The 55,760-nt window shown below is 62.2% G+C and carries 55 protein-coding genes (2 of these 55 only partly in view); 25 read left to right on the top strand and 30 right to left on the bottom strand.

Features of this window, described 5'->3' with window-relative positions; all coding sequences use genetic code 11:
- Together mutS and BM059_RS04715 are read right to left on the bottom strand one after the other, a co-directional pair.
- Positions 1–1,117 carry the beginning of a DNA mismatch repair protein MutS gene (gene mutS, locus BM059_RS04710; RefSeq protein WP_074937060.1) on the bottom strand. Its footprint begins 1,451 nt before the window's first position, so 1,117 of the gene's 2,568 nt are visible here — the first part of the coding sequence; its start codon is at positions 1,115–1,117; the stop codon falls past the left edge of the window.
- 91 nt (positions 1,118–1,208) lie between these two features.
- Positions 1,209–2,435: a methyl-accepting chemotaxis protein gene (locus tag BM059_RS04715; protein ID WP_279626468.1), complete on the bottom strand. Its 1,227-nt coding sequence runs from the start codon at positions 2,433–2,435 to the stop codon at positions 1,209–1,211.
- A gap of 189 nt (positions 2,436–2,624) precedes the next feature.
- On the opposite strand from BM059_RS04715, the gene BM059_RS04720 reads away from it, so the two are divergent.
- The 3 genes from BM059_RS04720 (at position 2,625) to recX (ending at position 4,729) form a co-directional block, all read left to right on the top strand.
- Positions 2,625–3,125, top strand: coding sequence for a CinA family protein (locus BM059_RS04720; RefSeq protein ID WP_074937061.1), 501 nt, complete (start codon positions 2,625–2,627; stop codon positions 3,123–3,125).
- An 87-nt stretch (positions 3,126–3,212) separates the two neighbouring features.
- The gene (gene recA, locus BM059_RS04725; protein WP_036998492.1) at positions 3,213–4,256 is read left to right on the top strand and encodes a recombinase RecA; all 1,044 of its coding nucleotides are present in this window, start codon (positions 3,213–3,215) and stop codon (positions 4,254–4,256) included.
- Positions 4,257–4,267: 11 nt separating this feature from the next.
- Positions 4,268–4,729 carry a recombination regulator RecX gene (recX, locus tag BM059_RS04730; RefSeq protein WP_036998491.1) on the top strand — a complete coding sequence of 154 codons (462 nt, stop codon included), beginning with the start codon at positions 4,268–4,270 and terminating at the stop codon, positions 4,727–4,729.
- A 13-nt stretch (positions 4,730–4,742) separates the two neighbouring features.
- On the opposite strand, the gene BM059_RS04735 is transcribed toward recX, so the two are convergent.
- Positions 4,743–5,624, bottom strand: coding sequence for a DUF6685 family protein (locus BM059_RS04735; RefSeq protein ID WP_074937063.1), 882 nt, complete (start codon positions 5,622–5,624; stop codon positions 4,743–4,745).
- Positions 5,625–5,768: 144 nt separating this feature from the next.
- Between BM059_RS04735 and BM059_RS04740 the strand changes: the two genes are divergently transcribed.
- Complete coding sequence (locus BM059_RS04740; RefSeq protein WP_036998489.1) at positions 5,769–5,990, top strand: DUF2835 domain-containing protein; 222 nt, start codon at positions 5,769–5,771, stop codon at positions 5,988–5,990.
- 87 nt (positions 5,991–6,077) lie between these two features.
- The gene (locus BM059_RS04745; RefSeq protein WP_036998488.1) at positions 6,078–7,100 is read left to right on the top strand and encodes a quinone-dependent dihydroorotate dehydrogenase; all 1,023 of its coding nucleotides are present in this window, start codon (positions 6,078–6,080) and stop codon (positions 7,098–7,100) included.
- Positions 7,101–7,180: 80 nt separating this feature from the next.
- Here BM059_RS04745 and rmf read toward each other — a convergent pair whose 3' ends face one another.
- The gene (rmf, locus tag BM059_RS04750; protein WP_003244273.1) at positions 7,181–7,396 is read right to left on the bottom strand and encodes a ribosome modulation factor; all 216 of its coding nucleotides are present in this window, start codon (positions 7,394–7,396) and stop codon (positions 7,181–7,183) included.
- A gap of 417 nt (positions 7,397–7,813) precedes the next feature.
- Between rmf and rlmKL the strand changes: the two genes are divergently transcribed.
- Entirely contained in the window at positions 7,814–9,994 is a 2,181-nt protein-coding gene (gene rlmKL, locus BM059_RS04755) for a bifunctional 23S rRNA (guanine(2069)-N(7))-methyltransferase RlmK/23S rRNA (guanine(2445)-N(2))-methyltransferase RlmL (RefSeq protein WP_074937064.1), read from the top strand.
- A 72-nt stretch (positions 9,995–10,066) separates the two neighbouring features.
- On the opposite strand, the gene dacB is transcribed toward rlmKL, so the two are convergent.
- Positions 10,067–11,503: a D-alanyl-D-alanine carboxypeptidase/D-alanyl-D-alanine endopeptidase gene (gene dacB / locus BM059_RS04760; RefSeq protein WP_074937066.1), complete on the bottom strand. Its 1,437-nt coding sequence runs from the start codon at positions 11,501–11,503 to the stop codon at positions 10,067–10,069.
- 247 nt (positions 11,504–11,750) lie between these two features.
- Here dacB and BM059_RS04765 point away from each other — a divergent pair, with 247 nt between their 5' ends.
- Entirely contained in the window at positions 11,751–12,092 is a 342-nt protein-coding gene (locus BM059_RS04765; RefSeq protein WP_036998483.1) for a 50S ribosome-binding protein YggL, read from the top strand.
- Positions 12,093–12,232: 140 nt separating this feature from the next.
- Here BM059_RS04765 and BM059_RS04770 read toward each other — a convergent pair whose 3' ends face one another.
- The 7 genes from BM059_RS04770 to BM059_RS04800 form a co-directional block, all read right to left on the bottom strand.
- Positions 12,233–15,184: an HD domain-containing phosphohydrolase gene (locus tag BM059_RS04770; RefSeq protein ID WP_074937068.1), complete on the bottom strand. Its 2,952-nt coding sequence runs from the start codon at positions 15,182–15,184 to the stop codon at positions 12,233–12,235.
- Positions 15,185–15,254: 70 nt separating this feature from the next.
- Positions 15,255–16,319 carry an FUSC family protein gene (locus tag BM059_RS04775; protein ID WP_036998481.1) on the bottom strand — a complete coding sequence of 355 codons (1,065 nt, stop codon included), beginning with the start codon at positions 16,317–16,319 and terminating at the stop codon, positions 15,255–15,257.
- A 12-nt stretch (positions 16,320–16,331) separates the two neighbouring features.
- On the bottom strand, positions 16,332–17,663 hold the full coding sequence (locus BM059_RS04780; RefSeq protein ID WP_074937070.1) for a deoxyguanosinetriphosphate triphosphohydrolase: 1,332 nt from the start codon (positions 17,661–17,663) through the stop codon (positions 16,332–16,334).
- Positions 17,664–17,734: 71 nt separating this feature from the next.
- Positions 17,735–18,898, bottom strand: a complete 1,164-nt coding sequence (locus BM059_RS04785; protein WP_036998478.1) for an EAL domain-containing protein — start codon at positions 18,896–18,898, stop codon at positions 17,735–17,737.
- Positions 18,899–18,999: 101 nt separating this feature from the next.
- A complete protein-coding gene (locus BM059_RS04790; protein WP_036998477.1) occupies positions 19,000–19,299 on the bottom strand; it encodes a hypothetical protein in 300 nt (99 codons plus the stop codon).
- Positions 19,296–19,655, bottom strand: coding sequence for a phage holin family protein (locus BM059_RS04795; RefSeq protein WP_074937071.1), 360 nt, complete (start codon positions 19,653–19,655; stop codon positions 19,296–19,298). The genes BM059_RS04790 and BM059_RS04795 overlap by 4 nt, the downstream gene beginning before the upstream one ends.
- Positions 19,656–19,663: 8 nt before the next feature.
- On the bottom strand, positions 19,664–19,981 hold the full coding sequence (locus BM059_RS04800) for an ElaB/YgaM/YqjD family protein (RefSeq protein WP_036998469.1): 318 nt from the start codon (positions 19,979–19,981) through the stop codon (positions 19,664–19,666).
- A 372-nt stretch (positions 19,982–20,353) separates the two neighbouring features.
- On the opposite strand from BM059_RS04800, the gene BM059_RS04805 reads away from it, so the two are divergent.
- On the top strand, positions 20,354–21,562 hold the full coding sequence (locus BM059_RS04805; RefSeq protein WP_074937073.1) for an ammonium transporter: 1,209 nt from the start codon (positions 20,354–20,356) through the stop codon (positions 21,560–21,562).
- 84 nt (positions 21,563–21,646) lie between these two features.
- Here the strand turns inward: BM059_RS04805 and BM059_RS04810 are convergent, their stop codons facing one another.
- Genes BM059_RS04810 through purM form a run of 3 tightly spaced genes read right to left on the bottom strand, consistent with a single transcriptional unit; the run spans position 21,647 to position 24,074 of the window.
- On the bottom strand, positions 21,647–22,363 hold the full coding sequence (locus BM059_RS04810; protein ID WP_037000077.1) for a DUF3108 domain-containing protein: 717 nt from the start codon (positions 22,361–22,363) through the stop codon (positions 21,647–21,649).
- An 8-nt stretch (positions 22,364–22,371) separates the two neighbouring features.
- A complete protein-coding gene (purN, locus tag BM059_RS04815) occupies positions 22,372–23,016 on the bottom strand; it encodes a phosphoribosylglycinamide formyltransferase (RefSeq protein WP_074937075.1) in 645 nt (214 codons plus the stop codon).
- Positions 23,016–24,074 carry a phosphoribosylformylglycinamidine cyclo-ligase gene (purM, locus tag BM059_RS04820; RefSeq protein WP_037000075.1) on the bottom strand — a complete coding sequence of 353 codons (1,059 nt, stop codon included), beginning with the start codon at positions 24,072–24,074 and terminating at the stop codon, positions 23,016–23,018. The genes purN and purM overlap by 1 nt, the downstream gene beginning before the upstream one ends.
- A 247-nt stretch (positions 24,075–24,321) precedes the next feature.
- On the opposite strand from purM, the gene BM059_RS04825 reads away from it, so the two are divergent.
- The 3 genes from BM059_RS04825 (at position 24,322) to hda (ending at position 27,229) form a co-directional block, all read left to right on the top strand.
- The gene (locus BM059_RS04825) at positions 24,322–25,362 is read left to right on the top strand and encodes a DUF2066 domain-containing protein (protein WP_074937077.1); all 1,041 of its coding nucleotides are present in this window, start codon (positions 24,322–24,324) and stop codon (positions 25,360–25,362) included.
- 74 nt (positions 25,363–25,436) lie between these two features.
- Entirely contained in the window at positions 25,437–26,528 is a 1,092-nt protein-coding gene (locus tag BM059_RS04830; protein WP_074937079.1) for an AI-2E family transporter, read from the top strand.
- The gene (gene hda / locus BM059_RS04835; RefSeq protein ID WP_074937081.1) at positions 26,525–27,229 is read left to right on the top strand and encodes a DnaA regulatory inactivator Hda; all 705 of its coding nucleotides are present in this window, start codon (positions 26,525–26,527) and stop codon (positions 27,227–27,229) included. The genes BM059_RS04830 and hda overlap by 4 nt, the downstream gene beginning before the upstream one ends.
- A 142-nt stretch (positions 27,230–27,371) precedes the next feature.
- Here the strand turns inward: hda and BM059_RS04840 are convergent, their stop codons facing one another.
- From BM059_RS04840 to arsC, 4 genes are read right to left on the bottom strand one after another with little or no spacing between them, the layout of a single operon-like run.
- Positions 27,372–28,049 carry an alpha/beta fold hydrolase gene (locus tag BM059_RS04840; protein ID WP_074937083.1) on the bottom strand — a complete coding sequence of 226 codons (678 nt, stop codon included), beginning with the start codon at positions 28,047–28,049 and terminating at the stop codon, positions 27,372–27,374.
- Positions 28,049–28,459 (bottom strand): DUF2069 domain-containing protein, encoded by a 411-nt coding sequence (locus BM059_RS04845; RefSeq protein WP_037000067.1) that lies wholly within the window; start codon positions 28,457–28,459, stop codon positions 28,049–28,051. The genes BM059_RS04840 and BM059_RS04845 overlap by 1 nt, the downstream gene beginning before the upstream one ends.
- A gap of 2 nt (positions 28,460–28,461) precedes the next feature.
- Positions 28,462–29,058 (bottom strand): NAD(P)H:quinone oxidoreductase, encoded by a 597-nt coding sequence (wrbA, locus tag BM059_RS04850; protein ID WP_037000066.1) that lies wholly within the window; start codon positions 29,056–29,058, stop codon positions 28,462–28,464.
- Positions 29,055–29,408, bottom strand: coding sequence for an arsenate reductase (glutaredoxin) (gene arsC, locus BM059_RS04855; protein ID WP_037000065.1), 354 nt, complete (start codon positions 29,406–29,408; stop codon positions 29,055–29,057). Before arsC ends, wrbA begins: the two co-directional genes overlap by 4 nt.
- Positions 29,409–29,546: 138 nt before the next feature.
- Between arsC and BM059_RS04860 the strand changes: the two genes are divergently transcribed.
- Both BM059_RS04860 and BM059_RS04865 read left to right on the top strand, forming a co-directional pair.
- Positions 29,547–30,764, top strand: a complete 1,218-nt coding sequence (locus BM059_RS04860; RefSeq protein WP_074937085.1) for a YihY family inner membrane protein — start codon at positions 29,547–29,549, stop codon at positions 30,762–30,764.
- Positions 30,765–30,979: 215 nt separating this feature from the next.
- Positions 30,980–31,177, top strand: a complete 198-nt coding sequence (locus tag BM059_RS04865; RefSeq protein WP_074937087.1) for a hypothetical protein — start codon at positions 30,980–30,982, stop codon at positions 31,175–31,177.
- A gap of 51 nt (positions 31,178–31,228) precedes the next feature.
- Here the strand turns inward: BM059_RS04865 and BM059_RS04870 are convergent, their stop codons facing one another.
- Entirely contained in the window at positions 31,229–31,621 is a 393-nt protein-coding gene (locus BM059_RS04870; protein WP_037000062.1) for a hypothetical protein, read from the bottom strand.
- Positions 31,622–31,735: 114 nt separating this feature from the next.
- Positions 31,736–33,142, bottom strand: coding sequence for a pilus assembly protein PilZ (locus BM059_RS04875; RefSeq protein ID WP_074937089.1), 1,407 nt, complete (start codon positions 33,140–33,142; stop codon positions 31,736–31,738).
- Positions 33,143–33,172: 30 nt separating this feature from the next.
- Between BM059_RS04875 and BM059_RS04880 the strand changes: the two genes are divergently transcribed.
- The 5 genes from BM059_RS04880 to BM059_RS04900 all read left to right on the top strand — a co-directional run bounded on the left by BM059_RS04880 (position 33,173) and on the right by BM059_RS04900 (position 37,765).
- On the top strand, positions 33,173–33,649 hold the full coding sequence (locus BM059_RS04880) for a TlpA disulfide reductase family protein (RefSeq protein ID WP_037000058.1): 477 nt from the start codon (positions 33,173–33,175) through the stop codon (positions 33,647–33,649).
- Positions 33,650–33,749: 100 nt separating this feature from the next.
- Complete coding sequence (locus BM059_RS04885; protein ID WP_037000056.1) at positions 33,750–34,922, top strand: MFS transporter; 1,173 nt, start codon at positions 33,750–33,752, stop codon at positions 34,920–34,922.
- Positions 34,923–35,034: 112 nt separating this feature from the next.
- Positions 35,035–35,640 (top strand): outer membrane beta-barrel protein, encoded by a 606-nt coding sequence (locus BM059_RS04890; protein WP_074937091.1) that lies wholly within the window; start codon positions 35,035–35,037, stop codon positions 35,638–35,640.
- 68 nt (positions 35,641–35,708) lie between these two features.
- Positions 35,709–36,386, top strand: coding sequence for a response regulator transcription factor (locus BM059_RS04895; protein WP_037000054.1), 678 nt, complete (start codon positions 35,709–35,711; stop codon positions 36,384–36,386).
- Complete coding sequence (locus BM059_RS04900) at positions 36,383–37,765, top strand: ATP-binding protein (RefSeq protein WP_074937093.1); 1,383 nt, start codon at positions 36,383–36,385, stop codon at positions 37,763–37,765. Before BM059_RS04895 ends, BM059_RS04900 begins: the two co-directional genes overlap by 4 nt.
- Before the next feature lie 18 nt (positions 37,766–37,783).
- Here the strand turns inward: BM059_RS04900 and BM059_RS04905 are convergent, their stop codons facing one another.
- Entirely contained in the window at positions 37,784–38,782 is a 999-nt protein-coding gene (locus BM059_RS04905; protein ID WP_074937094.1) for an AraC family transcriptional regulator, read from the bottom strand.
- Between the two features lie 163 nt (positions 38,783–38,945).
- Between BM059_RS04905 and BM059_RS04910 the strand changes: the two genes are divergently transcribed.
- The 4 genes from BM059_RS04910 (at position 38,946) to BM059_RS04925 (ending at position 43,503) form a co-directional block, all read left to right on the top strand.
- Positions 38,946–40,085: an acyl-CoA dehydrogenase family protein gene (locus BM059_RS04910; protein WP_074937096.1), complete on the top strand. Its 1,140-nt coding sequence runs from the start codon at positions 38,946–38,948 to the stop codon at positions 40,083–40,085.
- Between the two features lie 99 nt (positions 40,086–40,184).
- A complete protein-coding gene (locus tag BM059_RS04915; protein ID WP_074937098.1) occupies positions 40,185–41,825 on the top strand; it encodes an AMP-binding protein in 1,641 nt (546 codons plus the stop codon).
- 36 nt (positions 41,826–41,861) lie between these two features.
- Positions 41,862–43,043 (top strand): CaiB/BaiF CoA transferase family protein, encoded by a 1,182-nt coding sequence (locus BM059_RS04920; protein WP_074937099.1) that lies wholly within the window; start codon positions 41,862–41,864, stop codon positions 43,041–43,043.
- A 178-nt stretch (positions 43,044–43,221) separates the two neighbouring features.
- Positions 43,222–43,503, top strand: a complete 282-nt coding sequence (locus BM059_RS04925; RefSeq protein ID WP_244154381.1) for a lysozyme inhibitor LprI family protein — start codon at positions 43,222–43,224, stop codon at positions 43,501–43,503.
- Positions 43,504–43,521: 18 nt separating this feature from the next.
- On the opposite strand, the gene BM059_RS04930 is transcribed toward BM059_RS04925, so the two are convergent.
- From BM059_RS04930 to BM059_RS04940, 3 genes are all read right to left on the bottom strand, one after another.
- On the bottom strand, positions 43,522–44,016 hold the full coding sequence (locus BM059_RS04930) for a SprT family zinc-dependent metalloprotease (protein ID WP_074937102.1): 495 nt from the start codon (positions 44,014–44,016) through the stop codon (positions 43,522–43,524).
- Positions 44,017–44,257: 241 nt separating this feature from the next.
- Positions 44,258–44,857, bottom strand: coding sequence for a Yip1 family protein (locus BM059_RS04935; RefSeq protein WP_037000040.1), 600 nt, complete (start codon positions 44,855–44,857; stop codon positions 44,258–44,260).
- A 167-nt stretch (positions 44,858–45,024) separates the two neighbouring features.
- Complete coding sequence (locus BM059_RS04940; RefSeq protein ID WP_074937104.1) at positions 45,025–45,618, bottom strand: DNA-J related domain-containing protein; 594 nt, start codon at positions 45,616–45,618, stop codon at positions 45,025–45,027.
- Positions 45,619–45,718: 100 nt separating this feature from the next.
- On the opposite strand from BM059_RS04940, the gene ttcA reads away from it, so the two are divergent.
- The gene (gene ttcA, locus BM059_RS04945) at positions 45,719–46,543 is read left to right on the top strand and encodes a tRNA 2-thiocytidine(32) synthetase TtcA (protein ID WP_037000035.1); all 825 of its coding nucleotides are present in this window, start codon (positions 45,719–45,721) and stop codon (positions 46,541–46,543) included.
- Positions 46,544–46,813: 270 nt separating this feature from the next.
- Here the strand turns inward: ttcA and BM059_RS04950 are convergent, their stop codons facing one another.
- Both BM059_RS04950 and BM059_RS04955 read right to left on the bottom strand, forming a co-directional pair.
- Positions 46,814–47,728, bottom strand: a complete 915-nt coding sequence (locus BM059_RS04950; RefSeq protein ID WP_074937105.1) for a hypothetical protein — start codon at positions 47,726–47,728, stop codon at positions 46,814–46,816.
- Entirely contained in the window at positions 47,728–49,296 is a 1,569-nt protein-coding gene (locus tag BM059_RS04955; protein WP_083413229.1) for an EI24 domain-containing protein, read from the bottom strand. The genes BM059_RS04950 and BM059_RS04955 overlap by 1 nt, the downstream gene beginning before the upstream one ends.
- A 787-nt stretch (positions 49,297–50,083) precedes the next feature.
- Between BM059_RS04955 and BM059_RS04960 the strand changes: the two genes are divergently transcribed.
- The gene (locus BM059_RS04960; protein WP_074937107.1) at positions 50,084–51,142 is read left to right on the top strand and encodes a 3-deoxy-7-phosphoheptulonate synthase; all 1,059 of its coding nucleotides are present in this window, start codon (positions 50,084–50,086) and stop codon (positions 51,140–51,142) included.
- Between the two features lie 117 nt (positions 51,143–51,259).
- Positions 51,260–51,931 (top strand): DNA-3-methyladenine glycosylase I, encoded by a 672-nt coding sequence (locus tag BM059_RS04965; protein WP_074937109.1) that lies wholly within the window; start codon positions 51,260–51,262, stop codon positions 51,929–51,931.
- On the opposite strand, the gene BM059_RS04970 is transcribed toward BM059_RS04965, so the two are convergent.
- From BM059_RS04970 to BM059_RS04980, 3 genes are all read right to left on the bottom strand, one after another.
- Entirely contained in the window at positions 51,921–52,172 is a 252-nt protein-coding gene (locus tag BM059_RS04970) for a YheU family protein (RefSeq protein ID WP_037000031.1), read from the bottom strand. The genes BM059_RS04965 and BM059_RS04970 overlap by 11 nt on opposite strands.
- Before the next feature lie 62 nt (positions 52,173–52,234).
- Positions 52,235–54,985 (bottom strand): hybrid sensor histidine kinase/response regulator, encoded by a 2,751-nt coding sequence (locus BM059_RS04975; protein ID WP_074937111.1) that lies wholly within the window; start codon positions 54,983–54,985, stop codon positions 52,235–52,237.
- A 159-nt stretch (positions 54,986–55,144) separates the two neighbouring features.
- Positions 55,145–55,760: the 3' portion of an osmoprotectant NAGGN system M42 family peptidase gene (locus tag BM059_RS04980; protein WP_037000027.1), read on the bottom strand. 584 nt of this gene lie beyond the right edge of the window; the window shows 616 of its 1,200 coding nt (coding positions 585–1,200); its start codon lies beyond the right edge, outside the window; the stop codon is at positions 55,145–55,147.

Below are 55,760 nucleotides of genomic sequence, written 5' to 3' on the forward strand. Positions count from 1 at the left end.
CAGCCAGAGCGTCACGCAGGCGGGCGAGATCACGCGGTCGGGCGTTGCGCAGGCCGATACGAGCGAGAATACGCTCCAGGTCGCCAATTTCCTTGAGCTGTGGCTGCAGCGTTTCGAAGCGATAGCCGTCCAGCAGACAGGCGATGGCGTCCAGTCGCGCCTCCAGTACTGCACGATCACGCAGCGGGCGGTTCAGCCAGCGACCCAACAGACGGCTGGCCATGGCGGTCTGGCAGCGGTCCATGACCGACTGCAGCGTATTGTCGCGGCCACCGGCTAGGTTGATGTCCAGTTCCAGGTTGCGGCGGCTGGCGCCGTCGAGGATCACCGTGTCGTCCAGGCGCTCGTGGCGCAGACTGCGCAGGTGGGGCAGGGCAGTACGCTGGGTTTCCTTGGCGTAGCCGAGCAGGCAGCCGGCAGCGCCAATGGCCAGGGTCAGGTTCTCGCAACCGAAGCCTTTCAGGTCCTGGGTGCCGAATTGCTGGCACAGGCTCTTGAAGGCACTGTCGCGCTCGAAATCCCAGGGCGCGCGGCGGCGCGAGCCCTTGCGCTTCTCGGCTGGCAGGCCCTGCGGCCAGTCATCCGGGATCAGCAGTTCGGCGGGGCTCAGGCGCTCCAGTTCGGCCAGCAGGTTTTCCCAGCCCTTGATCTCCTGCACGCTGAAGCGACCACTGGTGATGTCCAGCACCGCCAGGCCGAACAGGCGTTCGTCGCCAAGCACGGCGGCCAGCAGGTTGTCGCGGTGTTCGTCGAGCAGGGCTTCGTCGCTAATGGTGCCGGGAGTGATGATGCGCACCACTTGGCGCTCCACCGGGCCTTTGCTGGTCGCCGGGTCTCCGATCTGCTCGCAGATCACCACCGACTCGCCAAGCTTGACCAGCTTGGCTAGGTAGCCTTCGAGCGAGTGGAAGGGAATGCCGCACATGGGGATCGATTGGCCGGCCGACTGGCCGCGTGCGGTCAGAGTGATGTCGAGCAGCTTGGCTGCCTTCTTCGCGTCTTCGTAGAAAATCTCGTAGAAGTCACCCATGCGATAGAACATCAACTGATCCGGATGCTGATTCTTCAGCTTCCAGTATTGCTGCATCATCGGGGTGTGTGCGGAGAGATCGGTCATGCCGGGCCTTACGTGCGGTTGGTGTGACGAAGCCGGGAATTTTCCCATACTTCGTCCCTCACGTGGGCTGCGAATCTGACGCAATTCCCTGTCAGTCGGTGAAGGTCACCGAAAACTGGGCCACTGCTTCTACTACACGTTGCGATTCGCTACGAATCTCGCGAATCACTTCTCCAGCCTGGTTGGCCAGGTCGACACTCTGGCGTGCTCGCTCTCGGGTGGTCGCCATGCTGGAGACGGCACTGCGGGCAAGATTCTGATTCTGTTGCACCACCCCATTAATTTCCTGAGTGGCCTGGCTGGTACGCGAGGCAAGTTGCCGAACCTCGTCGGCGACTACCGCAAACCCACGTCCTTGTTCGCCCGCCCGTGCGGCCTCGATGGCGGCGTTGAGCGCCAGCAGGTTGGTCTGGTCGGCAATGCTGCGAATGACCTGAACGATGCTGGTGATCTGTTCGGACTGTTTGTTCAGACCCTCTATCTGTTCAGCCACGTTCGCCAACTCACTGGCAATGTCGGTGACCACGGCCACGGTTTGCGACACGGTGCGGGTGCCATGATCGGCGGATACGTCGGTTTCCTTGGCGATGTCATGGGCAAGTTGGGCTGCAGCGGCTTCCGAGTCGCGGCGCTCGACCTGGGCGGTGATGTCGCTGGCGAATTTCACCACGCCGTAGACGCGTCCACTGGCGTCATACAGCGGGTTATAGGTGGCGCGCAGCCAGACCTGGCGGCCTTGTTTGGTCACGCGGCGAAAACGGTCGGACATGAACTCGCCCTTGTTCAGGCGAGCCCAGAATTGCCGGTAGCCCTCGCTGTGGCTGTCTTCGTTAAGGCAGAAGAGCCGGTGATGCTGGCCAATCACTTCTTCGCGGCGATAGCCCATCAGGTCGAGAAAGTTCTGGTTGGCATTCACGACCTCGCCTTCGAGGTTGAACTCGATCACCGCCATGGAGCGGTCGATGGCTTTGATGTAGCTCTCGTGCATGTGTTCAGCCGCGACTTGGCGGGTGATGTCGGTGGCGATCTTCATCACCTTGGTCACCTTGCCCTGACCATTGAGGATCGGCATATAGGTCGCCTCCAGCCAGACCTCCTTGCCATCTCGCGTCAGTCTTGGGAAGCGATCACTGAAATGCTCCCCCTGGCGCAGGCGTTGCCAGAATTGCTGGTAGGCGAGACTCTCACTTAGGCTGCGGGCGCAGAACAGGCGGTGGTGTTTGCCGACGATATCTTCCAGGCGGTAATTCACCACGCTGAGAAAGGCTGGGTTGGCGTCGAGGATGATGCCATCCGGGGTGAACTCGATCATCGCCATCGATTGGCGTATGGCCTGAAGCTCAGCTGCTCCCTGATCCGGCGCGTCCCTGTGCTCCTTTTTCCGTGATAGCCACATTGCAGTGTCTCCTCTCGTTCCATCGCCCGAGATAACAGTAGACGAAATTTGCCGTTTCCACTGACAGGTCAAGCTGTGTAGGGTTTGTCGTTCTATCGGTGAGGAACGGACATGGACAGAATCAGCCAACTGGCCGAACAACTGGGCGTCGCCTTGAAAGAGCAGGGGGCTCAGGTCACGACGGCGGAGTCCTGCACCGGCGGCGGTATCGCCGAGGCGATCACCCGCATACCGGGTAGTTCGGCCTGGTTCGAAGCGGGCTACGTGACGTACTCCAATGTCCAGAAAGCCAAGCAACTGGGTGTCTGCGCTGATCTTTTCGCCAGTGTCGGCGCGGTTAGCCGCGAGGTGGTCGAAGCCATGGTGCGTGGCGCGCAGGCGCATAGTGGCGCGCGTTACGCGGTTGCCGTCAGTGGTGTGGCGGGTCCCGATGGTGGTTCCGAGGAAAAGCCGGTAGGTACCGTCTGGCTGGCCTGGGGCGATGGTGAGCGTCTCTTCAGTGTGCGTGAGCAGTTCACCGGTAATCGCGATGAGGTGCGCCGACAAACGGTCGAGGCCGCTCTGGCCGGGCTTCTGCGCCTGTCGGCAGAGGAAAATCCAGTAATGGGGTAGGCGGGCGACTTGCCCTGTGGAATAATACTGGCTACTTATACAGTTGTTGGCGGCCGTTGAGGCCCTTCTGAACACGTGAGGATGGTAATGGACGAGAACAAGAAGCGCGCCTTGGCGGCTGCCCTGGGTCAGATCGAGAAGCAGTTTGGCAAGGGTGCTGTCATGCGCATGGGTGACCATGACCGTCAGGCGATTCCGGCCATTTCCACCGGTTCGCTGGGTCTGGATATCGCACTAGGTATTGGCGGTTTGCCGAAAGGCCGTATCGTCGAAATCTACGGCCCTGAGTCGTCTGGTAAGACCACCCTGACCCTGTCGGTCATCGCTGAAGCCCAGAAACTCGGCGCGACCTGCGCCTTCGTCGATGCCGAGCACGCGCTCGATCCTGACTATGCTGGCAAGCTCGGCGTCAACGTCGATGACCTGCTGGTATCGCAGCCGGACACCGGTGAGCAGGCGCTGGAAATCACCGACATGCTGGTGCGCTCCAATGCCGTTGACGTGATCATCGTCGACTCCGTGGCGGCTCTGGTGCCCAAGGCGGAAATCGAAGGTGAGATGGGTGACATGCACGTCGGCCTGCAAGCTCGTTTGATGAGCCAGGCGCTGCGCAAGATTACCGGTAACATCAAGAACGCCAACTGCCTGGTGATCTTCATCAACCAGATCCGCATGAAGATCGGTGTGATGTTCGGTAGCCCGGAAACCACCACCGGTGGTAACGCACTGAAGTTCTACTCCTCGGTTCGTCTTGATATCCGCCGTACCGGCGCGGTGAAGGAAGGCGAGGAAGTAGTCGGTAGCGAAACCCGTGTGAAGATTGTCAAGAACAAGGTCGCTCCACCTTTCCGTCAGGCCGAGTTCCAGATCCTTTACGGCAAGGGCATCTACCGTAATGGCGAGATCATCGACCTCGGCGTGCAGCAGGGCCTGGTCGAGAAGTCGGGCGCCTGGTACAGCTACAAAGGCAACAAGATCGGTCAGGGCAAGGCCAATGCGGCCAAGTACCTGGAAGACAACCAGGAAGTGGCGCGCGAGATCGAAGGTCTGATTCGCGAGAAACTGCTGGTCAGCAGCGCGCCGGCCAAGGCTCCGGCTGCCGATCTGGCTGATGCTGAAGCCGACTTCTAAGTCGTCAGAGCATGACCGTCGTACTGGATAACCCGCTCGCCGTCAGGCGAGCGGCCATGGATCTGCTGGCGCGACGTGAGCATGGGCGTGTCGAGCTTACGCGCAAGCTGCGCAAGCGTGGCGCACCCGAGGACATGATCGACGCGGCTTTGCAGCGGCTGTCTGAGGAGGGCTTGTTATCCGAGGCCCGCTATCTGGAAAGCTTCGTCGCTTATCGTGCGCGTGCTGGTTACGGCCCGCAGCGTATTCGCGAGGAGCTTGGCCAGCGTGGACTGGCGCGTGGCGATATTGATCAGGCTCTGCGTGAAAGTGGTATCGACTGGTTTGAGCAATTGCGAGAAACCTGGCAGCGCAAGTTTGCCGGTCGGCTGCCTGCTGACGTTCGTGAGCGTGCTCAACAAGGTCGCTTTCTGGCCTACCGTGGTTATTCGCTGGAAATGATCGGACGCTTGTTGCGCGGTTGCGACGAATAGCGCATCGGTCTGTTCAGGTGGGCTGGATAGCCAACTGACGCAAGTGACCAGGCACGTCCGGCGCGCCGGCCAGGCGCAAGCCTTCGCCCAATGCAGTCGCTTCCTGATGTTCTTTGGGTAGTAGGAGGAACTCGGGAGTGCCGGCTTTTTTCAGCAGTGACAGGCGTGCATAGGGGATGCCGTTGTCCAGCAGCAACCCCATGAAGCTGGGATCGCTCCAGGCGGCTTCCGGCATGGCCAGCACGTGATAACGACTCTGCAGGTTGTCCAGGCCCGCTTCATTCAATCGATAGCGCAGCAGATTGGCTGGCAGTAGCACTTCCAGCCCGCGTCTGCGTGCATAGGCAACTGCGCCGGCAAAGGCTTCGCCTTGCATTTCTCCTAACCAGAACGTCCGCGCGCCACGCCAGTTGGCCTGACGCAGTTCGATCGGCTCGCCAGCCAGAAAGCGCGGCAATGCCAGGCTGATGGTTTTGACGAAATCCTTGTAGCTGATGATGCGTACCTGCTTGCAGTGCTCGCTCGCTGCGTAGTCTTCGAAACTCGCGTAGCCAGGTGTGCAAGGCGGACAGGCGAAGCCATCGATCAGGCGCAGGTCGAAGGTCTGTAGTTGTTGGGATTGAGCTTCCACGACCTGAGACAGCGCTGAGTGCGCGCGGGCCTTGTCTTCCTGTACGGGGCCGGAAAGCGCGCCGAGCGGTAGGTTGAGCAAGAGCTGCAATTGAGGGCCGTCGTGCCAGCAGATGCTCTCGACCGCTGCAGGCAGCGGTTTGAATGGTAGGCGCAGGGCGCTGGCTTTGCTGAATATCTGCCGTGAGTTGCGGCCGAGCAGACCCATGCGTTGTGCCAGGGCTGCCAGGCGGCTGCTGATAGTTGAGGACTCGGACAGGCTCATGGCCGGCAGATCGCTCCTGAAGCGTCTACCGCAGTGCGGCAGACGTGGACGGCTATTACCCCTATAGCGTAGCGCGGCGCGTGAGCGTCTGTCGCGGTGCAGGTCTGTGGCAAAATAGCCGCATTCATTTGCGAGGGTGCCTCCATGCCCAGCTTGGTGCTGGATATTGCGTTATCGGCCGAACGGTTGCAGGCCATCTATCGAGGCCATGCCAACCGGATTATGGCGCAAAGCCGTGATGGGCGCCGCGTCAGTTTGCCGGCCCATCATTTGCGGCCGTATCTGACCCATGCCGGTATCTATGGTTCCTTCGTGCTGGAGTTCAGCAGCACCGGTGAGTTGTTGAGCTTACGCCCTTTGGACTGATCTGGCGTGCTTGCCTCGCGCCAGCGGTGCCTGCACGGCTATAATCGCCGGCCTGCCAACTTTCTACCTGTCGAGCTAAGCCTGCCCATGTACTCACTGGCCCGCGAGCTGCTGTTCAAACTGTCCCCGGAAACTTCTCATGAGCTGTCCATCGATCTGATCGGTGCTGGTGGCCGTTTGGGGCTCAATGGCCTGCTGACCAAGGCGCCGACCAGCCTGCCGGTAAACGTGATGGGTTTGCAGTTCGCCAATCCAGTCGGTCTGGCGGCTGGGCTGGACAAGAACGGTGATGCCATCGATGGCTTCGCCCAACTTGGCTTCGGCTTTGTCGAGATCGGCACTGTGACCCCGCGTCCGCAGCCGGGCAACCCCAAGCCGCGCCTGTTCCGTCTGCCGGAGGCCGAGGCGGTGATCAACCGCATGGGCTTCAACAACCATGGCGTCGATCATCTGCTCGAGCGGGTCAAGGCGGCGAAGTTCAAGGGTGTGCTGGGTATCAATATCGGTAAGAACTTCGATACACCGGTTGAACGGGCAGTGGACGATTACCTGGCCTGCCTGGACAAGGTGTATGCCCATGCCAGCTATGTCACAGTCAACGTCAGCTCCCCCAACACGCCAGGGCTGCGTAGTCTGCAGTTCGGCGACTCGCTGAAGGAGTTGCTCGAGGCGCTGCGTCGTCGTCAGGAAGATCTGACTCAGGAGCACGGCAAGCGCGTGCCGCTGGCGATCAAGATTGCCCCGGACATGAGCGATGAAGAGACCGCTCTGGTGGCGTCAGCGCTGCTGGGCGCCGACATGGATGCGGTGATCGCCACCAACACCACGCTCAGCCGAGAAGGTGTCGAGGGGCTGGCCCATGGTGACGAGGCCGGCGGTCTGTCGGGCGCGCCGGTGCGTGACAAGAGCACGCATATCGTCAGGGTATTGGCAGGTGAGCTGTCGGGCCGTTTGCCGATCATTGCGGTCGGCGGTATTACCGAAGGCAAGCATGCAGCGGAGAAGATCGCGGCGGGCGCGAGCCTGGTACAGATCTATTCGGGGTTCATCTACAAAGGGCCGGCGCTGATTCGCGAGGCCGTGGATGCGATTGCCGCGTTACCGAAATAAATAGGGCTCCCGAAGGAGCCCTTGGGCTTGCGCCCGCCGCCCGGAGGGGGTCGGCATGGTGAAGTCGGGTGTGATCCTGATCAGCCGACAGCGTGAAGTTCGTTGAGTCGATGAATACCGGCTGTGCCGGTCAGCCCATCCCAGTTGTCGCCACGGCCCTCACGCCAGCCATTGAGCCAGGCCTGACGAACCGAAGGTAGGGTAAAGGGGCAGAGTTCGCGGGATTTACCATTGATGCCGTACTGATAGCCGCGCAAAAAAGCTCTTTCTAACGGATCACGCTTAAGTCTTCTCATAGGGTGTTGCCCTCACTGTTGACTGTTATGTCCCGTTGGCCTTGCAGCAAGGCCAGGCAGAAATTGTCTGCCTACGAAAGTCCGCTGCCGGCGTGGCGAACTTTCTGTGCCTTCGCCGTTGCAGCGAAAGCCCTAGGTAGTGTTCTAACGAATGCACCGGGGCCTGTGAATGATCGATTTGTCATAAGGGCGTAACCTAAATGCGGGTGAGGCCATAAGGATGCTGGAGATACGTCCAGCCACTTTCAGCCAGACGCCGTCATATCTGGCTATGCGCGCCGATGAGCTCATTTTGCTAGTGCAAATGAGAGTGCTTGCTTATTCCGACGAAGGGTCGCGCTGTGACCTTTTGTCACTTATTTTTGAGTCGAGGTGCGCCGCAGCACCTCCCTGATTGCCATAGGCAGTGGAACATCCATGTCTGATCGTTACGAAATCGTGCTGACTTGCCCCAAAGGGCTTGAGGGCCTCTTACTGGAAGAGGCCAAAACGTTGGGCCTGGAGGATGTGCGCGAGCAGACCGCTGCGGTCCGTGGCAATGCCGAAATCGAGGTGGCCTATCGACTGTGTCTGTGGTCGCGTCTGGCCAACCGCGTGCTGCTGGTGCTGTCGCGCTTTGCCATGAACAACGCCGACGAGCTTTATGACGGCGTCCAGGCGGTGGACTGGCGCGACCATCTGGAGCCCTCGGGCAGCCTGGCGGTGGAATTCAGCGGCAATGGCTCGGGCATCGACAACACTCACTTCGGCGCACTCAAGGTCAAGGATGCGATTGTCGACCGGCTGCGTACGGCCGGTGGCGAACGTCCCAGCATCGACAAGCTCAATCCGGATCTGCGCGTGCACCTGCGTCTGGATCGTGGTGAAGCGGTGCTTTCTCTGGATCTTTCCGGCCACAGCCTGCACCAGCGTGGTTATCGCCTGCAGCAGGGCGCCGCACCGCTGAAGGAGAACCTGGCTGCTGCGGTGCTGATCCGTGCTGGTTGGCCGCGTATCGCGGCCGAAGGTGGCGCGTTGGCCGACCCGATGTGTGGCGTGGGCACCTTCCTGGTGGAGGCGGCGCTGATGGCCGCAGACATCGCACCCAATCTAAAGCGTGAGCACTGGGGCTTCTCCAGCTGGCTCGGTCATGTGCCGGCAATCTGGAAGAAGCTGCATGCCGAGGCCGAGCAGCGCGCCGCCGCAGGTTTGGCCAAGCCGCCACTGTGGATTCGCGGTTATGAAGCCGACCCACGCTTGATCCAGCCTGGGCGTAACAACGTCGAGCGCGCCGGTCTGTCCGGTTGGGTGAAGATCTATCAGGGCGAGCTGGGTAGTTTCGAGCCGCGTCCGGACCAGAATCAGAAGGGGCTAGTGATCAGCAACCCGCCTTACGGTGAGCGCCTGGGCGATGAAGCCAGCTTGCTGTATCTCTATCAAAACCTGGGCGAGCGCCTGCGTCAGGCCTGTCTGGGCTGGGAGGCGGCGGTGTTCACCGGCGCGCCCGAGCTGGGCAAGCGCATGGGCCTGCGTAGCCACAAGCAGTATGCCTTCTGGAACGGTGCACTGCCCTGCAAGCTGCTGCTGATCAAGGTGCAGACCGAGCAGTTCGTTACTGGGGAGCGACGTGCGCGCGAGGACGATGACGAGCCAGCCAATGATGCGCCGCAGCAGGCGCGCCTGTCCGAAGGCGGGCAGATGTTCGCCAACCGCTTGCAGAAGAACCTCAAGCAACTCGGCAAGTGGGCGCGCCGCGATGGTATCGAATGCTACCGCTTGTACGATGCCGATATGCCCGAGTATGCCGTGGCCGTCGATCTGTACCGCGATTGGGTGCACGTTCAGGAGTATGCTGCGCCGCGCTCTATCGATCCGGACAAGGCACAGGCGCGTTTGCTCGATGCCCTGGCTGCTATCCCGCAGGCACTGGGCGTGGCGCAGAGCCGCGTGGTGATCAAGCGACGTGAACGCCAGGCCGGTACCAAGCAGTATCAGCGCCAGGCTGCTCAGGGACAGTTCATGGAGGTGAGCGAAGGCGGGGTCAAGCTGCTGGTCAACCTCACCGACTACCTGGATACCGGGCTGTTTCTTGATCATCGGCCGTTGCGCCTGCGCCTGCAACGCGAGGCAGCCGGCAAGCGCTTCCTCAACCTGTTCTGCTACACCGCCACGGCCACTGCGCATGCGGCCAAGGGCGGGGCGCGCAGCACCACCAGCGTCGATCTGTCGAAAACCTACCTGGACTGGGCGCGACGCAATCTGTCGCTCAACGGTTTTTCTGACAAGCATCGCCTGGAGCAGGGTGATGTGATGGCCTGGCTGGGTGAGGATCGCGGCGAGTACGACCTGATCTTTATCGATCCACCAACCTTCTCCAACTCCAAGCGCATGGAAGGCGTGTTCGATGTGCAGCGTGACCACGTCGAATTGCTCGACCTGGCCATGGCGCGCCTGGCCCGCGGCGGTGTGCTGTATTTCTCCAACAACTTCCGCAAGTTCCAGTTGGATGAAAGCCTGGTGGCGCGCTATCAGGTCGAAGAGATCAGCGCGCAGACGCTGGACCCGGACTTTGCGCGCAATCCCAAGATCCACCGAGCCTGGCGTTTCAGCGCACGCTGATTGCGTAGCCCGGACACAATCCGGGGCCTGCTTCATAAAAGCCCCCCGGATTGCACCCGGGCTACGTGGTCGTCAGCGCTTGGGTTGGCTGTAGGTGTCGAGCAGCACCTGATCGAGAATCGAGGTGGCACCCCAGGGTTTCGGGTCGTTGAGAATGGCGACCACAGCCCAGTCCTGGCCATTGCTGTCACGGCTGTAGCCGGCGATGGCGCGTACGTTGTTCAGGGTGCCGGTCTTGATGTGCGCCTCGCCTACCAGCGGCGTACGTTGTAGGCGACGACGCATGGTGCCATCCATCGCTACCAGCGGCATCGAACTGCGGAACTCGGCGGCGTACGGACTACGCCAGGCCGCCTGGAGGATCAGCGCCATCTCCCGTGCGCTGATGCGTTCTGCGCGTGACAGACCAGAGCCATTTTCCAGCACCAGGTGTGGCGCGGTGATACCCTTGCGGGCCAGCCAACTGCGGATCACGCGCTGCGCGGCCAGGGAATCGTCCTTGTCGGCTTCGGTACGGAACTGCGCACCGATGCTGAGGAACAGCTGCCGGGCCATGGTGTTGTTGCTGTACTTGTTGATGTCGCGGACGATTTCCACCACATCCGGGGAGAAAGCGCGCACCAGCATGCGGGCGTCTTCCGGTACCGGCCCCAGACGGTCCTTGCCGAGGATCTTACCGCCCAGCTCCTGCCAGATGCCACGCACTGCGCCGGCGGCATAACTGGGGTGGTCGAGCAGGGATAGGTAGGTTTGTGCACTGCAGCCCTCGGCCAGTTGGCCGCTGACGATCAGTGTGGTGCCGTCGTACTGGTCCACCGCGTTGTAGCGGATGTCCGGCCAGGCCGGGCACTTGGCGGCCTTGAGGACGCGCACCTGATTATCGATGCGGATCGTCGCGATGGGTGGGTCCATGGCGATACTCACCTTGCCGCCTTCGGAGCGGGTGATGAAGCGTTGCGCCTTGAGGTTGACCAGCAGCGAGTCGGGTTTGACCAGGAAGGGCTTGTTGGCATCGCCGCCGTCGTCATTGAACGCCGGCAACTGTGGGGCGACGAAGAAGCTGCGATCGAGTACCAGGTCTCCTTGAACCTGATGCACGCCATTGATGCGCAAGTCGCGCAGCAGCAGCCAGAGCTTCTCCATGTTGAGTTTCGGGTCGCCGCCACCCTTGAGGTAGAGGTTGCCATGCAGCACGCCGTCCTTCAGCGGGCCGTCGGCATAGAACTCGGTCTTCCACTGATGGTTGGGGCCCAGCAGCTCAAGTGCTGCGTAGGTGGTCACCAGCTTCATGGTTGAGGCTGGGTTGACCGAGACGTCGGAGTTGAACTGCAGGCCACCGGTTTGCCCGCTCAGAGGCACGGTCATCACTGACAGCGAGTTGTTGGAAATCTTGTTGGCTTTCAGTGCTTGCTCGACCTTTGCAGGGAGTGCGGCGCTGGCAGCGTGGCAGGACAGGGCGAGGGGGAGAAGCACGGCGCTCAGCGCCAGTTGGCGAAACCGCTGAATCATGGACAAGGACCTTCCGCAGGCAGGCGGGAGTAACGAGGAAGACAGACAAAGGACTGTCTGGCTCGGGGAAAAGTTGCCGGCATTATGCCGCAAGATTCTGCTCGCAGTCGGCACCGCCTGATTAAAAACAACGCTCGCAAACAGCTGATGTTCAGCATGCTCGCAGAGCTGGTGGGTGATACAAGACGGGCGCTGTGTCGGCGAAACTGCTAGAGTGCCGCGCGTTATTACCTTTGAGGATTGTTTCATGGCGACCAACCGTTCCCGCCGTCTGCGCAAGAAGCTCTGTGTCGATGAATTCCAGGAGCTGGGCTTCGAGCTGACCCTGAACTTCAAGGCCGACTTGAGCGACCAGACCCTCGACGATTTCGTCGATCAGTTCCTCGATCAGGCCATTGCCGGCAACGGCCTGGATTACGTCGGTGGTGAAGACTTCGGTCTGGTCTGCCTGGCCAAGCGTGGCTCGGTGGACGAGGCGCAGCGCGCTGCCGTCGAGGCCTGGCTGAAAGGCCGTGACGAACTGGAGAAGTTCGAGCTCAGCCCGCTGCAGGATGTCTGGTACCCGGAAAACCCGATCAACCAGGCTTGATCGCGACGCGGCGCCGGGTTCTCCGGCGCCGTTTGTCTGGATGGCCTTTAGGCTCATCCAGGCGCCCGCCAATTGTTGTAGGAGCGAGCTCTGCTCGCGAAGCGAGGCGTCGCGTAACGCCTCGTGAGCGCAGTTCACTTCTACAGTAATCCCGCTTTTTCCAGCAGCGCTTGTTCGTCCACCTGATCGATCTGTTCGGCCTGCATGAAGCGTTCGGCATAGCGCCGGTAGATGCCAGTGCGGATGAACAGGGCGAACAGCTGCGGGTCGATGTGCGCGCCTTTGCACATGCCAACCATGATGTTCAACGCCTCAGACAGCGTCTTGCCTTTCTTGTAGGGGCGATCCACTGCGGTCAGGGCTTCGAAGATATCGGCGATGGCCATCATGCGTGCCGGCAGGCTCATCTGCTCGCGCGTCAGGCGTTTGGGATAGCCGCTGCCATCCATCTTCTCGTGGTGCCCACCGGCGATCTCGGTGACGTTCTGCAGGTGTTTGGGGAAGGGCAGCCGGTCGAGCATCAGGATGGTCTGCACGATATGGTGGTTGATGATGTAGCGCTCCTCGGCCGTCAACGTGCCACGGGCGATGCTCAGGTTGTGCAGCTCGCCGCGGTCGAACTTGTACGGCGGCACGTCCAGCTTGAACCCCCAACGATTGTCCGCTGCGATCACTTCCTGGCCGACGCGCTCGATCAGATGCTCGGGGCGGTCGGCAAGCAGTGGTTCTTCCACTGGCAGGTGACTTGGCGGCGAACGCTCCAGGCGTTTGGCTTCCTCCCAGGAAACCCCCAGGCGGTTGTCCAGAGTCCGTAGCCAGCGTCGTTCGGCGATCTGTTGCAGGCGCGCCTGATCGGCATCGGCCATGGCCTCGCCCCCTAAGTTGATGCGTGCGATGAAGGCGAACTCGTCGTCCAGATCGCTAAGCAACTCATCACGCTGGGTGGCCAACGCCGCCTCCTCGCCACCTTCGGCGAGAGCCCGCCAATAGGCGATCCAGGCGTCGCGCTTGAGCACCTCGAAGCGCATGCGCACTTCGTGAATGCGGTCGTACAGGGTTTCCAGCTTGGTCGCCTTGTCCACCACATATTCGGGTGTGGTGACCTTGCCACAATCGTGCAGCCAGGCAGCGATATGCAGTGCCTCCCATTCTTCGTCAGTGGGCTTGTAGTCACGAAACTCCGGGGCATCGCTCTCGGCAGCGGCACGCGCCAGCATCAGGGTGATTTCCGGCACGCGCTGGCAATGGCCGCCGGTGTATGGGCTCTTGGCATCGATGGCGCCGGCGATCAGCTGGATGAAGGCGTCCAGCAGTTGTTTCTGCCGGGCCAGCAGGCGTTGGCTCTCGATGCACAGTGCGGCACTGCCCGAAACGGCGTCGACGAAGGCGACACGGTCCGGGCTGAGCATGCTCTCGCTGTTCTCGCCGGTATCGCGTTGCAGCAGCACCAGCACGCCGACGGTGTCGCCCTGACGGTTGTGCAAACCAGCCGCGATCAGGTGCAGGCGCGGGCTGTCCATGGCCGACAGCAGCCCCTGGAATGTCCCGGCCTGGTCGAAGCCGATGGAGGTAGCGATGCTATCGCCACCGCTAGCCGGGCGTTGTAACCAAGTGGGAAGGATCGGATCGTCATGGGCCAAGCCGTGGATGCCCAGTTCGGCGAGGCTACGGCTCTGGCCGTCGATGATCAGTCCATGCGGTTCCAGTCGGCCGCTGTCGTTGTCCAGCAGATAGAGCAGGCCACCTTGGGCCTCGCTGATGGAGACGGTGGCGTCCATCACCCGTTTGATCAGTGCTTCGAAATGGGTTTCTGCGGACAGGCTGGCGGCGATGTCGAGAAAGCTCGACAGGGTGTCCTTCATGCTGCTCATCGACACTGCCAGTTGATCGACTTCGAGAATCGGTGAGCGTCCGCTGGCCGGATAGGCGAAATCGAAGCGGCGGATGGCCTGCGCCTCCTGCACCAGGCTACGCAGTGGTTTGACCACCAGGCGTGAGGTCAGCCAGCCTAGCGGTAGACACAGCAGCAAGGTGGTGAGGGTGATCAGCGCACCCTGCCAGCGGATGCGGTAGGCCTCGGCCAACAATTCTTGCTCGGGAACCAGCAGCGCCAGATGCAAACCCTGCGGTCCGCCTTCCTGAATGTGCCGATGGGCCATGGCCCAGCGCTGTTTGGCCAGCTCGACGATGCCTTCGTCCTGTTCGCTCAACTGGCCGGCCAACAGTTCACCCAGGGCCGGGTTGAGTTCGCTGACCTTGACTAGCGATACCTTGCCATCGACCTCCTTGAGTAGGCGGCTGCTATCGGGGTAGGCCACGGCGTTGCCGTCACTGTCGGCGAGTACCACCTGGCTGTTTTGGGTGACGCGGTGGCTGGCCAGGGTAGCGGAAAGATCATCGAGGGTCAGGTCTGCGCCGATCACGGTGGTCAGCCCGCTGCGCCTGGCCAGGGTGGTGCCGATTTCCTGGGTGGAGAAGAACAGATAGGGGGCGGTGGTGATCTGCCCGCCGTCGCCACGCGCACGCTTGAACCACTCGCGTTGCCTTGGATCATAGGGCTCGCTGAGGTTCTGCCTGCGGCTGAGCTGATTCAGCGATCCATCGTAGAACAGGTAGTCGCTCTCGGTGCCGGCACTGCTGCGGTCGATGGCCCAGACCTGATAGGCGGCTTTGTCCGGCACATCGAAGCGCTGCTTGAGCATGTCGCTGCGCAGCGGTCTGACCATGAAGAAGTCGCCATCCTCGTAGCCGAGGTAGACCGAGGCCAGTTTGGGGTTGTCGCGCAGGGCCTGGACGAACAGCGGCAGCATTTCCAGGCGTTCGTCGAGCGTATCGGCCTGGGTGGCAGGGTGCAGTGCCAGCAGGCTGAGCAGGTGACGTATCGGACGATAGGTGCTGTCCAGGTCCTTCTGCACGTCGTACTGGATGCGCTCGAACAGGGTCGAACTGCTGGAGAAGATCAGCCGGCTGGTCTGCTGATAGTTGAACAGCCCCAGCACCACACCAGTGAATAGCAAGAGAAGGGTGAACAGGACACTGATATGAACATGCAGGGGGAAACGGCGTTCGCGCGCAACCGCTGTATTGGGCATCGCACTTCACTCCTTGCTGGCGCTGCAGGCTCCAACAGCATAGTGAAGAGTGAGCGAATCTGCCGAAACGTTATAAAGGCTGTTGCGAGTTGTCCTCGGGCTTGCCCGGTTTGTTCAGTTGCAAGCGCAGGCCATGCACCAGCAGTGCGATGGTCAGGGTCAGGGCGACGCCAATCAGCGCGTTGAGCAGGCGAACTTCGGCCAGGTGCCAATCCTGCGCCAGGCTCTCGGCCAGGAGCACGAAGCACACACTGGTCTGCAGCACGAACAGGCCATAGTGATTGGCTTGTAGCGCCCGGCTGAGAAAGACCAGAACCAGCAGGGTCATCACCATCATCGGTGGGCTCTGCAGGCTGTGGCCGAAGATGATCAGCAGACCGGCGGCGGCCAGGCTGGCCAGACTGGCCTGCAGGGCACGCACCAGGCTGCCTTGGAACTCCAGTTGCAGCGTGCTGATGACGGTCAGCGTCAGCCAGTAACCACGCGACAGGCCGGCAAGATTGACGATCAGCCCTGAGGCGGCGAAGGCCAGCATGCAGGCCAGGGCGTGCAGGCGCCATTGTTGGCGTGGCAGGCGCTGAGCGTGGCGCTTGAGCACCTTGAGGATGGCCAGGAAGCGCGGCATGTACGGCCACATGCGCAGGCCGTGCAGACCGCGCAAGCCGAAGGCCAGCAGCATTACCCAGAGCCCGCCGAGGATGAACAGCATGGCCACTGCATAAGGGTTGTGCAGGTTGCCGATACCGAATTGCCCTTGGCCGAGACACAGGCAGATGCACAGGCCGATGCCCAGTTTGCCGGCTTCGCTGCCGAAGCGTTGCAGCCAGGCCAGGAGCAGCCCGAACGCCGCGAAAATGCCCAGGCTGATCAGGGGGTGACTGCCAGCCCAGAAACCCAGGCCGGCGCTGCAGGCGCCGAGACCAGTGAGCAGCAGCATGCGCAGCATGCCGAAGCGGTGCAGCGGGTTGGCCTGGGCAGCCTGGAATGCGCCTGCCGAGGCCCAGAGAAAACCGCTGTGGGCGGTGCTCAGCCCGAGCAGCAGCGGCAATGCACAGCCCAGCCCAGCGACCACGGCCGGACCCCAGGCCGGCGGGCCGGCATGCCAGGTAAAACTGTTGCGAATCAGGTTCTTCATGCGTTCTGTTCGTCAGATCGGGCTCGAACGGCCCGTCATCTCCCTCGCCATTTCCGTAGCGTAGCTGTCTGTCATGCCGGCGATGAAGTCGATTACCCGCATGAACGAGCGATACAGCGGCCAGCCCGGTTCGGGAGCGTAGTAGCTGAGCAGGTCGAGAATGCGCCGATGCTTGAACGACAGCGGGCGCCCGCTGTGCTGCTCCAGTGCCGCGCCGCAGAAGGCATTGAGGAGAATCTCCAGCGTGGTGTAAGCGCCGATCTCGTGCAGGGTCTTGCGCTTGTCGTGGAAGATCTTCTCGCGCGCCAGGGACTTCGCGCTCTGCACGCAGTGCTTGGCGGCACCGTGCATGTGTTCGACCAGATCGCCCTGCAGGCTGCCACCCAGCAGGGCGTGCTGTTGCTCGACGAAGGCGCTGGCCGCCGCGTTGGTCAGGTGTTCGATGGCCTTGCCGCGCAGAATCGCCAGCTTGCGTCGGCGCGAGTCCTTAGGGCCGAGCTGGCGATAGGTTTCCGGCAGGTCATCGCCCACCAGGTCGAGCAGCAATGCCTCGACTTCGGTGTAGTCGAGCAGCTCCATCTCCACGCCGTCTTCCAGGTCGATCAGGCCGTAGCAGATGTCGTCCGCCGCCTCCATCAGATAGACCAGCGGGTGGCGTGCCCAGCGCTGCGCCTCCAGTTGTGGCAGTTCGAGTTTGGCGGCGATCTGTTCGAGCAGCGGCAGCTCGCTCTGGTAGCAACCGAACTTGTGCTTCTTGTAGCCCTGGGCGTCGGCGTGGCGGGCGGTCCAGGGGTACTTAAGATAGGTGCCCAGGGTGGCGTAGGTCAGCCGCGTACCGCCGTCGAACTGGTGATATTCGAGCTGAGTGAGTACGCGAAAGCCCTGCGCGTTGCCTTCGAAATTGAGAAAGTCGCCGCGCTCGGCATCGCTCATCGCGTCCAGCCAGCCGCGTCCGGCGGCCTGCTGGAACCAGTGGCGAATGGCGTCTTCGCCGGAGTGGCCGAACGGTGGGTTGCCAATGTCGTGAGCCAGGCAGGCGGACTGCACCACCATGCCCAGGTCGCTCGGGGTGCACCAGTGGGGCAGCTCATCACGCAGCATCTCGCCGACACGCATGGCCAGCGAACGGCCGACGCAGCTGACTTCCAGCGAGTGGGTCAGGCGAGTATGGATATGGTCGTTGCTCGAAACGGGATGCACCTGGGTCTTGCGCCCCAGGCGGCGGAACGCACCGGAGAAGATGATGCGGTCATGATCCTTGTGAAAGGGACTGCGCCCCAGTTCTGCCGAGCTGGGAGCGGGTTTGCCAAGACGTTCGCGGGTGAGCAGGGTGTGCCAATCCAAGGCCTATCCTCGCCAGGTTGATCCGAGCGCCTAGCTTGGGTGTTCGGGCCGCTGGCTGCAACCCCGGTTGGCTAAAGGCCGGCGGCGTCGATATCCACCAGCAGCAGGCGACGGCCGTTGTCGATGAACTGGCCTGCCGTCAGGCAGTACTGGTTGGTGGTGGCGTCGCGGTAGGTGGTGGAGAGGGTCAGGCGGCGCTCTTCCCAGCCTTCGGCCAGCAGTTGATAGAAGTAGGGGCGCCACGACCAGTTGTGGCCGAGGTAGCGATCATCGGCCTGCCACGTGCCCTGGCGCCATTCCAGGTTCGGCGTGAGCTGGGTGCCGTGACGGTCGCACTGATAGATGCGCAACAGCCAAGGGTAGTGGTCCGGCGCTTTCAGGCTCGTTGCCGGAGCGCCGCTTTCGGCCCACAACCTGAGTTCGGACATCAACTCAGCCAGTTGCTGGCGCAGGTTGACCAGGCGTGCGCGCTCGGCGAGTTTCTGCTGTACGTAGTTGTCACGCAGCCGCGCGAAGCGGCCGACGAAGGCGTCACTGGCGAACAGCTCTTCTTCCGCCTTGGCGAACAGGAACCCCTGTACGTAACGGGCGCCGCATTCCAGGGCGAAGTTCAGTTCGGCTTCGGTTTCCACGCCTTCGGCGATGATCCAGCAGCCAGTCTTTTCGGCCATCTGTGCCAGGGCTTTGACTACCTCGCCGCTGGGGCCGCCACGGGCAGCTTCCTGAAACAGGCGCATGTCCAGCTTGAGAATGTCTGGCTGCAGTGCCAACACGCGGTCGAGCTGCGAGTAGCCGGCACCGAAGTCGTCGATGGCGATACGCGCACCGGCGTCGCGGTAGCGCGATACCACGTCAGGCAGGCGCTGACTGGCTCCGCCGAGTTCGGTGATCTCGAAGACGATGCGCGCCGGATCGATGCCACTGCGTTGCAGCTGAATCAGGCTGGGCAGGGGTTGCGCCGGGCGCAAGCGGCTGATCCAGCGCGGCGAAATGTTCAGGCTCAGAAACCAATCCGCCGGGGCCTGGTGAAAGCGGCGCAGGGCATCTTCGCGCACCTGTCGATCAAGGCGGCGCAGGGCGGCAGGTGGGGTTTTCGGATCAGCGAACAGTGGCCCGGCCGAGCGTGCCTCACCATGGGCATCGCGCAGCCGCGCCAGTGCCTCGACGCCGGCGATACGGCCGGTAGCGGTGTCGATGAAGGGTTGGAAGACGGCAAAAGGCAGTCCGTCGATCACCTGGGGTGTCCTTAGCGCTCAGCGGTTGAGCCGCCGAATGGCGGCTGGGTTGTTCAACCTAGCAAGATCGCGGCCAGTCCAGGTCTATACCAATGTCTGCTTCAATCGCTGACGTTCGGCCGGCGCCGGAGTAGTGGCGCGATGATCAATGCCAGGCGTAGCCAGCGCCGCCAACCGCGTTTGCCACCGAGCAGGCCGGCCAGTGCCAGTGCGCCACCAGTGAGCAAAAATGGTGCGTTTCCCTGACGCAGGCGTTGTCCGTACTCCCGTACCTGTTTCAGTGGCTGGCTGATCTGCAGCATTTCATGACGCAGTTCCTGGCGATGCATTTCCAGGCGCATGCGCAGCACAGCTTTGCGTAGCTGGCGGCGCGAGGCGCCCGGGGGCAGGGTAGAGGTCATGGCAGCAGTTGCTCGCGGTCGCGTTGCAGTTCTTCCAGGCTGGCGCTGAACGGCGCTTCGGCGTTGCGCAAGCTGGTCAGCAGCCAGGCACCGCAGCCGAGCAGGCCGATACCGTAGAACAGGCACAGGCCGGTGGCGACCGCCAGGCGGTGGCTGTCCCAGTAGACGATCAGCAGTAGTGCGGATAGGCCAATCAGCAGGAGCAGGGCGAAGGCCAGGCACAGGCCGCCTAGCAGCAGCGCGCGTAGTGCCTGGTTACGTTGGTCTTCGAGTTCATGGGCCAGCAGCGCCACATGGCCCTGGAGCAGGCCCAGAAGGGCTGCTCCCAAGCGTCGTGGCGAAGGTCCATTGGACATGGGCGCTGTCAACGGCGGCTGATCAGCAGGCCCAGTACCAGGCCGATAGCGGCCGACAGGCCAAGCGCCTGCCACGGGTGTTTGTGTACGTAATCCTCGGTGGCATCAACGGCGATCTTGCCTTGCTCACGCAGCCCGGACTCGGCTTTATGGAGGGTGTCGCGGGCGCGATCAAGACTGCTGCGAATGTCGTCGCGCAGGGATTCGGCCTGTTCGCCGGCGAGGCTTGCGGAATGTTGCAGGAGCTTCTCGGTGTCGCTGACCAGAGCCTGGAATTCATCCAGCAGGGCGTCCTTGGTGCTTGGAGTAGCGGCTTTGCGTGGCATGGTGAGCAGTCCTCTGCATTGGGTATGTACTACTTACGAGTGCTCGGTAGCGTGAGGGTTCCGCAAGAATAGTCGGGAAATGACCGGTCTGGCGTTTGGTATAGCGATTGCATTTTGCTGGTGCGCGAAGGTCGAGAAGCGCCCCTTGATGGGGCTTTATCGAAGCGGCTCAGGATGGTCAATTTCGCGCATAACCATTTGATTAACAAGAAATAAGCATCGATATGCCGTATTTGGGTGGCGCTATTTCAGGGCCACCTGGCGGCACTTTTCGAGGGCGTGCCCTACAGGCTGGCTGCATTGTGGTGCGCATTTTCGGGTTTGTGCCTTTGTTTGGTGCCTTTTCTTCTGCCTTCGGAGTTTTCTTTCTCGATGGAAAACATCAATAGTGCCGTGGCCACGCTGATCCACGGTTCCAATACCCTGTTCATCCTGCTGGGCGCAATCATGGTTCTGGCCATGCACGCCGGATTTGCCTTCCTGGAAGTCGGGACGGTGCGGCAGAAAAACCAGGTCAATGCGCTCTCGAAGATTCTCTCGGACTTCGCCATCTCTGCCCTGGCGTATTTCTTCATTGGCTACTGGATCGCCTACGGCATCAACTTCTTCGAGCCGGCTGCGGTGCTGACGGAGAACCATGGCTATGGCCTGGTGAAGTTCTTCTTTCTGCTGACCTTCGCCGCTGCGATTCCGGCGATCATCTCCGGTGGTATTGCCGAGCGTGCCAAGTTCGGCCCGCAGCTGTGCGCCACGGCGCTGATCGTGGCCTTCGTCTATCCCTTCTTCGAGGGCCTGATCTGGAATGGCAACTATGGTTTCCAGGCCTGGCTCGAGGCGCGTTTCGGTGCAGGCTTCCATGATTTCGCCGGTTCCGTGGTGGTGCACGCCATGGGTGGCTGGCTGGCGTTCGGCGCGGTGCTGCTGCTGGGGCGTCGTAATGGCCGTTATCGCGACGGCAAGCTGGTGGCCATGGCACCTTCGAACATTCCATTCCTGGCGCTGGGCTCATGGATCCTGATCATCGGCTGGTTCGGTTTCAACGTGATGAGCGCGCAGACGCTCGAAGGGGTCAGTGGCCTGGTGGCGGTCAACTCGCTGATGGCCATGGTCGGGGGTACCGTCGCTGCGTTGCTGGTAGGGCGCAACGACCCGGGCTTCCTGCACAACGGCCCGCTGGCTGGTCTGGTCGCCATCTGCGCCGGCTCGGACCTGATGCATCCGATTGGTGCTCTGGTCACTGGCGCGATTGCCGGTGCATTGTTCGTCTGGGCATTCACCGCCACACAGGTGAAATGGAAGATTGATGACGTACTCGGCGTGTGGCCGCTGCACGGCCTGTGCGGTATCTGGGGTGGTATCGCCTGCGGCATCTTCGGCCTCGAGGTGTTCGGTGGCCTCGGTGGCGTGAGCCTGGCCAGCCAGGTGATCGGCACGGCGCTGGGCGTGGTGGTCGCGCTGGTTGGTGGCTTCGCGGTGTACGGCCTGCTCAAGGCGTCGCTGGGCATTCGCCTGAGCCAGGAAGAGGAATACAACGGCGCCGACCTGTCGATTCACAAGATTGGTGCGATCAGCCAGGACTGAGGAGTCCTGGTTGGCGCTGTTTGTCAGCGCTGCGGCGGGCAATAAAAAACCGGGCGATGGCCCGGTTTTTTATTCGGTTGCAGATCAGTCGCGGCGGCCTTCGACCGCTTTTCCGGCGACGGTGCCTTCCTTGAGCATGATTTGGTATTCCTTGCCGTCGGTTTCCACCTGATGCAGGCGCACCAGCAGGTGGCCCCAGTCCTTGGCGAACCACAGCACGGTCTTGCGGGTGCTTTGCGTGGGGTCACGCACACGCTCGACCTTGATCGCATCGATCAGGCCAGCCTTGGTGCGCACCACTTCTTCGCCAAGCACGCGGAAGTCGTAGGTTTCGATCTCGTCACCGTCGACCACCTGGTAGCTCACGCTCTTCTTGCCGGCCGCGACGTCCTGTTGCAGGGCAATCTGGTAGGTCGATTTATCTAGCAGGCCGCGATTGAGCGGGAAGCGCACCGCGTCACCACGGTCGGTGCCGATCACTTGCTTCTGTTCCCAGTCGAAGTCCTGCTCGACTTTCTTGCCTTTACCCAGGCCGCTGCGGTTGAGACGGTAGGTGAGTGGCATCAGGGTTTCGTTATCGACGCGGAAGGTGCTCTCTTCGGTGAGGCCAGCGACCAGCATCGAGGCTTCGAAGTTGAGGGTCCAGCGGCCGTCTTCTTCGTGCTTGAGGCTGCGCTCGGCGCTACCGCTTACCGGCAGTTGCTTCCAGTCCGCGGTATAGCTGGCAGAGAAAGGCTGCAGGTCCTCGGCAAGGGCTGGCAGGCTGAACAGTGTCAGGGCGAACAGCAGGGCACGACGCATAGAGTCTCCTAGGTTCGAATCAGGTGGCCGCTGGCGGGCAGCGGCTGGCCATCCAGCATTGCGCCTTGGGCGCCAAGACGCAAGCGGCCTTCGGCAAACCAGCGTACCGCCAGAGGATAGATCTGGTGTTCCTGCTGGTGCACGCGGCGCGCAAGGCTTTCGGCCGTGTCGTCTGCCTTAATCGGCAACACAGCTTGTACGACCAGAGGGCCACCATCGAGTTCCTCGGTCACGAAGTGCACGCTGCAGCCGTGCTCGGTGTCGCCGGCTTCCAGGGCACGCTGATGGGTGTGCAGCCCTTTGTGCTTGGGCAGCAGTGACGGATGGATATTCAGCAGGCGGCCTGCGTAATGCTGAACGAAGCCCGGCGTGAGAATGCGCATGAAGCCAGCCAGCACCACCAGGTCAGGCTGGTGGGCGTCGATGGTCTGGATCAGAGCGGCATCGAAGGCTTCGCGGCCGTCGAACTGCTTGTGGTCGAGCAGGCCGGTGGTGATCCCGGCCTGCTCTGCCCGTTCCAGGCCGTAGGCACCGGCGCGGTTGCAAATAACCGCGGCGATGCGAGCCGGATTGCCGTCGTGGGCGACGCTGTCGATCAGCGCTTGCAGGTTGCTGCCTGATCCGGAGATCAGGACGACGACATTACAGGGCATCAGTGGGCTTTCAGGTTGTTCAGCTGAACCTGGGCTGCGCCTTCTGCCGCGGCGGTGATTTGGCCGATGACCCAAGGTTGCTCGCCGCTGGCGCGCAGGCTGGCCAGGGCGGTTTCGACCTGATCCTGAGCGACACAGATGACCATGCCGACGCCGCAGTTCAGGACGCGGTGCATTTCGTGCTCGTCGACGTTGCCCTGTTCCTGCAGCCAGTCGAACACGGCCGGGCGATTCCAGCTAGCCACGTCGATCACAGCCTGGGCGCCTTGCGGCAGCACGCGCGGGATGTTGTCCAGCAGACCGCCGCCGGTGATGTGGGCCATGGCCTTGACCGCACCGGTGTCCTTGATCAGCTTGAGCAGCGGTTTGACGTAGATGCGGGTCGGCGCCATCAGCAGGTCAGCCAGGGCCTTGTCGCCGAGTTGCACCTGCTCGATGTCGGCGCCGGAGACTTCGATGATCTTGCGGATCAGCGAGTAGCCGTTGGAGTGCGGGCCGGAGGAGGGCAGGGCGATCAGCGCGTCGCCGGTGACGACCTTGGAGCCGTCGATGATTTCGCTCTTTTCCACCACGCCGACGCAGAAGCCGGCCAGGTCGTAGTCTTCGCCTTCGTACATGCCCGGCATCTCGGCGGTTTCACCACCGACCAGGGAGCAGCCTGCCAGTTCGCAGCCAGCGCCGATGCCGGTGACCACAGTGGCGGCGACGTCGACGTTGAGCTTGCCGGTGGCGTAGTAGTCGAGGAAGAACAGCGGCTCGGCGCCGCAGACCACCAGGTCGTTGACGCACATGGCGACCAGATCCTGGCCGATGCTGTCGTGCTTGTTCAGGTTCAGCGCCAGGCGCAGCTTGGTGCCGACGCCGTCGGTGCCGGACACCAGTACCGGTTGCTTGTAGCCGGCCGGGATCTCGCACAGGGCGCCGAAGCCGCCCAGGCCACCCATGACTTCCGGACGGGCAGTGCGCTTGGCCACGCCTTTGATGCGTTCGACCAGGGCTTCACCGGCATCGATGTCGACGCCTGCGTCCTTGTAGCTGATGGAGGGTTGCTTGCTCATAGATCCGGGCCTTTGGATGGGGAGTTCGTGTAGGCGCCGACGTGGCGCAGGCTCATCCAAGGAGCCCGGCGCGCGTACCGGCTGGCGAAGGCGCGCGATTTTATCAGGCTTGCCCGGTAGCGGCCACTCGCGTGCATGCGCTTCGTCGCAGGCGCTGGCTCTGGTTGCCGGGGCGGGGGCGGCTGTTTAAGGTATAGGCCTTTATGCCCGCCCGCCGTGCAGCCATCCCTTGCGAGAGTCCGCCCCAATGCGTTTGCCCATCCGCCTGTTGTTCCTCTGTCTGTCGCTCTTGAGCCTGCCGGCATTGGCCGCGCCGGTTACCGGTCTGTACCAGGTGCGCGAGCCCGTGGCCGATCAACAGCCGGAAAGTCGCGACGCTGCCATGCAGAAAGCGTTGCAGACCCTGGTGCTGCGCCTGACCGGCGATGCCAAGGCGTTGCAGGGCGCCGGGTTGGAAGGGCTGCGCAAGGACCCACAGCAGATTGTCAGCCAGTACGGCTATGAAGGCGATGCGTTGCTGGTCGAATTCGATCCGGGCAGTACCGATCGCCAACTGCGTCAGGCTGGCCTGGCCCTGTGGGGCGCCAATCGTCCGGCCATCCTGACCTGGTGGCTCAATGAGTCGCCGGAAGGCAGCCAACTGGTTGGCGAAAGCCAGAGCGCATCGGCACTGCTGCGCGATGCCGCTCAACATCGTGGCCTGCCACTGCGTTTGCCACTGGCGGACCTGAGCGAGCAAGCAGTGGGCACTACCGACGTGCTGTTGGCCAATGATCCTCAGGCCTTGCGCGAGGCTTCCGAGCGCTACGCTGCCGATGCATTGCTGGCCGTGCAGGCGACCGAAAGCAGCGGCAGCTGGCAGGCGACCTGGCGCCTGTGGCTGGGTGACGAGCGCGAGCAGGGCAAGGCCGAAGCCGCCGATCAAGCCGCGCTGGCCGACGCGGTGATGCTGGCCGTGGCCGAGCGCCTGGCGCCGCGTTTTCTGGTCAAGCCAGGTGCCGCGCAAAGCCTGACGCTGGTGATCGAAGGCGCCGATCTGGGCCGTTTCGCGGCGCTGGAGCGCCTGCTCGAACCCTTCGCTGCACGCTTGCAGGAGATCGACGGCCAACGCCTGGTCTATCAGGTCAGTGCCAGCCCGGAGCAACTGCGCGCGCAGCTGGCATTGGGGCAGTTGCAGGAAGTCAGCGAACCGCTCGATGCCGCTGAGCCGGTAGAGAACCCTGAAACGGGCGTAACCGAGGCGCCGCAGGTGAAACCGCGCACCGATCAGCTGCGCTTTCGCTGGTAAGCTTGCTGGTAGGTAAATCACCGCCCAGTTACACGCGGCGCCGTCAGGCGCCGTTTCGCATCGAGGACGCGAGCATGACCGATTCCACCCGTTGGCTATGGATGGCTGGGCTGTTTCTGCTCGGCTGGCTACTGTACTTGTTGCACCCGATTCTATCCCCGTTCCTCATCGGCATCCTGCTGGCCTACATGGGCGACCCGCTGGTCGACCGGCTGGAGCGCCACCGTCTGTCACGTACCGGTGGTGTGATCGTGGTGTTCGCGTTGTTCGCTCTGGTATTGCTCATCCTCCTGCTGGTGCTGGTGCCCATGCTGGGACGACAGCTGGTGCGCCTGTATCAGCTGGCGCCGGAAATGCTCGACTGGCTGCAGGGCACGGCCTTGCCCTGGTCGCAGTCGCACCTGGGGTTGCAGGATGACCTGCTGCAGGTCGATCAGCTCAAGCAGGTGTTTACCGAAAACATCGGCAAGACCACCGATGTACTCAAGGCGGTGCTGGCCCAGGCGACATCCTCGGGGTTGGCACTGCTGGCCTGGCTGGGCAACCTGCTGCTGATTCCGGTGGTCAGTTTTTACCTGATGCGTGACTGGGACGTGCTGGTCGAGCGGGTGCGTCGCCTGCTGCCGCGTCAGCGCGAGGGGCTGGTGGTCAAGCTGACTGGCGAATGCCACGAGGTGCTCGGCGCCTTCCTGCGCGGCCAACTGCTGGTGATGCTGGCGTTGAGCGTCATCTACGCCTCCGGGCTGATGCTGGTCGGGCTGGAGCTGGGGCTGTTGATCGGCGTGCTGGCGGGCCTGGCGAGTATCGTGCCGTATATGGGTTTTATCGTCGGTATCGGTGCGGCGCTGACTGCTGCGCTGTTCCAGTTCGGCCTCGAACCCTATCCGCTGATCGGTATCGGCGTGGTGTTCATGATCGGCCAACTGCTCGAAGGCATGGTCCTGACACCCATGCTGGTGGGCGATCGTATCGGCCTGCACCCGGTCGCGGTGATCTTCGCGATCCTCGCGGGTGGCCAGTTATTTGGCTTTACCGGCGTGCTGCTGGCATTGCCGGTTGCTGCCGTGATCATGGTTTTGCTGCGTCATGCCCATGATTTATATAAACTTTCCGGCCTTTACGGAGAGTCCAATAGCGGTTCCGACGAGCCGCAGAGTCCTGCATGAAACCAATCCAGCTGCCTCTGGGGGTGCGTCTGCGTGATGACGCCACCTTCGCCAACTACTACCCCGGCGCCAATGCCGCGGCCTTGGGCTATGTCGAGCGCCTGTGCGAGGCCGACGCCGGCTGGACGGAAAGCCTGATCTACCTGTGGGGCGCCGAAGGCGTCGGGCGTAGCCATTTGCTGCAAGCCGCCTGCCTGCGTTTCGAACAGCGTGGCGAGGCGGTGGTGTATCTGCCGCTCGGCGAGGTGGTGCAGCACGGCCCGGAGTTGCTCGACAATCTTGAGCTGTGTGAACTGGTCTGCCTCGATGACCTCGATGCAGTGGCTGGGCGCAGCGATTGGGAAGAAGGCTTGTTCCATCTGTTCAACCGCTTGCGTGACAGCGGCAGGCGTCTTTTGCTGGCGGGCACCATGTCGCCGCGCGAGCTGCCGATTCAATTGCCTGACCTGAAGTCGCGGTTGACCCTGGCGCTGGTTTTCCAACTGCATGAGCTGTTCGACGAAGACAAGCTGCGCGCCCTGCAACTGCGTGCCTCACGCCGTGGCCTGCAGATGAGCGACGAGGTCGGCCGTTTCATCCTCACCCGTGGCGAGCGCAGCATGAGTGCGCTGTTCGAATTGCTGGAACGTCTGGATCAGGCCTCGCTGCAGGCCCAGCGCAAGCTGACCATTCCCTTTCTCAAGGAAACCCTGGGCTGGTAGGAGGCGAGATGCAAGCCTCAAACTACAAGCGAGAGCCTAACCCCGAAATCCGTGAATCCTGCACAGCATCCCCCGGTTTTCGTCCGGACTACCGGCTCCCTGGGGAGCTCGCTCCTACATCAGGGCACTATCCGGGGGCTTTCTAGCTCGCGCCTATTTCCTGCATGAACTCAGCGATTGCTTGGGTACAGACCTTTGGCCGCGTCTGCAGGATGAAGTGCGGGCCATCCAGGCGAATCTGGCGGATGTCACTGCAAAACTGCGGCAGTCGTTCAGCAGCGGCGCTGGCGACCAGGCGATCCTGTTGTGGCCAGAGGTGTAGGCAGGGCAGACCCAGGGCTTGCGCTGGTGCTTGTAGTGCGGCCAGGGTTCCCAGGCGGGCGCGCAGCAGCGACGGATTCAGCCGGCGAATTTCCCTTCGTACCCGTTGCAGGATGTCTTCTTCTGCCGTGTTGTCCAGGCACAGGGCGCGCAGCAGCCTGGGCTGCGTGGCAAGTGCCAGCGGCATGGGCAGGTGCCTGAGTAGTGGCAGGGCGGCATTTGGGCGGGTCAGAAACGAGGCGGCGAAAATCACGCCGCGCAAGCCTTTGGGTTTTCGTATTGCCAGGCGGTAGGCCAGCGGGCCGGAGAACGATTCACCCAATAGTATGAAAGGCGTGTTGCCCAGGCCGCGGATCAGGATGTCGGCCAGGCTGTCGTAATCCTGCGGCCCCTGATCCGGCAGGCTCAGTGCCTGACAATCGATGTCCTGAAGCTCGTCGAGCAATGGTGCGAAGAGGTGGCTGCTGCCGTTCAGACCAGGCAGCAGTACCAGACGCATCAGACTTCCCCGGCCAACTTGCGGTCGTACTGGAAACGCCAGCGAGTGTAGAGCAGGGCGCAGCAGAACAGGCCGAAGCTGATCACCGCCTCCAGCGCGCCGAACAATGCACGCGCCGGGTCGATGGCGGCGAGTACGCCCTGAATGAAGTAGAGGTTGACCACGAAGCAGGCCCAGGCATGAGCGCGGGCGTTACCCATCAACATGCCGGGGGCGAGCAGCGCAAGCGGCAGCAGTTGAATGGCTAGCACCACGCCGACCCGTGCGCCATGCAGATCGGCGAAGACCAGATTCCATACCAGCAGCAGGGTCAGCAGGGCGATGAAGCTGAACAGGCTCAGCGCTCGACTGAGTTTGACCCGCGGCTCCAACCATTCAAGGCTGGGCAAGGGTTTCTTTGCTCGGGCCACGTTCAGCGCTCCAGTTTGCTGGCGGTTTGCGCCAGGCGTTGACCCAGTGCACGGCACAGGGCGATTTCATGTTCGTCCAGGGTGCGTTTGCCGTCGCCGCCAGCATGGTGGCTGGGGCCGTAGGGCGTACCACCGCCGCGGGTTTCGAGCAGGGCCGCTTCGCTGTAGGGCAGGCCACAGAGCAGCATGCCGTGGTGCAGCAGCGGCAGCATCATCGACAACAGGGTGGTTTCCTGGCCGCCGTGCAGGCTGGCGGTGGAGGTGAATACGCCAGCAGGCTTGCCAACCAGCTCGCCAGTCAGCCACAGGTTGCTGGTGCCATCGATGAAGTACTTCAGCGGCGCCGCCATGTTGCCGAAACGGGTAGGGCTGCCTAGCGCCAGGCCCGAGCAGTGCTTCAGGTCATCCAGGGTGGCGTACATGGCGCCATCTTCTGGCACGCTCGGCGCCACGGCTTCGCATTCGCTGGACACCGCCGGCACCGTGCGTAGGCGTGCCTCCAGGCCGGCCATCTCGACGCCACGGGCGATCTGTTTGGCCATCTGCGCAGTGGCGCCATGGCGGCTGTAATAGAGCACCAGGATGTAGGGCGCACTCATGCCAGCAGCTCCAGCACTTTTTCCGGTGGGCGGCCGATGACGGCCTTGTCGCCAGCGATCAGGATCGGGCGTTCGATCAACTTGGGATGCTTGACCATCGCCTCGATCAGTTGCGCCTCACTCAAGTTGGCCTCGGCCAGGCCCAGTGCCTTGTATTCGTCTTCACCTGTGCGCAGCAGGTCGCGGGCAGCGATGCCCAGCTTACCCAACAGGCTCGTGAGTTCGGCGGCGTTGGGTGGCGTTTCCAGGTAGCGCACCACGGTCGGTTGCAGGCCGCGTGCTTCCAGCAGCTCCAGGGCGCCGCGGGACTTCGAGCAGCGCGGGTTGTGGTAGAGGGTCAGGTCGGTCATGGTGACTCGCATCCGGCTTGAGGTGGCGGCTATTCTAACCGTCTGGTACGTGGATGCACGCATACCGCTAACAGGCTGTTGATGCGACCTTTTCACGCGGTGCACGGTCTGAATGTTTTTAGGGGCTAAGGAGAGGTCATGCGGGGTCGTTTGAAGGACTGGGTGGGGTTCTGGTTCAGCCTGTATCAGCGTTTCGTGGAGAACCGTGGCGCAGGCAACGCGGCGGCGCTGACTTACACCACGCTGTTCGCTGTGGTGCCGATGATGACCGTGACCTTCGCCATGCTCTCGGCGATTCCTGCGTTTCAGGGGGTCGGTGAGAACATCCAGGCATTCATCTTCAACAACTTCGTGCCGTCCACCGGTGAGACGGTGCAGGAATACCTGCGGGTGTTCACCACTCAGGCGCGACAGCTGACCTGGTTCGGCGTTGGGCTGCTGGCTGTGACCGCCTTCCTCATGCTGGTGACCATCGAGAAGACCTTCAACGTGATCTGGCGGGTGCGCCAGCCGCGGCGTGGGATGTCCAGCTTCCTGCTGTACTGGGCGATTCTCAGCCTCGGGCCACTGCTGTTGGGGGCAGGTTTTGCGGTGAGTACCTACATCGCCTCGCTGTCGCTGATTTCCGGGCCGGATGCGGTGGTCGGAGCCAAGACCCTGCTTGCCTTCACGCCGTTGCTGTCGAGCATCGCGGCCTTCACTTTGCTCTATGCGGCGGTCCCCAACACTCGGGTACCGTTGCGTCACGCTCTGCTCGGCGGACTGTTCAGCGCCGTGCTGTTCGAGGTGGCCAAGGCATTGTTCGGCCTCTATGTGCGCCTGTTTCCCGGTTATCACCTGATCTATGGCGCGTTCGCCACGGTGCCGCTGTTTCTGGTGTGGATCTATCTGTCCTGGTTGATCGTGTTGCTGGGCGCCGAACTGGTTTATGGCCTGTCGCAACCCCGGCACTGGCGTCGCGAGCCCATTCCCAAGGGGCTGATTGTACTGGTGGTGCTACGTCTGTTGCTTAAGCGTCAGCAGAAGGGTGAAGCGCTGCATTACGGCGATATGCAGCGCGCTGGCTGGCGTTTGCCCGAGGACGAATGGGCGCAGGTGATGGACTTTCTCGAACGCGAGCATCTGGCGTGCAAGGCCAGTGGTGGCGGTTGGGTGCTGTGCCGTGATCTGCACAGTTTTTCCCTGCATCAGCTACTCGAGTGCAGCCCTTGGCCGTTGCCGAGCTTGCCGCAGTTGCCTGCTCAACTCGACGAGCCCTGGTACCCGGCGTTGCGCGAGGGGTTGGAACGTTTACAGGCAGAGCGTGAGGTGCAGTTCGGTGCCAGCCTGGCGGAATGGTTGCCGGGCAAGAGTTGACTGATGGCGGTTTGGGGCGCGTGGCGACGGCTCGTCAGGCATTTGGGGTGACAAAAAACGTCAGTTTGCGGCGTCATCCCACTGCTTGGCGGTGCTGCCGGAGGGCTGCGCGTTACTGATTACGTTTCGAGCGCACTGGCACGCTTCTGGCTACTGCAGAATCAGTTGCTATCGAACTGCCATCAGGGCAGGAATCGCTGAGGACTCAGGCAGTAATGACGGGCAAGAACAAGGTAGTCCACCTTCACCGACGCGATCCGCAGGAAGCGCTGACGCGGCTCAACCGAATTACCGGGCTGCAGTTCGCACGCTGGCCGGAGTCGCTGCTCGATCATGTCGCTGCTGACAACCTGCAGCCAGACGCTGACGCAAAGGCGCAGCCCACGCCCAACTCCGATATTTCCTGCGGCTGAAAGCAACAACCCCGCGTCGAAGCGCGGGGTTGTCATTTCAGCGTTTCAGGTTCAGGCCATGGCTTGAAGGCTTTCGCTGTTGGCCAGTTCGACGGCCTGTACGAAGAACTCCTCGACTACCAAGCTCTGTGCCGGCACCGCCGAGCGCAGGCGCACCTGCATGTCTTCGATTTTTTGCCGTACCGGCATGCGCGCGATGCCGGAGAGCAAGATCTTGCCATGGGCATTGACCTTGCCGTGGTCGACACTGACTTCGCGGCGCTTGTCTCCGTCGCGATAACTGACCAGTAGCGACACTGGCAGGTTAGCCAGCCCGGGCAATTGCAGCCAGGTGGCGATGTTGTATTCGGCCACGCGCCCCTCGTAGGGCGTGACCAGCAGGCGAGCGACGTCGACGATGCGCGAGGGCACGGAGCCAATCAGCTTGTCTTGCACGTGGGACATGGTGGAGTTCCAGGCTGGGTGAGACTTCAGTGCCAGGAATTATAAGCAGCCACCTGCTGGTGAAACTGTGCACTCGGCAGACAGGCCGCGTGACTGGGGTCGCAGTTTTGCGTATCAGGCCAGACGCAGCGGATGGCGGGTGACCGATGAGGTCTGCAGGTTGCTTTCAGGCAGCGGCAGGATCGCCTGGTTGTGTACGCTGGCAAGCTGCAGCCAAAGGTGCTCGCCGGAGGTGAACTGGCCATTGGGTAACCATAGACCGTGATGCCAGCCATTGCCCGGTGCCGGGGTGCTTTGCAGCACGCCAGGGTGGGTCTGGGCATTGGGCGCACGACGCAGCCACACCGGCCGCGGCAGACCTTTGAGATAGCGCAAACCCAGGTGCAGACCTTCGACATTGAGGTGCCGCCAGCGCACCAGAGCCAGTGTCGGCGTACCATTGGTGAGCAGCAGAACCAGTTGCCCAACCTGCAGCTGCCCGCCCTCGTTGGCGTTGCACAGCAAGCGTGCACCGCCTGGGCTGGCATCGAGTAGCTGCGCCTCGGTACGCTGCGGCAGCTTGTCCAGCAACTGCGCATGGATGGCCGGTAGGCCGACCACCAGGCTGCATTGCCCGTCCAGTTCGGCGCGTTCATGACGACGTTGCTCGCGCCCCAGCCAATGTTGACGCACGCGCTCAAGCAGCTGGCGCTCCTGGGCGCTTTGCAGGGGCGCAGGTTCATGCAGGGCGATCAGCAGCGCACCGAGCTCGAAACGACGCAGATTGGCCGCCTCGCCTTCGATCGGCTGCTCGAAGCCCAGGCAGGCCTGTGATTCACTGAGGTCGACTATCGGGCCTTCGGCATCGTCTTCCTCATCCCAGGCTTGCAGCCTGGCCAGCCCAGCCAGCGGTGCCAGGGCGCTGAACAGCGTCAGGCATTCGCCCTCATCGAGGTGGAAAGGATTGCTCAATGCCAGCAACAACATCTGCTGGTACAGCCCGCGCAGATTGCTGGCCGGTCGCGGTTCGAAGGCGGCGGCCACCGGCTCGTCCAGGCACTGCTGGTGCTCGCCGATCCAGTACAGCAAGTGGCTGTCGCGCCACAGCGCCGGCGGTGGCTCCTGGTACAACTGGTAGTGGCGCAGCAACTGCTGGGCAAGGAAATGCTGGGCCATGTACAGGCACCAGGCCAGGTGTGGCATGGACGGCTGACGCCCCTGCAGGATCTGCAGCAGCAGACGCTTGAAACCGATGGCCAGTTCGCCGCACAGGCGTACGAACAGTGCACTCGGTGGATGCTGACTATTGGCGAGGCCGGCGTAATGACGATACTCGTCACTGAAGTTTTGCAGCGCACGCTGCCTTTCCAGTAAGGTCAGAGCGCTGCGATTGAGCGAAAACAACAGACCGAGCACTTGCTGTAGGCCATGTTCCTGCTCCAGGTGGCGAGCTGCCGCGAGTCGCTGGACGACTTCCGCTGGGGATACGCTGTTGTCCTCGCGGATGTCCGGTACTTCCAGGCGCAGGGCATCCAGCGTCATATCAACCCCGAGTGGACGAGGATCGAGTACATGGGCTTAGGGCTCCGGAATGTCGGCAAGGCTGTTTTAGGTATCTGCGCCGGTCTGTTGCTGACGGCTTGCGCCGAAGATTTCGGCCCCGATCAGCATGGACGAAAGGTAACGGCTGACAGCCTGGATGGCCAGTGGCTGGTCATTAATTATTGGGCCGAGTGGTGCGCACCGTGCCGCACGGAAATTCCCGAGCTCAATGCACTCGAGCAAACGCTGAAAAACCAGTCGGCGCGCGTGATCGGCGTCAACTTCGATGCCTTGCAGGGCGAGGACCTCAAGCGCGCAGCGGACGGTTTCGATATCCGCTTCACTGTGTTGGCACAGGACCCGGCAGCGCGCTTCGAACTGCCGCACAACGACGTGCTGCCGGTGACCTATATAGTCGACGCTGACGGCAAGCTGCGTGAGCGCCTGGTGGGCGAGCAGACCTCTGCGGGGCTGCAGGAGCACCTCAAGCGCTTGCGCGGCCAGTAACGAGGCGACGAAAACCACTGCGACAGGCAGTCGCAGCAATAGGTAGCATGCTAAGCTTTTGTTTCGGCCGAACCTGCGCCGTGCTTCATGAGTCTGCCTGATGTCCGCTACCCATCTCACCCGTGGCAGCGCCGGTTACCGGCGCGCCACCCTGGCGCTGTTCTGCGCCGGTTTCGCTACCTTTGCCATGCTCTACTGCGTGCAGCCGCTGCTCCCTCTGCTGGCGTCGCACTTTCGCGTTTCCGCGGCCAACAGCAGCCTGGCGCTGTCCCTGACCACCCTCAGTCTGGCGTTGTGTCTGCTGGTATCCGGCGCGCTGGCCGAGAGCTGGGGGCGCAAGCCGGTCATGGCTGCGGCATTGGGCCTGGCAGCGATGCTGGGGATCGCCTGTGCGCTGGTGGAGGAGTGGAGCAGCCTGCTGATTCTGCGCGCGCTGTTGGGGCTGGCGCTGAGCGGTTTGCCTGCGTTGGCCATGGCCTACGTTGGCGAGGAGTTCGACCCCGAAGCGCTGCCGGCCGCCATGGGGCTCTATATCGGCGGTACGGCGCTGGGTGGGCTGCTCGGGCGTCTGCTGGCGGGCCTGCTCAGTGACCTTGGCGGCTGGCCCTGGGCCCTGGGCGGCATTGCCGGGCTCGGTCTGCTGGCCTTGGGACTGTTTCTTTGGCTGCTGCCGCCGTCGCGGCATTTCACCGCGCAACCGCTTTCCTTGCGCGGGTTGCTGCGTAACTTCTCGCTGCACCTGAGTAACCCGCGTTTGCGTGTGCTGTTCGCTTTGGCCTTCCTGCTCATGGGCGGCTTCGTCGCGTTGTTCAACTACGTCGGCTTTCGCCTGGCCGGCGCGCCATTCAACCTGTCGGCGACGGTAATTGGTCTACTGTTCACTGTCTATCTGCTGGGCATCTTCAGCGCCGGTTGGGCCGGGCGCTTGGTGCCACGCTTCGGCGCTCGTCAGGTCCTGCACGGCGGCATCGGTTTGATGCTGCTGGGCGTGGCGCTGTGTGCGACGCCCTGGTTGAGCGCGGCTGTCATCGGGCTGGCGCTGTTCACCCTGGGTTTCTTCGCCGCTCATGCGGTTGCCAGCGGCCAGGTCGGCATTCATGCGCAGGGGGCCAAGGCGCAGGCGTCGGCACTGTACTTGTGTGCCTATTACCTGGGCTCCAGCCTGGTAGGCTACGTCGGTGGTTATGTCTGGGAACACGCCGGCTGGCTGGCTTTGCTGGCTGTTCTGGCCTCCTTATTCGTCGCAGCTGGGGCTCTGGTGCGGCGTATTTAGGCTGTTTGTCGCTCGTTCAGTGCAGGTTCAAGGAGGGTTCAGCGGGTATTCAGTAGTCTTCCCGCAGACTTGTTGCCGAGTTGATCAAAACTGCAACGAGAGGAACGATTCGATGAAAATCACCCTGAACCGTATCGCATTCGCCACCTGCCTGGCCCTGGGCGCAACCGCTGCCCAAGCCAACGACAATTTCGTCGGCCTGATCTGGGGTCAGACTGACAACAATATCCAGAAGTCCAACGCACTGAATGCCAACCTCGGCAATCCCAAGCTGGACAAGGTGATCAACGGCGAGGGCACCTGGGGCATCCGTGCTGGCCAGAAGACCGCCGATGGCCGCTACTACGCGACCTACGAGAATGTCTCCGACAGTCACAATGGCTACAAGCTGCGTCAGCAGAATCTGCTCGGCAGCTACGACATGTTCGTGCCGCTGGGTGATAACAACACCAAGCTGTTCGGTGGTGTAACCGCCGGCTTGGTCAAGCTCGAGCAGGAAAGCCGTGGCTTTTCCCGCGACAGCGACATCGGATTTGCCGCGGGTCTGCAGGCCGGTATCCTGCAGGAACTGAACAGCAATACATCGATCGAAGCCGGCTATCGTTACCTGCGTACCAACGCCAGCACAGAAATGGCACCGCATGGTGCAGGCAAGGCCGGGTCGCTGGACCTGCATAGCAGCTCGCTGCTCTACCTTGGCGCCAACTTCGCCTTCTAACGATGGCTTCGCGTTACCAGGCCGGGCATCAGCCCGGCCTTCGTACAACTGAAAAAAGGGGAAGTCTCATGAAATTGCTGGTGGTGGAGGATGAGGCGCTGCTGCGTCACCATCTGTTCACTCGCCTCAGTGAGAACGGGCATGTGGTGGATGCCGTACGCACCGCCGAAGAAGCTCTGTATCGCGCTGAGTCCTTCAATCATGACCTGGCCCTGGTCGACCTCGGCCTGCCTGGAATGAGCGGTATCGACCTGATCCGCCAACTGCGCAGCCAGGACAAGAACTTTCCGATCCTGATTCTTACCGCGCGTGGTAACTGGCAGGACAAGGTCGAAGGCCTCTCCTGTGGTGCCGACGACTACGTGGTCAAGCCGTTCCAGTTCGAAGAGCTGGAGGCGCGGCTGAATGCCTTGCTGCGTCGTTCTTCCGGGTTTACCAAGTCGACCATCGAGGCCGGTACCCTGGTACTGGACCTCAATCGCAAGCAGGCCACCGTGGATGAACAGTCGCTGCAGCTGACTGCCTACGAGTACCGCATCCTCGAATACCTGATGCTGCATCACCAGCAGGTGGTGGCCAAGGAACGCCTGATGGAGCAGCTTTATCCGGGCGATGACGAGCGTGATCCCAACGTCATCGAGGTACTGGTCGGCCGCCTGCGTCGCAAGCTCGAAGGCGTACTCGGTGGCAAACCGATAGAAACCGTGCGCGGCCAGGGCTACATGTTCAACGAGCGCTGCAAGTGAGCCGAGCGCGCGCGGTTCTGCGCAAACTGCGCATGCGTTTTGGCTCACTGCGCCTGCGCCTGATGCTGGCCAGCGCTGCGCTGGCGATGCTGTTCATGTTGCTGCTGATGCCGGTGTTGCAGGGCGTGTTTCTCATGGCTCTGGAGCAGACCGTGGAAAAACGTCTGGCCTCCGATGCGGCCGCGCTGATTTCTGCCGCGCGTATCCATGATGGCCAGCTGCATATGCCGGACAAGATGCCAGACGAGGAATTCGACAACCTCGACTCACACCTGCTGGGTTTCATCTTCGACCGCGAGGGGCGGATGATCTGGCGTTCACGCTCCTCCATCGACGAGCTGGTGCGCTACCTGCCGCGCTACGACGGTCGCGGCCACGAGTTCATCCGCATTCGTGACGACAGCGGTCAGGAATACTTCGTGTATGACATCGAAGTGGATCTGCTGCGGGGTGACGAAACCGCCCTGAGCATCGTGACCATGCAGCCCACGCGCGAGTACCAGGGGCTGTTCAACGGCTTTGCCTGGCAGTTGCGTTTATGGTTGGGCATCGCCTTGCTGGTGTTGCTGGGCCTGCTGTGGTTTGGCCTGACCTGGGGCTTTCGTAGCCTGCGCGGCTTGAGCGACGAGCTCGACGGCGTGGAGGCAGGCACCCGCCAACGCCTGAGCGACGAGCACCCACGTGAACTGCTGCGTCTGACCAATTCCCTCAACCGTTTGCTCGACAGCGAACGGCGCCAGCGCGAGCGTTATCGCGACTCTCTGGAAGACCTCGCCCATAGCCTGAAAACGCCGCTCAGCGTGTTGCAGGGCATCGGTGAAACCCTCGCTGCACACCCTGAAAATCGCGAGCAAGCGCAACTGATGCAGGCGCAGATCGAACGCATGAGCCAGCAGGTCGGCTACCAATTGCAGCGCGCCAGCCTGCGCCGCAGCGGCCTGGTACGCCATCGCGAGCAGGTCTGGCCGGTGCTCGACGGCTTGTGCCGCTCGCTGGACAAGGTCTACCGCGACAAGCGCGTCGAAGCGACGCTGGAAGTGCCCGAGCACAGCCAGATCACCATGGAACGTGGTGCGCTGATGGAGCTGCTCGGCAACCTGCTGGAGAACGCCTACCGCCTGTGCCTGCAACGCGTACGCGTCAGGTTGCAACCCCTGGCAGGCGGTTGCCTGATCACCATCGAGGATGATGGCCCTGGCGTGCCGCAGCAGCAACGTGAGCGGGTGCTACAGCGCGGCGAGCGTCTGGATGTGCAGAATCCGGGGCAGGGCATCGGTCTGGCGGTGGTGGAAGACATCGTCGAGAGTTACGACGGTGAGCTGAGCCTGGAAGATTCGGAGTTGGGCGGCGCCTGTTTCAGGGTGCGGCTGTACGACTGATCTGAAACGGCGCAGGCGTCATCCCTCTTGGGCTCGATACGCTCCTGGTGTCAGCCCTGTCCATTTCTTGAATGCGCGGTGAAAGGCCGAGGGTTCGGAGAAGCCTAGCTGCTCGGCGATGTCCTGAATCGCCAGTTCGTCGCGGCCCAGGTGGTAGATGGCGAGGTCGCGGCGCAGGTGGTCCTTGAGCTCCTGGAAGCTGGTGCCTTCTTCGCGCAGATGGCGGCGCAGGGTTTGCGGGCTGGTATGTAGCTGTTGGGCGACCTGTTCCAGGTCGGGCCAGGTGCGGCAGTCGCGGCCGAGCAGGCGACGAATCTGGCTGATCAGACTGTCGCCACCATCCGGGCGGGCCAGCAGGTCGGCGGGGGAGTGCTGCAGGAACTGCTTGAGCGTGCGCTCGTCCTGCAAGAGCGGCATCGCCAGATAACGCGCGTGAAACAGCAAGCTGGTCTGCCCGGCGCAGAACCGTCGGCTGCAGGGAAACAGCAATTCATATTCAGCGACGTGCTCGGGCTCCGGGTAGGCAAAGGTCGCCTCTTCCAGGCGGATGCGCTGGCCAATTAGCCAGCTGCCGAGGCGATGCCAGATCACCAGCAGGCTCTCCACCAGAAAATGATCCGGGTCCCATAGCGTGCTGTCGTCGACGCTCAGCCGCGCCCAATCACCCTCGCGCTGCAGGCGGATGCCCGGTGCGTCGGGAAACAGGCTGTAGAACATCGCACCGCGGCTGAGGGCCTTTTCCAGGCTGCGGCAGTGGATGATGGCGTGGCCCATCATGGCGAAGGTGCCGCGTTTGCTCGGCTGGCGGCCGAAGCCCAGGTATTCGTCGTCCAGCGCTTCCCACAACAACTGCATCAGCAGGGCGAATTGCTCTGGGGCGATGCGTGCGCGCGGCTCGACCAGCACGGCGCTCTGGATGCCGGCCTGACGCAGTATCAGGTCGCAGGCCAGCCCACGGCGATCAGCACCGCGCAGGGCGGCGCGGACGAAGTGGCTGGCAATAGTGCGTTCGCGCATGCTGGGTTTCCGATAGCGAGGGTGTTCGATGGTAGGCAGTTGCTCTTGGCCACGGCAACCCAACCGAGCGATTGGGTCAACCGAGGCTGAGCACATGGGTCATTGAGGGCGTGCGAGGTGGCACTTAACCTCTGGGCCATAACAACAGCGGAGGACCCGCCCCATGCAACGCAACCATTTCGACACCGAGCACAACCTGTTTCGCGATGCCTTTGCCACGTTTCTGGACAAGGAGGTGGTGCCGCATCAGGAGGCCTGGGAAGAGGCTGGCATGGTGGACCGCAGCGTGTGGCGCAAGGCCGGCGAGATGGGCTTTCTGTTGCCCTGGGCGGACGAGGAATACGGCGGGTCCGGGCTCAAGGACTTTCGCTACGAGCAGATCATGTGCGAGGAGCTGGCGCGCATCAACGAGCCCGGTTTCATGATCCCGCTGCACTCGGCGCTGTGCGGTCCCTATATCGCCGAGTACGGCAATGCCGAGCAGAAGGCGCGGCTGTTGCCCGGCATCATCAGTGGCGAGACCATCCTCGCGGTGGCCATGACCGAGCCGTCGGCTGGCTCGGATCTGGCCGGCATGCGTACCACGGCGGTGGACAAGGGCGACCACTGGCTGCTCAACGGCTCCAAGGTGTTCATCTCCAATGGCTACCTGGCCGACGTGGTGATCGTCGCGGCCAAGACCGACCCTGCCAACAAGCACGCCATGGGCCTGTTTCTGGTGGAGCGTGGCATGCCCGGTTTCGAGCGTGGCAAGAAACTGAAGAAACTCGGCATGCACAGCCAGGACACCGCCGAGCTGTTCTTCAATGACGTCAAGGTGCCCAAGGACAACCTGCTGGGCGATGCCAAGGGCGGCTTCTTCTACCTGATGAACATGCTCGCCCAGGAGCGTCTGACCAATGCCTGTGGCGCGGTGGCCGGCGCCGAAGCAGCGCTGCAGACCACCATCGAGTACGTCAAGGAGCGCCAGGCCTTTGGCCGCCCCGTAGCACACTTTCAGAACACCCGCTTCAAGCTGGCGGAAATGCGCACGCAGATCGACGTGGCGCAGGTCTTCACCGACCGCTGCGTCATGGATCACAACCAGAAGAAACTCACCTCGGAAGTGGCGGCCGAGGCCAAGCTGTTCACCACCGAACTGCTTGGCAAGGTGGTGGACGAGGGTGTGCAGTTGCACGGCGGCTGGGGCTACATGTGGGAATACCCGATCTGCAAGATGTACGCGAATGCGCGTATTCAGCGGATTTTCGCCGGCACGTCGGAAATCATGAAGGAGATCATCAGTCGCGGGATGAAGCTGTAACGACGTAGGGCGGGTGCAACCCGCCACGAGCGGTCTAGCGTCATTAGCGCTCGTATTGCAATGAGTAGGTGAGCCCCGAGGACAAGAAGGTAACCTCCCATGACCCTGCAACTGCCTCTGGAACGCTTCAACCACTGGCTGGATCGGCAACCCGATGCCGTCTGGCTGCGTCAGCCGGTCAATGGCATCTGGCATGACTTCACCTGGCGCCAGGTCGACGAGCAGGCACGTCGCCTGGCCAGCGCTCTGCTGGCGCTGGGCTGCGTGCCAGGCGAGCGTGTCGCCTTGCTGGCGAAGAACTGTGCCGAGTGGTTCATCAGCGACCTGGCGATCCAGCATGCCGGGCTGATCAGCGTACCGTTGTATCCGTTGCAGGCACCGGAGCAGATTGCCTACGTGCTCGAGCATGCTGGCTGCAAGGTGATTCTTGTAGGCAAGCTGGATGAGCCTGACAAGCTGGCCAGCGGCATCGCGCCACATATCACCCGTATCGCCATGCCTTATCCGACCATGCCGGCTGAGTATCAATGGCAGGCCTTGCTGGCAGCGCATGAGCCGCTGCCCGGCACGCGGCCGCAGCGCGGTGAGGATCTGCTGTCGATTCTCTATACCTCTGGCACCACAGGGCAGCCCAAGGGTGTGATGCTCTCGGCCCACGCGATGGCGTTCTCCTCTGCCAACGCCACGGCAGAGATGAACATGACCCCGCAGGATCAATTTTTCTCCTACCTGCCGTTGTCACATGCCGCTGAACGCTTCCTGGTGGAGTTCAACAGCCTCTATTGCGGCGCGCCAGTGGCCTTCGTCGAGTCGCTCGAGACGTTCGCCAGTGACCTGCGCCAGGTGCGTCCGACCGTGTTCTTCTCGGTACCACGACTGTGGACGCGCTTTCAGCAGGGTGTGCTGGAGAAGTTGCCGGCGCACAAGCTCGACCGCCTACTGCGTATTCCGTTGCTGGGGCGTCTGCTGGCGCGCAAGGTGAGGGCAGGGTTGGGACTGGATCGAACACGCATTCTGGTGTCCGGCGCGGCGGCGATTTCCACTGGGCTGCTGGAGTGGTATCGGCGCCTGGGCATGACCATTTGCGAGGGCTACGGCATGACCGAGCACTTCGCCTATGGTTGTTTCAATCGTCCCGGGCAGGTGCGCTTCGGCACTGTGGGCAGGCCGATGCCGCATCTGCAGGTGCGTATCGACGACAGTGGCGAGATCCTGCTGCGCAGCGAAACGCTGATGCAGGGTTATTACCGTGAACCGGAAAAAACGGCGGAAACCCTCAAGGACGGCTGGTTGCACACCGGTGATCGCGGCCAGTTGGACGAGGCGGGCTACTTGCGCATCACCGGGCGGGTGAAGGATATCTTCAAGACCAGCAAGGGCAAGTACGTCGCACCGGCCCCCATCGAAGGCGAGGTTGCCAAGAGCCATTGGGTCGAGCAGGTATGTTTGATGGGCAGCAATATGGATCAACCGCTGGCGCTGGTCGAACTCTCGCCTGCCGCCCGTCAGCAACCGCGCGAGCTGCTCGATCAGTCACTTTCCGAGCATCTGCAGGCGGTCAATCACAGGCTGGAGCCGCATGAGCGTATCAGTCATTTCTATCTGGTCAGCGAGGCCTGGACGGTGGATAACGGCAGCATGACGCCGACCATGAAAATTCGTCGCAATGTGTTGGAGGTGCGCTATGCCGAGGCCATTGCCCGCGTGCCCGGCGATGCCGCCATCGTCTGGGAAGGCTGATCAGCCCTCCGTCATTCCTTACAACCTGGAGTCACCATGTCCGGCCCGTTGTCATCGCTGAAAATTCTCGATTTTTCCACGCTGCTGCCGGGGCCGTTCGCGTCGCTGCTGCTGGCCGACATGGGCGCTGAAGTCCTGCGGGTGGAGTCGCCCACGCGCATGGACCTGGTGCGCGTGCTGCCGCCGCACGATGGCGGCACCTCCACCAGTCACGCCTACCTCAACCGCAACAAGCGCAGCATCGCCCTCGACCTCAAGCGCCCCGAGGCGGTGGAGGTGGTCAAGCAGCTGGTGAGCGAGTACGACATCGTGCTTGAGCAGTTCCGACCTGGGGTGATGGACAAGCTGGGTGTCGGTTACGAGGCGCTCAAGGCGATCAACCCACGGCTGATCTACGTGTCGATCACCGGCTACGGCCAGAGTGGGCCTTATCGTGACCGTGCCGGGCACGACATCAACTACCTGGCACTGGCCGGTATCGCCAGCTACACCGGGCGCCGCGACAGCGGTCCGTTGCCACTGGGCGTGCAACTGGCCGATCTGGCAGGTGGCTCGCTGCATGGCGTGATCGGGCTGCTCGCGGCCGTTGTGCAGCGCCAGGCCACTGGTCAGGGGCAGCAGGTCGATGTGAGCATGACCGACTGCGCATTCAGCCTGCACGGCATGGCCGGGGCGGGCTACCTAGGCGCCGGGGTTGAGCCTGAGATGGAGAGCCAGGCGCTCAACGGCGGCAGCTTCTACGACTATTACCGCACCCGCGACGGCCGCTGGTTCTCCGTTGGCAGTCTGGAGCCGCAGTTCATGCAGCAGTTCTGCGCTGCCATTGGCCGCCCCGAGTTGGCCGCGCGTGGTTTGTCGCAAAAGCCCGAGGACCAGCGCGCGCTAAAGCGCGAGATCGAGATCGAGTTCGAGAAGCGCGATTTTGCGCAATGGAGTCAGGTGTTCGCCGAACTTGATGCCTGCGTCGAGCCCATGCTACCGCTGTCCGAAGCGGTGCAGCATCCGCAGATCAGGGCGCGCGAACTGGTCGTCGAGGTGCCGCGCGAAGGCTTGCCGGCGCAGGCGCAACTGGCCTGTCCGCTGAAGTTTTCCGACGGCTTGCCGCCGCCGCAGCATGTAGGGGCCGCGCTCGGTGCGCATACCGAGCAGGTACTGGAGGGGCTGGGTTACGACGCCGAGCGGATTGCCGCGTTGCGTGAGGCGCGCGTGTTCGGTTGATGCGAGCAACAGCGCCCGCTTAGGATGGGCGCCGTTATCGCATTGGAGCGTGGGTATGAAAGGAATCACGGGGAGGGCGCCGGGGGGCTTGGGCTGGCTTTTGGCGCTGGGTGCTGCTGTCGGCTTTTTTGCGCAGGCCGCCGAGGATGCGGAGGATCCCTGTCAGCAGGGCAGCTCCATGGCCGCATTCATGTGCCAGGGGCCGGTGTGGAAGGCTGCCGAGCAGGAGCTGCAAGGCACTTATGATCGTGTGATGGCCTCGCTCAAACAGTACGACCCGACGTTCGCCACGGAGCTGCGCGATGCCCAACGGCTGTGGGTCAAGCTCCGCGAGCAGGATTGCAGCCTGTACGCGCGTAACCGAGTGCAAGGCTCGCCCTGGACCGGATTCTGGGAGTCGGAATGCCAGGCGCAGCAGGCCCGTGAACGCACCGAGTGGCTGAAGTCATTCGAGGGCTAGCTTTTTCGGTGCGCGCGATCATTCCTGGCGATGCTCACCGGTGAAATGCAGCGTCACCTTGCAACGCCGGCAGTAGTAACGGCGGCCCTTGGCGACCAGCGCGTGACGCTGGGCCGAGAAAGGAAATTCACCGTCCGGGCAACTGCAGCGGTAGATGAAGCGATTGACCTTGCGGCGCTCGACTTCATAGCTGTGGCAGCGATGCGGTGGCAGCTCGTAAACGCCGCGCATGATCAATTGCCACTCCTCACCATGCGGCTGAATACGCGGGCCGAACAGCTGGTGGGCGATCATGTGGGCGACTTCGTGCGGCACTGTCTGGTGCAGGAAGTCTTCGTGGTTGGCGTGGTACAGCTGCAGATTGAAGCGCAGCTTGTTTTCCGTCAGGTGAGCGACGCCCGCCTTCTGCCCACGCAACTTGAAGCTGACCTCGGGGCGGGCAAAACGTTGTTTGAAGAAGGCTTCTGCCTGCTGGTAGCAGGCTTCGACGCGGGCGTGAATCTGTTCGGGCATGGACAGGTGCAGGTACTGGCTGAGTGCCGATTATGCCGTAAGCGGCCTGCCCGCGCAGGTATCACTCGTCTCCCGGCGCCTGCATTCGCTGCTCCTGCGTGCCGTGGCTCCGGTCCTCTTGCACCGTTTGTTGATAGTTCGGCACCGGTGGGTAGAACAGAATCATGCCGACCAGGCTGAGCTATGACAGGTAATGAAAAGGCCGCCCGAAGGCGGCCTGTGGGTTCGCTGCCACTCACTGTCAGCTGGTGTAGACCGGACCGACGCCCATGCCCCAGAGGATCACCGAGCTGGCGATCATTGCTACCAGCACTACCAGGCCCACCGCCAGCACCGAGCTGGAGAACATGAAGCCTTCGTCATCGGGAATGTTCATGAAGGTCGGTATACCGACGTAGAGCAGGTAGACGGTGTAACAGATCGCGACCGTACCGACGACCATGCCCAACCACAGGTGTGGATAAAGCGCTGCAAGACCTCCGATGAACAGTGGGGTGGCGGTGTAGGCGGCAAATACGATGCACTGGGTCAGGCTGGGATTAGCGTCATAGGTGCGCGCCATCCAGTGGATGAAGGCGCCCATCACGGCCACGCCAGCGAGCATCGCCAGGTAGGACATGATGGTCATTACCACCGCACTGCCTTCGGTAAGCATCACCGGTGCTCGGTCACCAATGGCCCAGCCAACCTGGGTGGTGCCGATGTAGGCCGAAATTGCGGGAATCGCTGCGAGAATCAGCACATGGGTCAAGTACATGTGGCTGATGGATTCTTCCTCGCCACGGATTTCTTGCCATTCTTGATCGGGATGGGTGAAGAGCCCCCAAACGTGGTGGATCATGCCAGACACCTCCTCATTCTTATGACGGTCGCCCCCCAGCGAACGCCCGGGGCGCGTGGACAGCGCCACCGGGTGTCAGGCCAAATTTATGCGACCTTATGTCGCAGTATAGGCAGTGCCTGGAACAGGCGTGGTGTCTGGCTTTAGAGCAAATCGCTCTCTCGAGGCTAGCGGTAATAGCGCTGCAGAATTTCCATGGCCAGGTTGATCGACTGCAACCGCTCTGTGCTGCCGCCTCGGTCGGGATGATGTTCGCTGACCATCTGCCGGTAGCGCAGTTTGATTCTTGGTAGATCGATTGTCCGTTCATCGGACAGTTCGAACAGCTCCAGCGCCGCCTGTTTCTCTTCGCCGCCCTGCATGCGCGTCCAGAAGCTGGTCAGCAGGCGTTCGACGTCGCGTTCGTCAGTGTCCTGCAGGTTGCTCATGTCCAGGTAGTAGTCGCGCAGTGCGTCACGCTCGCTGAGCGCCGCACTGCCTGTCTGATAGGGCTGCAGGCGGATGCTCAGCGGGCTGATCTGCAGCAGGTGCGTGCGTTGCTGCCAGAGCTGGTCGCGCAGGCGATAAAGGGCGTTGAACAGCAGGAAGTGGGTGCGAAACAGCACCAGCTTGTCGGCCAGGGGCAGGTTGGGAATATGGCTGCTGTGGCGGTCTTTCAGTTGCTGGATCAGGGTGTATTCGGCAATGCCGTCCGGGGCAGCCTGCAGCAGTTGCAGCACCTGTTCGGTGAGGTCCTGGGAGGGGTCGAGGTCGTCGTTCATCGGCCGAGACTAGCATTTAGTTGTTGGTGGGGTGGGGGCGCGGCGTCATTGTGCGTAAAATGTCGCGCTTTCGTTCCCACCCCTCGGATTTCGACGCACCATGGGCACCCTCTCGGTCAACCAGAACAAACTGCAGAAGCGCATTCGCCGCCAGGCCGGCGAAGCCATCACCGACTTCAACATGATCGAGGATGGCGACAAGGTGATGGTCTGCCTGTCCGGCGGCAAGGACAGCTACACCATGCTCGACGTGCTGCTGTATCTGCAGAAGGTGGCGCCGATCAAGTTCGAGATCGTCGCGGTGAACATGGATCAGAAGCAACCTGGCTTTCCCGAGCATGTGCTGCCGGCCTATCTGGAAGCCATAGGCGTGCCGTATCACATCATCGAGAAGGACACCTACTCGGTGGTGAAGGAGAAGATCCCCGAGGGCAAGACCACCTGCTCGCTGTGTTCGCGCCTGCGCCGTGGCACCCTGTACACCTACGCCGACGAGATTGGCGCGACCAAGATGGCGCTGGGGCACCACCGCGACGACATCCTGGAAACCTTCTTCCTCAACATGTTCTACGGCGGTACGCTCAAGGCCATGCCGCCCAAGCTGTTGTCCGACGACGGCCGCAACGTGGTGATCCGCCCGCTGGCCTACTGCGCCGAGGCCGATATCGAGGCCTACAGCCAGCTCAAGGAATTCCCCATCATCCCGTGCAACCTCTGTGGCTCGCAGGAAAACCTGCAGCGCCAGGTGGTCAAGGAGATGCTGCAGGAGTGGGAGCGCAAGAGTCCTGGCCGCGTCGAGATCATGTTCCGCGCGTTGCAGAACGTGCATCCCTCGCAACTGGCCGACCGCAACCTGTTCGACTTCAAGAGCCTGAAGATCGACGACAGCGCCACGCCTCGCTTCCTCGATGTGATGAGCCTTTAAAACAGCGGGTCGATGTCCGGGGCGGGCTACTGCCCCACCAACACATGCGTAGGAGCGGGCTTGCCCGCGAGCTTTTGAACGCCGGCGTCTGTAGGCCGTGCTGCGATCATCCTGTAGGAGCGGCTTCAGCCGCAAACTCTTCGGTACACCGCTAAATCACGACTAGACACAGATCGCCGAGCTCGCGGGCAAGCCCGCTCCTACAGGTGCACCGCGCACGGCCATGGTGGATGTAAAAAGCGACATCCACCCTACAAGGTCGGCAGGTGATCAGATCAGCCCGAGTACGTTCAGTACGGTAGCAATGACGCTGGCAAGCACCGCACCGGACAGCACACCGAGGAAGATTTTCGTCTTGCCCTGTTGGGTAATGGTCGAGGCGTCAAGGGCACTCAGCCGTTCCGTAAGGCCATGCACTTCCTGCTGCAGGGTGGCCATGGCTCGCTCGCGCTCGATATCCAGGCGGTTGTTTTCCTGAAGCTCTTCGACCAGCGCTTTGATCGCCAGATCCTGTTGTTCGACGATCGAGCGTTTTTCCTCCAGCAGCTTGTCGATCCCCGACAGGCGCTCGGCCTTGGCCAGCAGCACTGACTGGATCTGGCCGATGTCTTCCTGGCTCTTGGCCATCAGCTCGGCTTTGGTGGTGAGGGTGGACTTGATGCTTTCGATGTCTTCGCGGGCGCGAATCACCACTTGCGCTTTTGCCGAGAACTGCAGCTGTAGCTGCTCAATGTTCTGCTGATTGACCTCGATCTTGGTCTGGGTCGACTTGGAGCCATCAAGGATCTTGCTGAAAATGTCGTGGGCGCGGTCAGCGAACTGCTGGCCGGTTTCCGAGAGTTCCTGGAAACGCCCCTCGCTGTCCAGCCAGCCGGTCTTGGCGCGCTGCTCCAGTTCGCCAATGACGGCGGCGAGGAAGGAGTAGCTCATGGTGTTGAGCGTGATGATCTCCTGGATCAGCCCAAGCATCATTTCGTTAATCTTGTTCTGCGACTTGGAAATTTCCACCAGATCGCCATGGGTGCTGGAAAAGGCGCGCTTGAACAGGCCGCGCTTCTCGATGCGACTGACCTGGTTGCTGCTGTCCTCGATGCTGAGTTCGATGTCCTTGATGACGCTCAGTAGGTCCGAGGCCACCACGGCGGGTGACTTGCCCTCGACTTGAACGAGTTCGTTTGCACTCATTAAAACTGCTCCAGTAGATCGTCCAGGCTGTTCACGGACTGACGATAATTGTCGAGACGACGCTGAGTCGTCTGCTTGGCTTCCTTGACCTCTTCCCAGTCCAGGGCGAACTGGGTGCGCAGTGTCTCGGTAGTGATGATGATGTGCTGGTAGGCGCCGTCCAGAATCAGCACGGTCTGCTTGATCTTCAGGAAACCCACGGTCTGGCCCCGATGGATATCTGCCAGTTGTTTGTTGCGGAAGGCGAGGAAGTCTTTCAGGCGGTCGAAGGCAAGCACCGTGAACAGCGTCAGGGTGCCGGTGATGATGCCGGTTATGACGGGGGCCAGGGTGGCAGCAAAGGGCAGCAGCAGTGGAATTGCTTCCAAGGCTTTCTGGATCACCTCTTCCAGCATTATGCCCAGGCTCAGGGTGAGCGCTGCCGAGAGGATTTTCATCACCTCGAAGGCGATGTCGCCCGGCGCCACATGGGGCGGCGGGGCGACGATCATCTTGATCGCCCGGACGATCGAAAGCACCGCCTCGCGGATGATGACGACCAGGTTCTTGGCGGTGGTCACGAAGGAATTGATGATCAGTGTCACCAGCGTCGAGACGAAGCCGGCGATACCGGCGCTTGCCCCTTCCTGGAGGTACTCGGCCCATTTTTCGCGAATGCGCAGCAGGGTTGCCTCGATACGGGCCTTGACCATTTCCAGCAGCGAGGCAGCCCCGTTGAAGCCTTCTCGGACCAGGTAGCGCACATCTTGCACCAAGTCCTGCACCAGGTCTTTCAGCAACAGACCAAGGATTTGCCGCAGCGCCAGCTTGCCGGCTGCCTTGCCGCCTTCTACCAGGAATTCCTGGCCCTGCTTGATGAACACGGCTTTCTTCTGGTCACCGTCCACTGCTTTCTTGGCTTTGGCGTAGGTGTCCGCCACGGCTTTTGGGTCGAGCTCGTAGTATTCAGCGTTGGTCTTGCTCGGGTCCTTGGTGCTCGGTTTGGCCGCCCATACCATCAGGTCATCTTCGCCTTTGGACGAGTTCATATTGAAGGCGGTGAGCACGATGTTGTCGTCTTGGGTGGCGGTCTCGACACGTTCCTCGCGGGTCTGGGCCAGCTGTCCGCGGGAGGAACGCTCGATTTCGCTGGCGCTGACCACATGATCCCTGGCTTCGGTCCTCGGCCCTTCGGGCATCTCGCTGCCAGGCTCTTTGTAGGCGTCGTAGTACTTGCCGTCGGCACTTTTCATGTCGTCGTGCAGTTCGTCGAGGCGGTCGTCGTAATCGCCACGCTCGAATTTTTCCTGATTGGCGCGTTGCCAGTTTTCGTGGCGCTGGGCGTCGGCATCGTTGGCCACCACGCCTTTCTCGAAGTTGTGCAGGCTCGTGATGGCGCCACCGTCGCGGTCATCGAACATTGCGCGGGTCAAGCCGAAGGGGCCCATCAACTGGTCGATCAGCATGTGCTGAAAGCTGTTGATAAAGGCATCCTGCTGCTGGGTGTTGGGAGAAGCGTTGATTTCCTTGATCAGCAATTCAATCTGGTCATCGATCTCGATGACCAGTTCATCCTTGTGGGTGTGCATAGGGTTGGTCTCAAAGTGCCAGTATTCGGACGATAATCACTCTCCCATAGGCTTGTCCACTGATTCGATACCGCGCCAACTGCCATGGAAGGCTCTGCATCGCCTGTTCTGGCGATTCTCGATTGCCGGCTTTTGTTTGCAGAGCTTTGTGTCGTGGCGGTAGATAGGAGTTTGCCGCACGAATTTTCGTCACGCAGTCGGATCGCTGCTATGCACAGATCGCCGAGCTCGCGGGCAAGCCCGCTCCTACAGGAGTACCGCGTAGGGCCGCGGTGGATGTAAATCCTACGTTCTAGGCCATAGACGGCTTACTTATCCGCTTTTTTCTCCGCCCGGCTTGCCGCCCCTCAAATACCTGGAGTATGGTTCGGTCACTGTTTCGGAGAATTCCATGTCTGCCAGCCTCAACCACCTGTCTTCGCTTGACGCCGGTGCATCGCGCACTGCGCTGGTTCGTGCGCAGTCGGTCGTGGCGGCGGCGTATTACTTCTTTGGGTATTGGTTTAGCCACAGGCGCGCCTGATACCCCACAGGCGGCCTGAGACACCAGGGTCGCCACCAGAGACGTTTTCCAGAAAACCCCCGGTCGGCAACCCGACCGGGGGTTTTGTTTTTTCCGGCCGAAAACGGCCCAGCACTTAGAGGATTCACAGATGAACCGTTATTACCGCAACTACCGCTACGACTGGCGATTTAGCAGCGTTACCACCGCCCTGACACCTTTACAACGAACACTCAGTTAGCGCCGCCGCGGTATCGACCGCGCCGGCCAAGGAACCGCCAGATCATGAACAGCTCCGCTCAACTCGCTTCGCCCGTTACCAGCATCGCCCGCCGCAGCGCCCAGCCGCTGCCCAGCCCCGCCGTACTGCGCCAACGCTTGCCGTTGCCCAGTGCACTTGCCGACACCATTGCCGCTGACCGTGACGCCATCCGCGCCGTGCTCGATGGTACGGATTCGCGCCTGCTGGTGGTGGTCGGCCCCTGTTCCCTGCATGACCGCAGTAGCGCTCTCGAGTACGCCGAACGCCTGGCCGAACTGGCGCCGCAGGTGAATGACCAACTGCTGCTGGTGATGCGCGCCTACGTGGAAAAACCGCGCACCACCGTGGGCTGGAAGGGGCTGCTGTACGATCCGCACCTCGACGGCAGCGGTGACATGGCCGAAGGCCTGCGTCAGTCGCGGCAACTGATGCTGGAGATCCTCGCGCGCGGCCTGCCGCTGGCTACCGAGTTGCTGCAGCCGATGGCCGCCGGCTACTTCGACGACCTGCTCGGCTGGGCGGCGATTGGCGCGCGCACCAGCGAGTCGCAGGTACACCGCGAGATGGTCAGCGGGCTGGATCTGCCGGTGGGTTTCAAGAATGGCACCGATGGCAGCGTCGGCATCGCCTGCGACGCCATGCGCTCGGCGGCACACCCGCATCAGCACTTCGGCATCGACGACCTCGGCCATCCGGCACTGCTGCACACCGCCGGCAACCCGGACACTCATCTGGTGCTGCGCGGCGGTCATGGCGCGCCGAACCATGACGCTGCCAGTGTCGCTGCCGCGCGCGATGCACTGCAGCGGCAGGGCATCGCCCCACGCATCCTGGTCGACTGCAGTCACGCCAACAGCGGCAAGGACCCGCTGCGTCAGCCGGCGGTGCTGGACAGCGTGATCGACCAGCGCCTGGCCGGTGATACCAGCCTGCGCGGGGTAATGCTGGAGAGCCACCTGTTCGACGGTTGCCAGGCGCTGTCCGGCGAGCTGCGCTACGGCGTGTCGATCACCGACGGCTGCCTGGGGTGGAGCGGCACCGAAGCGGCGTTGCGTCAGGCTGCCGAGCGTTTGCACGGATAGGGCAGCTGCCCAGCCTGAGATTGGCGGGTTGCACCCGCCTTACGGTCAATACAGGGCTTGCGGTGTTTAGCGCGCTGCGTGCAGGCTCTGTCGTCCGTTTTATGAAGGATTCGATTCATGCGTGATTACAAGTGGCTGCACGAGTTCTGCCTCAATCGCTTCGGCTCGGCCAAGGCACTGGAGGCCATGCTGCCGCAGCCGCGCAGCGATGCCGAGCTGCGGGCGCTGAGCGATGACCGTTATCTGTCGCTGATCAGTCTGCGCATCTTCCGCGCCGGCCTCAAGCACAGCCTGGTGGACGCCAAGTGGCCTGCGTTCGAGCAAGCGTTCTTCGGCTTCGACCCGGACAAGGTGGTGCTGATGGGCGCCGAACGCCTGGAAAACCTGATGCAGGACACGCGGCTGATCCGCCATCTGGGCAAGCTGAAAAGCGTGCCGCGCAACGCTCAGTTCATTCTCGACGTACGCCGCGAGAAGGGAAGTTTCGGTGCTCTGATTGCCGATTGGCCGGTCAGCGATATTGTCGGCCTGTGGAAATACCTGGCCAAGCATGGCAGCCAGCTCGGCGGCCTGTCGGCACCACGTTTTCTGCGTATGGTGGGCAAGGATACCTTCATCCCCACCGATGACATGGTCGCCGCGCTCAAGGCGCAGAAGGTGATCGACAAGGCCCCGACCAGTTTGAAAGACCTGGCCGCCGTGCAGGCGGCCTTCAACCAGTGGCAGGCCGAAAGCGGCCGACCGCTGTGCCAGCTATCGGTGATGCTGGCGCATACGGTCAATCACTGAGGGATTGCTGCAGAGCTTCCAGCCACTCCTTGGGCACGTCACGCTTCATCGCCAACTGGCATTGCTGGCTGTCTGGATCGAAGACGATCACCGCCTCGCCCTTGTCCAAGGCGCGGCGCACGCGCTGCACGCGGGTTTCCAGTGGGGTTTCGTCACCGTTGTCGGTACCGTCACGGGTGACGAAGTCTTCGATCAGGGCGGTGAGGGTGTCGGCTTGCAGCAGGTCAGCGGGGATCAACACAGTCAACGGCTCCAGTGGTTGGCGCCCATGATAGAGCCAGAGCCGCTGTACTGCGAGATCCGTCAGTGGAGGTTGCCGGGCCGTTTGAGGTGACGCTCCAATGTGCTGTAGAGCAGCCCGCTATCCAGCGGTTTGCCGAGAAAGTCGTCCATGCCGGCGTCCAGACCGTGCTGGCGGTGCTCTTCGAGGATATGCGCGGTCAGCGCGATGATCGGCACGGCGGCGAGTTGCCGGTCACGTTCCAGGCGCCGGATCTGCCGTGTGGCTTCGAAACCGTCCATCACCGGCATCTCGCAATCCATCAGGATCAAATGCACGGCGGCCGGATCGCGGCCGTACTCGTCCACTGCGGCCTGGCCGTCGGTGACCAGGCGCACGCTGTAGCCGCGTTTCTTCAGGAAACCCTGAACCACCAACTGGTTCACCGGGTTGTCTTCGGCCACCAGGATGCAGGGGGCTTCGCTGTTGTCGCTGCGTATTTCTCTGACCAACTGATGTACCTGTGCTCTGGGTTCTTCATACAGCCCGTTCAAGGCCTGTCGTAGCGCGTTGATCGCCACTGGCTGGGCCAGGTGTTGCAGGCGCAGGCCATGGCTCGTCGGTAGTTGCTGGCAGGCCTCGGGTGGGCAGACCAGCAGCACGCGCTGTTGCGGCTGCAACTGGGGCCTGAGTGAATCGAGCCAGTGGTTGACGCCGCCAGGCCAGGGCGCCATCAGCACCAGCAGCGGCGGCGCCGCGAAATCCTCCAGGTAGTCCTGCAGTCGCTCCGGTGTCTGGCAGCGCTCGGTACGCATACCCCAGCGTCCGAGCAGGCGGCTCATGGCATCGAGGCCGAGACCATCGAGGGAGGCGAGCAGGGCGGTGCGCCCGGCCAGTAGGCGGCTGAGCTCGTCGGGCGCTTCCTGTTCGGCCAGCAGTGATATGTCGAAGGCGAAGCGAGTGCCCTGGCCCAGGGTGCTTTGCACCTCGATTTTACCGCCCATCATCTCCACCAGTTCCTTGCTGATGGCCAGGCCCAGGCCGCTGCCGCCATACCGGCGGGTCGTGCTGGAATCGCCCTGGGCGAACGATTCGAACAGTTGCGCCAGGGCCTGCTCGCTGATGCCGATGCCACTGTCGCTGACGGCGAACACCAGATGCGGCTTGCCATGGCTGTCGCTACGGCGGCTGACGCTGACCGCCACATGGCCTTCGGCAGTGAATTTCAGGGCATTGCTGAGCAGGTTCATCAGGATCTGTTTAAGTCGCGTCGGGTCACCCTGAATACGTCGTGGCACACCGTTTTCCAGGCTGACGTAGAGGCGCAGGCGTTTATCCAGCGCCTGGCCGGTAAACAGGCTGAGCGTTTCGGAAATCATGTCTTCCAGATCGAACTCGATCTGCTCCAGGCTGAGCTTGCCGGATTCGATGCGGGCGTAGTCGAGGATGTCGTTGATCACTGCCATCAACGAGCTGCCGGAGCTGGAAATGGTGTCGACGTAGAAGCGCTGGCTACGATCCAGCGGGGTTTCGCGCAGCAGTTGCAGCATGCCCAGTACGCCGTTGAGCGGGGTGCGGATTTCATGGCTCATCTTGGCCAGGAAGCGGCTCTTGGCCTGGCTCTCGAACGCCGCTTGTTCGGCCGCACGCCGCGACTTGAAGCCTTCTTCCTTGAGCAGGTTGATGCGGTCGGCAAGGCCGATGGACAAGGTGATCAGCTCGATGGTCACGCCGATCTTCACTGCCGTGGCGCCGAACACGCCGAATACTTCCAGGCCCAGCGAGCCGGTGGTGGCCTGGATGAAAGCGAACAGCAGGATGGCCCAGGCCAAGGTGTAGTAGGAGCCGTAGCGCACGCCGCGACGCCATACGTAGAGGCCGGTCAGCAGCAGGATCAGCGAAACCAGGGACACGGTGACGCTGGCCAGGATGTTCCAGGCGGCGAAGCCGATCAGCGGTACCGACAGCAGGCAGCCGACGCAGATCAGCATCAGCAGGCGCAGGCCGGTGTCCAGGCGTGGGAAGTATTGACGTGCATGCAGGAAGTGGCGGCTGAACTGGATCGCCGTGAGGCAGTGTACGTACATCAGGATATAGATGCTGACCGACTGGAAGGCCACATGCTCGGGCAGTAGCTTGAACAGCATGCCGTCGAAGCAGGCCGCCAGCAGGCCGACGTTGAGGTTGTAGGCCAGGTACCAGAGGTAGGCCGATTCGCGCAGCGACAGGTAGAGGAACAGGTTGTAGCAGAACATGGCGAACAGCACGCCGTAGAACGCGCCGTTGAAGCCCATAAGGTTTTCCTGCGCTGCGGCGCTGGCACCGTAGGTGGCGAAGAATAGCGGCACGAACACCGTGCTGGTGGTTTCGACGCGGATCAGCAAGGTGCTGACACCGGGCTCCAGCTGCATGGGAAACCAGAAGTTGCGTACCTGCACCGGTCGCTGGGAGAAGGCGAAGTTGTCGCCGCTTTCCTGTTCCAGGCGTTTGCCTTCCGGGTTGATCAGGTGAACCTGTAGATGATCGAGCAGCGGATAGTTGACTTCGAGATAGCCGCCCAGTTGATGGTTCAGTGCATTGACCAGGCGAACCTTGAACCACCACACCGAGGTGTTCTTGCCGAGGTTGGCATGCTCGCCACCAAGACCCTTGAAGGCCTCATCATCCAGCGCCTGCACCTGCTCGACGCTGAGGGCGCCGTTCACGTCCTCGTAGTAACCGGTGTAGGGGCCCAGAGACAGGCGCAGGTCGTCGCTATCGAGCGACGCAGGCGCAAGTGCCCAACTCGGGCAGGCGAGCCAGAACAGCAGCAAGGCCAGAAAGACGCGAGGCATCCGTGAACCTCAGAAGGCCATGGAAGATGGCCGGGGTGTCATGTTCAACGTCGCTTGGCGACGGCCCGAAGGTTGGCCACTGACTGCAGGCCAGAAAAAGGGGAGCTGATGCTCCCCTGTCGTCCTTTCGTGTCACTTTGCCTTTATGCGCTCAAGCCTTCAAGCGTCCCGATCATGTTGGCCCACCAGGCTGTCCACCGGCGGTACACGGGTATCGCTTTCCATCTGCGCGTCGTGCTCCAGTTGATGGCTGAAACGCTCCAGCGAACCCTGTGCCGGTTGCGCATCGCTGGCGAATACCGGTGGGCTCATCATGTAGGCGGTGAGCAGGCGGCTGAGAGCCTTGAGGCTGTCGATATGGGTGCGTTCATAGCCATGAGTCGCATCGCAGCCGAAGGCCAGCAGCGCCGTGCGAATGTCATGGCCGGCGGTGACCGCCGATTGTGCGTCGCTGTGGTAATAGCGGAACAGGTCGCGGCGTACCGGCACTTCCTGTTCGGCGGCCAGGCGCAGCAACTGGCGTGACAGGTGATAGTCATAGGGGCCGCCGGAGTCCTGCATGGCCACGCTGACGGCGTGCTCGCTGGATTGCTGGCCTGGCGCGACCGGAGCGATGTCGATGCCGACGAACTCGCTGACATCCCAGGGCAGGGCCGCGGCGGCGCCGGAGCCGACCTCTTCGGTGATGGTGAACAGCGGGTGGCAGTCGATCATCGGTTGCAGACCGTGGTCGCGAATCGCCTTGAGTGACGCCAGTAGCGCCGCGACGCCCGCC

This window comes from Ectopseudomonas composti, from assembly GCF_900115475.1.
GTDB lineage: Bacteria > Pseudomonadota > Gammaproteobacteria > Pseudomonadales > Pseudomonadaceae > Aquipseudomonas > Aquipseudomonas composti.

Coding starts and splice junctions, on each gene's coding strand:
- BM059_RS04715 (WP_279626468.1), bottom strand. CDS start 2,435: ATGGCGATGATCGAGTTCACCCCGGATGGCATCATCCTCGACGCCAAC.
- BM059_RS04720 (WP_074937061.1), top strand. CDS start 2,625: ATGGACAGAATCAGCCAACTGGCCGAACAACTGGGCGTCGCCTTGAAA.
- recA (WP_036998492.1), top strand. CDS start 3,213: ATGGACGAGAACAAGAAGCGCGCCTTGGCGGCTGCCCTGGGTCAGATC.
- recX (WP_036998491.1), top strand. CDS start 4,268: ATGACCGTCGTACTGGATAACCCGCTCGCCGTCAGGCGAGCGGCCATG.
- BM059_RS04735 (WP_074937063.1), bottom strand. CDS start 5,624: ATGAGCCTGTCCGAGTCCTCAACTATCAGCAGCCGCCTGGCAGCCCTG.
- BM059_RS04740 (WP_036998489.1), top strand. CDS start 5,769: ATGCCCAGCTTGGTGCTGGATATTGCGTTATCGGCCGAACGGTTGCAG.
- BM059_RS04745 (WP_036998488.1), top strand. CDS start 6,078: ATGTACTCACTGGCCCGCGAGCTGCTGTTCAAACTGTCCCCGGAAACT.
- rmf (WP_003244273.1), bottom strand. CDS start 7,396: ATGAGAAGACTTAAGCGTGATCCGTTAGAAAGAGCTTTTTTGCGCGGC.
- rlmKL (WP_074937064.1), top strand. CDS start 7,814: ATGTCTGATCGTTACGAAATCGTGCTGACTTGCCCCAAAGGGCTTGAG.
- dacB (WP_074937066.1), bottom strand. CDS start 11,503: ATGATTCAGCGGTTTCGCCAACTGGCGCTGAGCGCCGTGCTTCTCCCC.
- BM059_RS04765 (WP_036998483.1), top strand. CDS start 11,751: ATGGCGACCAACCGTTCCCGCCGTCTGCGCAAGAAGCTCTGTGTCGAT.
- BM059_RS04770 (WP_074937068.1), bottom strand. CDS start 15,184: ATGCCCAATACAGCGGTTGCGCGCGAACGCCGTTTCCCCCTGCATGTT.
- BM059_RS04775 (WP_036998481.1), bottom strand. CDS start 16,319: ATGAAGAACCTGATTCGCAACAGTTTTACCTGGCATGCCGGCCCGCCG.
- BM059_RS04790 (WP_036998477.1), bottom strand. CDS start 19,299: ATGACCTCTACCCTGCCCCCGGGCGCCTCGCGCCGCCAGCTACGCAAA.
- BM059_RS04795 (WP_074937071.1), bottom strand. CDS start 19,655: ATGTCCAATGGACCTTCGCCACGACGCTTGGGAGCAGCCCTTCTGGGC.
- BM059_RS04800 (WP_036998469.1), bottom strand. CDS start 19,981: ATGCCACGCAAAGCCGCTACTCCAAGCACCAAGGACGCCCTGCTGGAT.
- BM059_RS04805 (WP_074937073.1), top strand. CDS start 20,354: ATGGAAAACATCAATAGTGCCGTGGCCACGCTGATCCACGGTTCCAAT.
- BM059_RS04810 (WP_037000077.1), bottom strand. CDS start 22,363: ATGCGTCGTGCCCTGCTGTTCGCCCTGACACTGTTCAGCCTGCCAGCC.
- purN (WP_074937075.1), bottom strand. CDS start 23,016: ATGCCCTGTAATGTCGTCGTCCTGATCTCCGGATCAGGCAGCAACCTG.
- purM (WP_037000075.1), bottom strand. CDS start 24,074: ATGAGCAAGCAACCCTCCATCAGCTACAAGGACGCAGGCGTCGACATC.
- BM059_RS04825 (WP_074937077.1), top strand. CDS start 24,322: ATGCGTTTGCCCATCCGCCTGTTGTTCCTCTGTCTGTCGCTCTTGAGC.
- BM059_RS04830 (WP_074937079.1), top strand. CDS start 25,437: ATGACCGATTCCACCCGTTGGCTATGGATGGCTGGGCTGTTTCTGCTC.
- hda (WP_074937081.1), top strand. CDS start 26,525: ATGAAACCAATCCAGCTGCCTCTGGGGGTGCGTCTGCGTGATGACGCC.
- BM059_RS04840 (WP_074937083.1), bottom strand. CDS start 28,049: ATGCGTCTGGTACTGCTGCCTGGTCTGAACGGCAGCAGCCACCTCTTC.
- wrbA (WP_037000066.1), bottom strand. CDS start 29,058: ATGAGTGCGCCCTACATCCTGGTGCTCTATTACAGCCGCCATGGCGCC.
- arsC (WP_037000065.1), bottom strand. CDS start 29,408: ATGACCGACCTGACCCTCTACCACAACCCGCGCTGCTCGAAGTCCCGC.
- BM059_RS04860 (WP_074937085.1), top strand. CDS start 29,547: ATGCGGGGTCGTTTGAAGGACTGGGTGGGGTTCTGGTTCAGCCTGTAT.
- BM059_RS04865 (WP_074937087.1), top strand. CDS start 30,980: ATGACGGGCAAGAACAAGGTAGTCCACCTTCACCGACGCGATCCGCAG.
- BM059_RS04870 (WP_037000062.1), bottom strand. CDS start 31,621: ATGTCCCACGTGCAAGACAAGCTGATTGGCTCCGTGCCCTCGCGCATC.
- BM059_RS04875 (WP_074937089.1), bottom strand. CDS start 33,142: ATGACGCTGGATGCCCTGCGCCTGGAAGTACCGGACATCCGCGAGGAC.
- BM059_RS04880 (WP_037000058.1), top strand. CDS start 33,173: ATGGGCTTAGGGCTCCGGAATGTCGGCAAGGCTGTTTTAGGTATCTGC.
- BM059_RS04885 (WP_037000056.1), top strand. CDS start 33,750: ATGTCCGCTACCCATCTCACCCGTGGCAGCGCCGGTTACCGGCGCGCC.
- BM059_RS04890 (WP_074937091.1), top strand. CDS start 35,035: ATGAAAATCACCCTGAACCGTATCGCATTCGCCACCTGCCTGGCCCTG.
- BM059_RS04895 (WP_037000054.1), top strand. CDS start 35,709: ATGAAATTGCTGGTGGTGGAGGATGAGGCGCTGCTGCGTCACCATCTG.
- BM059_RS04905 (WP_074937094.1), bottom strand. CDS start 38,782: ATGCGCGAACGCACTATTGCCAGCCACTTCGTCCGCGCCGCCCTGCGC.
- BM059_RS04910 (WP_074937096.1), top strand. CDS start 38,946: ATGCAACGCAACCATTTCGACACCGAGCACAACCTGTTTCGCGATGCC.
- BM059_RS04915 (WP_074937098.1), top strand. CDS start 40,185: ATGACCCTGCAACTGCCTCTGGAACGCTTCAACCACTGGCTGGATCGG.
- BM059_RS04920 (WP_074937099.1), top strand. CDS start 41,862: ATGTCCGGCCCGTTGTCATCGCTGAAAATTCTCGATTTTTCCACGCTG.
- BM059_RS04925 (WP_244154381.1), top strand. CDS start 43,222: ATGGCCGCATTCATGTGCCAGGGGCCGGTGTGGAAGGCTGCCGAGCAG.
- BM059_RS04930 (WP_074937102.1), bottom strand. CDS start 44,016: ATGCCCGAACAGATTCACGCCCGCGTCGAAGCCTGCTACCAGCAGGCA.
- BM059_RS04935 (WP_037000040.1), bottom strand. CDS start 44,857: ATGATCCACCACGTTTGGGGGCTCTTCACCCATCCCGATCAAGAATGG.
- BM059_RS04940 (WP_074937104.1), bottom strand. CDS start 45,618: ATGAACGACGACCTCGACCCCTCCCAGGACCTCACCGAACAGGTGCTG.
- ttcA (WP_037000035.1), top strand. CDS start 45,719: ATGGGCACCCTCTCGGTCAACCAGAACAAACTGCAGAAGCGCATTCGC.
- BM059_RS04950 (WP_074937105.1), bottom strand. CDS start 47,728: ATGAGTGCAAACGAACTCGTTCAAGTCGAGGGCAAGTCACCCGCCGTG.
- BM059_RS04955 (WP_083413229.1), bottom strand. CDS start 49,296: ATGCACACCCACAAGGATGAACTGGTCATCGAGATCGATGACCAGATT.
- BM059_RS04960 (WP_074937107.1), top strand. CDS start 50,084: ATGAACAGCTCCGCTCAACTCGCTTCGCCCGTTACCAGCATCGCCCGC.
- BM059_RS04965 (WP_074937109.1), top strand. CDS start 51,260: ATGCGTGATTACAAGTGGCTGCACGAGTTCTGCCTCAATCGCTTCGGC.
- BM059_RS04975 (WP_074937111.1), bottom strand. CDS start 54,985: ATGCCTCGCGTCTTTCTGGCCTTGCTGCTGTTCTGGCTCGCCTGCCCG.